This is a genomic window from Neorhizobium galegae (assembly GCF_017877055.1).
Taxonomy (GTDB): Bacteria; Pseudomonadota; Alphaproteobacteria; order Rhizobiales; family Rhizobiaceae; genus Neorhizobium; species Neorhizobium galegae_D.
This window is the reverse complement of sequence record NZ_JAGIPG010000002.1, coordinates 1511722-1566547: the sequence shown is the minus strand read 5'-3', so window position 1 is coordinate 1566547 and position 54826 is coordinate 1511722. Positions and strand designations below refer to the sequence as shown.

The following is a 54826-nucleotide window of genomic DNA, read 5'->3' as shown; positions in this document are numbered from 1 at the left end:
GAGAAGACCGAGGCACTTTCTGCCGAAGACCGCTGCGGGCTGTTGCGGGACGACAGGGGCACGACACCCACCTTCACCCGTTCGGGTGACGACTGGGAATGCCTGTTCTTCAAGGAATTCGGGAACGCGCCGGAACCGGCCGCGCTGTTCATCCAGGCCCGCGGCACGGAGCCCGACATCGTCAGCAGCTTTCGCATCAAGGTCAGTCTGACGGATCTGGCCACGGAGCTTGTGGTGCTCAGCGAAGCGATCGGGGCCACCGAGCGTTTCGGCCTGCCGATGACACGGGAGACGCGCAGCTATCTGATCGAGAAACTGGCGGGGCGCACCGAGTTCAGCTCGATGGTCGAAAACTACCGGATGACGTTCAGCCGGGAGATCACCGACGCGCGGCGCTACAATCTGCTGATCCTGCCGCGCCGGCAGACAGCCGGTTGCGGCGAACGCCCGTCGCCCCCGCCGGACAGGTGGACGACGCCGATCTATCGCATGCCGGTGGCCTGCCTGGCGCTGCGCAGCCTGTCTCAGCCGCAGTCCGCTTCTTAGCCGCGCTCCAGCTGGACGAGATCGAGCCCGTCCCCCAGCTCCCGGCGCGCGGTCTCGACCAGGCTCATCTGGTGGGTAAAGAGGACCGTCTGGAATTTTTCCCCCGCCGCCGCGAGGGTCCGGATGCCGGCGGCTGTCCGCTCGTCGTCGAAGGTCTGAAAAATGTCGTCGAGGATCAGCGTCGCCGGCTCGTTGCGGCTGCAATAGTCCTCCAGGAAGGCGAGCCGCAGCGCCAGATAGAGCTGATCGCCGGTGCCTTCGCTCAAGCCGTCAAGCCTCACCTGCTCGCCGGTATTCCGTTCGACCGCGAGCTGCAGTTCGTCGCGCTCGTCATAAACCTGGACGAGGCGCGAGAAACGGCCGCCGGTGAGATCGGCAAACACCTGCCCTGCCCGCTGCATGACCGGATCTGCCTGACGTTCGCGATAGGCTTCCATAGAGCTTGCCAACAGGCCGGCGGCGAGCTTCAGCACCACCCAGCGCCGCGCCAGTTCCCTGGCTTCCGCCTCGGCGCCAAGCTTCTGGAAGACGGCGCGCTCGGCGCCAATGCCGGTTTCGAGCTCTCGCCGCCGCCGCTCGCTATCGGCCTGGGCAATGCCCAGCGCCTTCAGCCGCTCGACCTGGCGGGCGTCCTCGGCATCCAGCCGCTCGATTTCCAGGCCGGCGGCGATCCTGTCGAAACCGACAAGCGCAGCGCGTGCCTCGTCCTCGGTCGCGCCGTCAGCCTGTTCGGCAAAGCGGCTGCGGCATTGCGCGAGGCTCGCTTCCAGTCGGTTGCGGTCTCGAAGGTCACGGAGAAGGCCACCGGCCTCCTCGATATCCTTGGATGCGGCGGAGGCGAGCCCCCGCAGGTCCGCCACAAGTCTTTCCGCGTCGGCCGCGTGCCGGGCCATGGCGAGTTCGGCGCGCTCCAGCGCTGTCATGAGTGTGGCCCGCTGGTTTGCGGCGGTCTTTGCATCCGTTGCGCGGTCATTCAGCGTGCCTGCTGCGGCATCGGCGGGCAGCGAGACCAGGCCCGGCGCCACTGCGGTGGCGAGCGCTTTCACCTCCGCTTCGAAATCCTCCATGTCCCGCGCCATGCCCTTGACGCGGCGGTCCCGGTTTTCCCGTTCGGAGAGGAGATCGGGAACGGTGCGCCAGACATCCAGTGCCGCGAGAGCCATGTCGACCGTCGCGTCTTCGGAAAGGCCAGCCAGCACCGCGGCATTGGAGAACGTCGAGCGCCAGCGTTCGATATCCCGGCGCAGACCGGTCTCGCGCTCCTCCAGCTTTTCCAGCGTCTCTTCGGCGGAGTGGCGTTTGCCTTCCAGCGAACGGCTTTCGGTCCAACGCTCGGTCAGTTCCCCGATCCGGCGTTCCAGCCCGCGGGCGAGTGCCAGCGGCGGCAGTGCTGACGCGGCGAGACCGATGGCATCGGCCAGCGCCAACAAGGCCGGCTTGAGTTTTTCCTCCCTCAGACGCAGCGTCTCCAGCTCGTCGCGCGCCTCGTCCAACGCACCCGACAGCAGCGAAAGTCCGTCGACGCTACGACGCCATTCGATCATCCGCTCGGGTGTGGACGGCACAACCGGGGCTGCGTGGAAAAGGTCCTCGAATTCGGTGACCGCGTCGGCGGCGGCAATGCCGCTTTCCTTCGCGGCGATCTCGGCAGCGCCGAGCGCCTGTTGTAGTTCCCGCTGCCGCAAGGTGAGCTGGGCATGGCGCGAGACACGTTCGGCATCGGCGAGCGCCGTATCGGCCAACCGGTCCGCATCCTCCACGGCGATCTTCAGTTCGCTGAGTTGTTCGGCCGAAGGCTTTACCCCGAGCGCATCGATCTTCTCGTCGCGGCCAGTTCTTGCGGCTGCGATATCCTCGCGGGAGACGATTCGCCCCTGCCCTTCGAGCGCCGCAAGCTGGCCGGTGATCGCCTTGGCCTCGTCGCGGATGCCCGCGAGCTTCTGAGCCGCCTGGCTGCTCTCCGCCTTGGCTGCGTCGATCAGCCGGCGATGGTGCGTGAGCGTTGCGATATCCGGTAGCGGCGCCGAGAGAAGACGGTCGATATCCTTGACCGGCGGGTCGAGGCGCGCGGCCGCGGCGGCGAGTTCACTTTCCGCACGGGCAACCCGCACCTGCAGGGTTTCAATGCCGGAGAGTTCATTGATATCGGGGCGCAGCGCGGCGAGCTGTTCCGCCCAGGGTTTCGGGTCGATCAGCCGGCCATCCGGGCCATGGTCTCCGAGCCGCCGCAAAACATCCTGCACGTCCTCGATCTGCTGGCGAAGCTGTTTCAGGCTGCGGTCGAGCTCACTGCCCTCCTCGACGAGCTTGCGGAGGCGCACGAGATCGGCATCGGCCGGCTGGGCGCGCTGAAGTTCTTCGAATTTGCCAAAGCCGAGCCGGCGGGCCGCCTGGGCGATGCGCTGGTCGAAATCGTCCACCTCGCCGCGCACCCGGGCGATATCTTCCCGCGCCTTCAGATAGGCGCCCTTGTCCGCATGGGCGGCCAGGACCCTGGGCGTGGCTGCGATCAATGCGTCATCGACATGCACGGCGCTGATTTCGTCGCGCAGACGCGAGACCTCGGCCTCCGCCGCCTTGAGCGCTTCGGCGTTCTTGTGTTCTGCCTCCAGAGCACCGGCCAGCCGCTCCTCGAGGCCAACGGGCAGCAGGGCCAGCGCCTCGTATTGCGTAATCGCCTCTCGCTCGCGGTCGATCTCCCGCAGCACCGGTTCAAGCCGCAGCAGCTTCCGCAACCGATCGAGGGCACGCTTGGTTTCCTGCCGCTCCGCCTGCACGGCGGCGAGATCGGTTTCGATCTCGGCCTGTTCGGCGAGCAGCTTTTTCCAGTCGCCGGATTTCAGCTCGTTGTCGCGTTCTGCCTTGCGCGCCTCGTCATGGCTGTCGAGGACCTGATAGAACGAGCGGTCCTTGGAACGACGCGGCGCATAGATGCCGTCGGCTTCCGCATCGAGCGACTTGCGCAGGTCCGAAAGCCCGGTCAGTCCTGAGGCTGCGGAAAACAGCAGGCTGCCAATCTCGCCGCCGCTCTTCAGCATCGTCTCTCCGCCGGCCCTGAGCGATGCTGAGTCGAGCCCGAAGGCGCGCTCGAACACATCGCGGGACAGCGTGCCGAGGAACGGCGCCAGGGCGTCCTCGGCCAAGGCCTCTTCCATCTCGTTGGCGGCGAGCAGCGTGTTCTTGCGGCCGCGGCGGCGGCGGAATTCGAGCACCTGGCCATCGCGGGCGGTGATCGCGGCACCGACGCGAAGCGCGGTGGCATCATGCAGGAAACTGTATTCGGCGGCCGTCGGGAAACCGAACAGCAGGTCGGAGATCGCCGACAGCGCCGAGGACTTTCCGGCTTCGTTGGGTCCGTAGATCACATGGAGCTTGGCATCCGGGCGGAAGGTGAGCGTCCGGTCCGTCAGCGCGCCGTAGCGCAGAATGTCGAGGCGGTTGAAACGCATGGATCAGCCCGCCCTCGCCGCACGCGAGAGCAGGAGATCGCGGGCCTCGGCCAGCAGCGCTTCGGCGTCGTCGCCGAGCGCCAGGTCGCCAGCGCCGATGCCGCCCGGCAGGCGGGCGGTGATCTCGGCGATCTTGGCATTGGCATCGGCGAGCAGTTCCGGGGCGAAGCCGCCCATCGGAATGAGGCCTTCGAGGCCGAGCATGTCGGTCGCGACGCTCGTCCCGTTGATTGCCGGTTCGAGCCGCATCTCCAGTTTTTCGAGCCAGATATCCTGGTGGGAACGATGGCAGGCGGCCTGGACCTCGTCGCGAAAATCCTCGGCGCGGGCCGTCAGCTCGTTGCGGAAGCGGCTCTTGCCTGTCAGACGGATGCGCAGCGCCAGCGGCCGGCCTTCCATCCGCTCGACGACATCCTCCAGCGCGCTCTCGATACGGCGCAGGATCGCCGGGATGTTGTCGTCCGGCTCGACTGCGACCACGAGTTCGGCAAAGCGGGCACTGTCGGTGATGATCCGCTCATGAGTGATACGGCCGTCCTCGACGGTCACCAATACCGCGCCCTTCGCGCCCTGCTCGCGGATCGACCGGCCCTGGAGATTGCCCGGGAAGACCACCAGCGGGTCTTCGGCGACGATCTCGAAATCATGCACGTGACCGAGCGCCCAATAGTCATAACCGCGCGAGCGCAGATCTTCGACCGAGCACGGCGCATAGGGCGCGTGCGGTTCACGACCGGTGAGCGACGTGTGCAGCACGCCGATGTTGAACCAGCCCGCTTCCGGTTTCGGATAGGCGAGCGACAGGTTGTCGACGGCCGAACGTTCTGCAAACCCCTGGCCGTGCAGCGCCACCTTCAGATGATCGAGCTTGAAACTGCCTGGCCTGTTGACCGGGAACTCGCTGACATTCTTCGGCAGGGTGATCGTCTTGGTGATGACGCTTTCGGCGTCGTGATTGCCCTTCAAGAGGAAGACCGGAATGCCGGCGCGTTCCAGCCGCGCCACTTCGCGGTTGAAGAACAGGCCGATCTTGTTGTCCTTCCAGTCACCGTCATAGACGTCGCCGGCGACGATGAAGAAATCTACCCGGCACTCCACCGCCTGGTCGACCAGGCCTGAAAACGCCCTGCGGCTTGCCTCGATGAACAGTTCGGCAATCGCGGCATCCTTCAGCGCCAGCCCCTGGAAGGGACTGCCGAGATGCAGGTCGGCGGCGTGAATGAATCGGAAGGAGGTCATCGAATCGCTTGTTTCGGTTGCCGGAGCAGATCAGGTGTTTTAGGCAAATGCCGGGCACGAAGAAAGCTCGGGGTTCCGCAGCCTGTGGATAGCCCAATCAAACTCGGAGGACATCATGAGAAACCACGCGTTCGGACGCACATCCTTCACCGTCAGCGAGATCGGCTTCGGCGCCTGGCAGATCGGTGGCTCCTGGGGCAATGTCAGCGAAGCGGATGGGGCCAAGGCGCTGGAAGCAGCGCTCGATGCCGGCGTCACCTTCATCGACACCGCCGACGTCTACGGTGACGGGCGCTCCGAAAAGATCATTGCCGGTGTCCTGAAATCGCGCGGCGGCGATCGGCCAATGGTCGCGACCAAGGCAGGCCGGCGCCTGAGCCCGCATGTCGCGGACGGCTATACCAAGGCCAATCTCGAAGGCTTCATCGACCGCAGCCTCAAGAACCTCGAAATCGACAGCCTGGACCTCGTGCAGCTCCACTGCCCGCCGACGGAAGTCCTCTACCGTCCGGAAGTTTTTGGCGCGCTCGATGATCTGCGCCGCGCGGGCAAGATCAGGAATTACGGCGTCAGCGTCGAAAAGGTCGAGGAAGCGCTGAAGGCGATCGAATATCCCGACGTCACCAGTATCCAGATCATCTACAACATCTTTCGCCAGCGCCCGGCCGACCTGTTCTTCAATGAGGCCAGGCGGAAGAATGTCGCGGTCATCGTCCGCGTACCGCTCGCCAGCGGGCTGCTGTCGGGCAAGATCACCCGCGATACCGCGTTTGCCAAGGACGACCATCGCAACTTCAACCGTCATGGCGATGCCTTCGATGTCGGCGAGACTTTTGCCGGCGTGCCGTTCGAAGTGGGCCTCCAGGCGGTCGAGGAAGTCCGCAAGCTGGTGCCTCAGGGAGCGTCGATGGCAGCCTTTGCGCTGAAATGGATTCTGATGAACGAGGCCGTTACCGTCGTCATTCCGGGCGCCCGAAACGAGGCTCAGGCCAGGGGTAATGCGGCGGCTTCAGAGCTTGCCGCACTTTCGGCCGAGGTGATGACGGCAACCAAGGAAATCTATGCGCGGCTGGTTGCCCCGCACGTGCATCAGCGTTGGTAGGAACGGCGAGCCTGCCGATCAAGAATGGCAGATCGAACACCGAGGCCCGCCAAAATACGATCCTCAGAAACACAAAAAGGCCGGGCAGAACCCGGCCTTTTCCGTTTCAGCCTTGAAGGGCTCAGTTGGTGCCCTTGAGATCGACCGGGAAGAACAGGGTCTCGCCGGAGCTGTCATCGACGCCGTCGTTGTCGGTGACGGCGAAGGCCTTGCCGGACTTGTCGAAGGTGAAGCCTTCCAGCTTGTCGACCACATAGCCGTTCGAAGCCTTCAAATCCGGGATGAAATCGTGGGTTTCTTCCTTCTTGACCACCGGCAGTTCGGTGCCGATCTTGGCCGGTTTCAGGTCGGCGATCGCCACCCGGTAGAGCTTCTTCAGCTTGGCGGCATCGCCGATCAGGTTATCGCGCTCGATGATGTAGACATAGTCGCCATGGGCGGTGATTTCAGAAAGGCCGACCCAACCGGCCCCGGCCTTCTCGAGCGAGTAGCGCACGGCGCCCCATTCCTTGGACTTCGGCTTGTAGGAGACGAGCTTGACGGTACCCTTCGGGTCATCCTTCCATTCGCGCTGCATCGCCATCCACAGGACCATGTCGTCGCCTGACCCGACCGTCGTCACGCCTTCGAAACCGAAGCGGGTCTCGCCGGCGAGCAGGTCTGCGGGCAGGCCGATCTCGGCCTTGATCTCGCCCTTGGCATCGACGTTGTAGAGGCCGTGGCCGGTCAGCTTGGCCGAGTCGCCTTCCGACGCCAGCCAGAAACCGCCCTTGCCGTCGAGCGCGATGCCCTCGATGTCGAGTTTCTGGGCCGGCTGGCCGCCGCGGGTGATGCGCAGGACGCCGGTGATTTCAGCGGGCTTCCTGGTGGTGTCGATGGTGAAGATCGACGGCTGCATATTGTAGACCGAGTCGCTGACGGCATAGAGGATGCCGTCCTTCTGGGCGTCGCCGACCAGGCCCGAGAGCGCGCCCCAGCCGAGCACATTGCCGTCGACGTCCTTGGAGACGAGCTTCGGATAGCTGGCCACGCCTTCTTCCAGGGCGTAGAGCATGACATGCGAACGGGCGCCGCCATCCTTGCCGAGATCGACTTCATTGGCGGTGGCGAAGAGATTGCGGCCCGGAATGGCGACGGCGCCTTCCGGCGAAATGCCCGAGGGCAGGATCTGCATGAGCTGTGGCTCGGCGCCGGTGTCCTTGTAGACGGCAGCGACCGATGCGCGTTCGGCGAGCAGGAAGATGTACTGCTGGCCGTTGAAGGTCGCGACTTCCATGCCTTCGACTTCGATGCCCTTCGAGCGCGCGCGCTTTTCCGGGAAATGGCCGAGGCGGGCAACCGCGCGCTCCAGCGAGGCGCCTGACTCGTAGAGAACCTTGCCGGTGCGGTCGAAGATGGTGAAGCCGCGCGAGCCGCCCTTCCAGTCGCCCTCATTGGCGACGACCAGGCGGTTGTTGTCGAGCCACTTGACGGCGTCAGGCTCGCGTAGCGCCGAAGCCTTGCCAGTGAAGGACAGCTGACCATCGGTCTTGTTGTCGATGCCTTCGAGATCGGCCTTGCCGGCGGAGAAGTGGCCGGTGACCTGGCCGGTCTTGCCGTCGATGATGACGATCTCGTTGTTTTCCTGCATCGTCAGGGCAATTTCGCCCTTGTCGTTGATGGCGACGAATTCGGGCTCCGGATCTTCCGGCGCGACACCGGCAAGGCCGGTCAGCGTCACGTGCTTGATCGAGGCGCAGTCGGCGGTGCCGTCCTTCAGGGAGACGATCACCAGGTCGCCGGCCGGCATCTGCGGGAGGGCGCCATCGTTGACCTCCTCGTCGCGCTCGTTCTCGATGGCGATCGCGGCAAAGGTCTTGTCCTTGGAAACGGTGATCGAATCCGGCTGGCCGCCGAGATCGCAGGTCAGGTCGACCTTCTTCGTCACGATGTCGACGACGGCGAGCATGCCGGTCGGTTTCTGCTTGCTTTCGCCGGTGTTGACGGCGGCGAGAACCTTCTTGCCGACTGCCGCAACCGAGGTCGGCTCACCCTTGAAGGTGACGGTGCCGAGCGCCTTCGGAGCCTTCGGATCGGTGATGTCGATGAAGCCGATCGCGCCGAGCGGGCTGTCGGAATAGATGAGCGTCATGCCGTCTTCGCTGGCGGTGACGATTTCGGCCGAGCTGACGCTCAGCTTGTCCTTGTCGGCGGGAAGATTGGTGGCGACGGGGAAAGATGCGATGCGGTTGAAAACCTGTTCTGCGCTCGCCGGGACGGCGACCGAGGCAAGAAGTGCTGCGGTCAACGCGGCACGAAGTGAAAACGTCATAGAAAGCCCTCCTGTCCATGAAACACAGGTGGCTTGTGAGCCACGGTCGTGACAGGCGGATGACAGTTTTCGCATCCAGGGTCGTGGCGGGCGGAAATTAGCGGCTCGTAAAAAAGGCCCGGGAAACCCGGGCCTTTTCAGATGCGAGACTGTAACAGGATGCCACGAAGGCAGCGCGTTAGCTGTTGACTGCGTCCTTCAGGCCCTTGCCGGCCGAGAACTTCGGCACGTTACGTGCCGGGATGTCGACTTCGGCGCCGGTCGACGGATTACGACCCTTGGACGCTTCGCGACGGGAAACGGAGAAGCTGCCGAAACCGGCAAGACGGATATCGCCGCCCTTCTTCAGTTCAGCCTGTACGGTCTCAAAAACGGCGTCTACAGCGGATGCGGCATCAGCCTTGGAGAGGCCGGCCTTCTCGGCCACTGCGGATACCAACTCATTCTTATTCATGTTTCCACCCCTTTCAAACGGTTTTGGAACGACTCATGTAATCGGGGCAGACAATAGTCAGGCGCCCGCCCGTGGCAACCCAAAAGCTCCGCAATCGCCTGAAAAACAAGGGGTACGCGTTATTTTTCACAAAAAAAGCCGGCGTTGTGCCGGCTTTTTTCATTGCTGGTGCCAATTTGGCATAACCAAAAGGCTAACGATCAGTGCGCTACAGGCACGCCCGCGTCGTCAACGCCATCGACCGTGGTGATCAGCGGCGTTTCCACCGTGCCATCCCATTCGATCGCTTCCGGCTGGCGGACGAGCGCGTGACGGATCACCTCGCCCATGCGGGAAACCGGAATGATTTCCATGTTGTTCTTCACGTTGTCCGGAATCTCGGCCAGATCCTTGGCGTTTTCTTCCGGGATCAGAACGGTCTTGATGTTGCCGCGAAGGGCGGCAAGCAGCTTTTCCTTAAGGCCGCCGATCGGCAGCACGCGACCGCGAAGGGTGATCTCGCCCGTCATCGCCACGTCCTTGCGGACCGGAATGCCGGTCATGATCGAGACGATCGCGGTTGCCATGCCGACGCCGGCCGACGGGCCGTCCTTCGGGGTCGCCCCTTCGGGAACGTGGACGTGGATGTCCGACTTGTCGAAGCGCGGCGGTTCGATGCCGAAATCCACGGCTCTGCTGCGGACATAGGACGCCGCCGCAGAGATGGATTCCTTCATGACTTCCTTCAGGTTGCCGGTGACCGTCATGCGGCCCTTGCCCGGCATCATCACGCCTTCGATCGTCAGCAGCTCGCCGCCGACTTCCGTCCATGCGAGACCCGTGACCACGCCGACCTGATCCTCGCCCTCGGCTTCGCCATGGCGGAACCGCGGAACGCCCAGATAGTCAGAGATGTTGGCCGCGGTGATCGCAACCGACTTGGTCTTGCCCTTGATGATCTCGGTGACCGCCTTGCGGGCGAGCTTCATCAGTTCACGCTCGTAGTTACGAACGCCGGCCTCGCGGGTGTACTGCTGGCTGATCGCCATCAGCGCATCGTCGGTGACCGAGAATTCGTTCGGCTGCAGGGCATGTTCCTTGATCGCCTTCGGCAGAAGGTGACGCTTGGCGATCTCGCGCTTCTCATCCTCGGTGTAACCGGCGATGCGGATGATTTCCATACGGTCCATCAGCGGCGCCGGGATGTTCAGCGTGTTCGCCGTGGTGATGAACATCACGTCGGACAGGTCGTATTCGACTTCCAGGTAGTGGTCCATGAAGGTCGAGTTCTGCGCCGGATCCAGCACTTCGAGCAGGGCCGAAGACGGGTCGCCGCGGAAATCCATGCCCATCTTGTCGATTTCGTCGAGCAGGAAGAGCGGGTTGGATTTCTTGGCCTTCTTCATCGACTGGATGACCTTGCCGGGCATCGAGCCGATATAAGTGCGGCGGTGACCGCGGATTTCGGCTTCGTCACGGACGCCGCCGAGCGCCATGCGGACATATTCGCGGCCGGTCGCCTTGGCGATCGACTGGGCGAGCGAGGTCTTGCCGACGCCCGGAGGGCCGACGAGGCACAGGATCGGACCCTTGATCTTGGTCGCGCGGGCCTGCACGGCCAGATACTCGACGATGCGTTCCTTGACCTTGTCCAAGCCGAAATGATCCGCTTCGAGGATCTTCTCGGCGTTGTTGAGGTCGGCCTTGACCTTCGACTTCTTGGCCCACGGAATGCCGAGCAGCCAGTCGAGATAGTTGCGCACGACCGTGGCTTCCGCCGACATCGGGCTCATCTGCTTGAGCTTCTTCAGCTCGGCATCGGCCTTTTCCTTGGCTTCCTTGGACAGCTTGGTCTTGGCGATGCGCTCTTCCAGTTCGGCCATCTCGTCGCGGCCTTCCTCGCCGTCGCCGAGCTCCTTCTGGATCGCCTTCATCTGTTCGTTGAGGTAGTACTCGCGCTGGGTCTTCTCCATCTGGCGCTTGACGCGCGAGCGGATGCGCTTCTCGACCTGCAGGACGGAGATCTCGCCTTCCATGAAGCCGAGTGCCTTTTCGAGGCGGAGCTTGACGCTGACCGTCTCGAGCATTTCCTGCTTTTCGGTGATCTTGATCGACAGATGCGACGCAACCGTATCGGCCAGCTTCGAATAGTCCTCGATCTGACTTGCGGCGCCCACCACTTCCGGCGAGATCTTCTTGTTGAGCTTCACGTAGTTTTCAAATTCGGAAACCACGGAGCGCGACAGGGCTTCGACCTCGACCGCATCCTCGTCGGGTTCGGCAAGAACGCTCGCCGTCGCCTCGTAGAACTCTTCACGGTCGGTATAGCCGTCGATCTTGGCGCGCGAGCGGCCTTCGACCAGAACCTTGACTGTGCCGTCCGGCAGCTTCAGGAGCTGCAGCACATTGGCGACCGTGCCGACCTTGTAGATTGCCGAGGGTTCGGGATCGTCGTCGCCGGCATTGATCTGGGTGACCAGCATGATCTGCTTGTCGGAACCCATGACCTCTTCGAGCGCACGAATGGACTTCTCCCGTCCGACGAACAAAGGCACGATCATATGCGGAAACACCACAATGTCGCGCAACGGCAGGACCGGATAGGTTTCACCGCCGGGTGCTGCAGACGTTGAATTCGTCATTTCATTTCCTTTCATCGTCCCGTTTCCGGGATACGTCCCGGGCAAATCACCCGGGCACTTCACTCTCGCCCAAAGTGGAGTTTTCGAAATTTGATTTCAAGCCTTGCAAGGCCGCCGCCGCATGGGATTGTGACAGGGGTATTACAAAGCGTGCGCACACTACGCCACGCGGAACGCCAAAGGACACGGGACGCGACTGACTAAAGACCGTTACCTGCGATCACATGCAGGCGAAGCAGTCCAAGTGTCGATGATCTTCCCGCACCGTCTCTAATGCAAGACGAATATGGTGCAATTCTTCGCGAGGCAAAAATGGTGGAAAAATCAAAATAGACAAGGCTATCCACCAACATAAAAAAGAGGCCCCGAAAGGGCCTCTTCAGGGTGCTGGACAACGACCGGATCAGGCCGAAACGTTCGCCTTTTCATCCTGCCGGTCGGCATAGATGTAGAGCGGCCGGGCGTTTCCACGCACGACGTCGTCCGAGATGACCACTTCGCGCACGCCTTCGAGCGTCGGCAGCTCGAACATGGTGTCGAGAAGAATCTTCTCCATGATCGAACGCAGGCCGCGGGCGCCGGTCTTGCGGGTGATCGCCCGCTTGGCGATCTCGCGCAGCGCATCCTCGTGGAAGGTCAGATCGACGTCTTCCATCTCGAACAGGCGCTGGTACTGCTTGATCAGCGCGTTCTTCGGCTCGGAGAGGATCTGGATCAGCGCATCCTCGTCGAGGTCTTCAAGGGTCGCCAGAACCGGCAGACGGCCGATGAATTCCGGGATGAGGCCGAACTTGACCAGGTCTTCCGGCTCCAGTTCGCGCAGCACTTCGCCGACGCGACGGTCTTCCGCCGACTTGACGGAGGCGCCGAAGCCGATCGAGGTCTTTTCGCCGCGGGCCGAGATGATCTTGTCGAGACCTGCAAAGGCGCCGCCGCAGATGAACAGGATGTTCGTCGTGTCGACCTGCAGGAATTCCTGCTGCGGATGCTTGCGGCCGCCCTGCGGCGGAACCGAGGCAACCGTGCCTTCCATGATCTTCAGAAGCGCCTGCTGCACGCCCTCGCCCGACACGTCACGGGTGATCGACGGGTTGTCGGACTTGCGGGAGATCTTGTCGACTTCGTCGATATAGACGATGCCGCGCTGGGCGCGTTCGACATTGTAGTCTGCTGCCTGCAGGAGCTTCAGGATGATGTTTTCGACGTCCTCGCCGACATAGCCGGCTTCGGTCAGCGTCGTGGCATCGGCCATCGTGAAGGGGACGTCGATGATGCGGGCGAGCGTCTGGGCAAGATAGGTCTTGCCGCAGCCGGTCGGGCCGACCAGCATGATGTTCGACTTGGCAAGCTCGACATCGCCGCCCTTGGAGGCGTGCGCCAGGCGCTTGTAATGGTTATGAACCGCGACCGACAGGATGCGCTTGGCCTGCTTCTGGCCGATGACGTATTCGTCGAGGACCTTGATGATGTCCTGAGGCGTGGGAACGCCGTCGCGGGACTTGACCATCGAGGTCTTGTTCTCTTCGCGGATGATGTCCATGCACAGTTCGACGCATTCATCGCAGATGAAGACGGTCGGTCCGGCAATCAGCTTCCGGACTTCGTGCTGGCTCTTTCCGCAGAAAGAGCAATATAGGGTATTCTTGGAGTCGCCGCCGTTGCTGCCGCTGACTTTGCTCATATCACTTTCCTTCCAGCACTCCGCACTCACGTCAAAACGGGCGCGGTCCACTCTACCGCTTGCCGGCGCGCGCCCGACGGGCCTTGCGCGCCTGCCTTGCCTTAAGGGTACTCTACCGATCCTGCGCACATCATGCGGGATCAGCGGCAACGAAACCCCTAAGAAACGAATGCTATGTCACAAAAGTTCAACACAGCATTAATAAGTACTAATAGCGCTTTCCGTGCGACTTGAAACCCCTTTTTGCTCACATCGGGGTGAGGTGCACGGGTCGCGCCATCAGACTCAGTCTGCGGAGCCACCTTCCATTTCCTGACGCGATGTCAGGATCTTGTCGATGACGCCCCAATCCTGGGCTTCGTCGGCCGTCATGAAGTGGTCGCGGTCGAGGGTCTTTTCGACTTCCTCGTAGGTGCGGCCGGTGTGCTTCACGTAGACCTCGTTAAGACGTCTTTTCATCTTCAATATGTCACGGGCATGGCGCTCGATATCGGACGCCTGGCCCTGGAAGCCGCCGGAGGGCTGGTGCACCATGATGCGCGAGTTAGGGGTTGCAAAGCGCATGCCCTTCTCGCCGGCGCACAGGAGCAGCGAGCCCATGGAGGCGGCCTGGCCGATGCAGAGCGTCGAAACCGCCGGCTTGATGAACTGCATCGTGTCGTAGATCGCCATGCCGGCGGTCACGACGCCGCCGGGCGAATTGATGTAGAGGGCGATTTCCTTCTTCGGGTTTTCCGCTTCGAGGAAGAGAAGCTGGGCGCAGATCAGCGACGCCATATAGTCTTCGACGGGGCCTGTCAGGAAGATGATGCGCTCTTTCAGAAGACGCGAATAGATGTCGTAGGAGCGCTCACCGCGGTTGGTCTGTTCGACGACCATCGGCACCAAGGCCATTGCGGTATCAACTGGATTTCTCATGTCCGTCCTTTGTCAAGCACTTGCCGAAGGCGGATAGGCGCTCCGGAATCAAATGGAATGGGTCATCCCTACATAGAGTGTCAACGCCCGGTACTTCAAGACGGAGCATCCGATATCCTTAACTGCCCGGGGATGCGCGAGGCTGACCGCTATTACGATTCTTCTCGGATCACAGCCGGCAGAGGCGCCGTTTTGCCTGATGGCACAGGTTTTTGCGCGATCAGGGTAAAGCAGGCGTGAATATCGTCTCGAAAATTCCGCCGCGACCGGCCAAACCCAGGATTTTCTGCGATCCGTGCAACGTCGTCTTAAAGACTGCGTGGCATTCTTGCCGCGCTCGACATCGAGTATGGGAGTTTCGGGTGGATATTTTAACGGGCCTGATGATCTGGGCGGCGGAAGCGCTGACGCTCGCCGTCCTCCTGTGCTCACGCTGGTATTACGAACGGGACCGCTTCTATTTGAGCTGGGGCAGCGGCTTTGCGCTGCACGGCATCGGTGTCGTGCTGGTCACGTTGCGCGGCGATATCCCCGATTTCATCTCCATCCAGATCGCCAATACGCTGGTACTCGCCGGTGTCGGCCTGTGGATCGCAGGCCTCCTGCAGTTCGACCGGAAGCCCGTTGAAGCCTACATCGCCATCCCGGCACTTCTTTGGGTGGCCGGCATGTTCCTTTATCCGATACGCGAGAACTTCGCCTATCGGGTGGCCCTTCACAACGGCGCGACCATGGTCGGCCATGCGATCATGATCTATATCCTTCTGAGCAACGACAGCGCGTCGAAGATAACGCGACGGGTGCTGTCGGTATTCCTCGCCATACAATTTTGCGCGAACGGCGTCGTCGCCGTTCTGGTGGTTGCCGGCGAGGCGAAAACCATCGGCGTTTCACCGCACTCCGCCTGGCTGCTCTTCCCGGCGGCAATCTGTTTCATCGCCAGCATCATGACCGGTGCAAAGCTGCTGACCGAGCGGTCGGAACACAAACTCAAGACGCTTGCCGTCACCGACCCCTTGACCGGCGTTCTCAACCGGCGCGGCTTGATCGACCAGTTCCATGCCTTGAAGAAGCTCGAGAACGAGCAGAAGCCGCTGATCGCGCTCCTGCATTTCGACCTCGACAACTTCAAGCAGATCAATGACCGCTGCGGCCATCAGGCCGGCGATTCGGTGCTGATCGCCTTTTCGCAGGTCGGCCAGACTTCGCTGCGCGGCCGCGGCTTCTTCGGTCGCATGGGCGGCGAGGAATTCGCCTCCATCCTGCGCGTCGCCGACATGATCGAGGCCGCGAGCATCGCCGAGGCGATCCGCCTGACGCTCAAGCGCCAGACCATCGACGCGGGCGAGCATAGTATCACGGTCACCGTCAGTGCCGGCATCGCGCTCGCGCCAGCCGAAACCGCCGACCTCGACCTTCTACTCAGTGCCGCGGACCGGGCGCTCTATACCGCAAAGGAGAGCGGTCGTGATCGCACCGCGATCGATACCGGCACCGAGGCCTCGGTCGTCCCGGCCGTCGACCGACAGGGTGAGGACGAGGCACCGGCCGACGTGCGTGCCAGCCACCAGGTCGCAGCTCTCAAACGCCTGGCATCGCTCGGCAAGCGCTGACGTGCTCTTGTCCTCTTCGTCCTGAAACCCACATTCGTCCGCAGGGATAAACGCGGAGGGTGCATCATGCGGGCAGGATTTTCGGGGATCGGACTTTTCGCGGGCATTTTTCTTTCCTCGCTGCTTTCCGTCTCGATGTTTTCGGCCGGTACAGCGCTTGCGCAGCAGGCGTCCGATACCGTTGCGCCGGAGCGGGCAACGGGGTTCACGTCCGCCAAGCGCGTCGAGACGAAAAATTTCATGGTCGCCGCCGCCAATCCGCTGGCGGCCGAAGCCGGGCGCGACGTGATCGCCAGCGGCGGCAATGCGATCGACGCCCTGATCGCCGTGCAGACCGTGCTCGGCCTTGTCGAGCCGCAGAGCTCAGGCCTCGGCGGCGGCTCCTTCCTCGTCTATTACGATGCGGCGTCCAACAAGCTCACCACCTTCGACGGCCGCGAGACGGCGCCGATGGAGGCAACGCCGAAACTTTTTCTCGATGCACAGGGCCAGCCGCTGAAATTCATGGATGCGGTGGTCGGCGGCCGTTCGGTCGGCACGCCAGGCACCGTGCGCCTCCTCTCCGAAGTCCATAAGCGCTACGGCAAGGCCGACTGGGCGAGCCTGTTCGAACGGGCGGAGAAGCTTGCCACCGACGGCTTCCAGGTCTCTCCCCGTCTGGCTTCGCTGATCGCCGGCGAGGGTGACCGGCTGAAGAAATACGACGGTCCGAGGGGTTACTTCTACGACCCATCCGGCGCGCCGCTGAAGGCCGGTACCGTGCTCAGAAACCCTGCCTATGCGGAAACGCTGAAGGCGATTGCGACCGGCGGCGCTGATGCCTTCTACAAGGGGCCGATCGCCGAGGCAATCGTCAAGACGGTGCGCGAAGCGCCGGGCAATCCCGGTGTCCTGTCGCTCGCCGATCTGGCCAATTACCGCATCAAGGAACGCGAGCCGGTCTGCGCCGCCTACCGGGCGCTGGACGTCTGCGGCATGGGTCCGCCCTCCTCCGGCGCGGTGGCGATCGGCCAGATGCTCGGCGTGATCGAGAATTTCGACATCAAGGGCTTCGGCCCCCGCAACGCCGACAGCTGGCGGATCATCGGCGACGCGCAGCGCCTCGCCTTTTCCGACCGCGAGCGCTACCTCGCCGACCCGGATTTCCAGCCCTTGCCGATCAAGGGCCTGTTGAAGAAGGACTATCTCGGCAAGCGCGCCGCCCTGCTTGACGGCACCAAAGCTCTTGTCTCCGACCAGGTGAAGGCCGGCGAGCCGGAATGGGACCATGCGCTGCTGTTCGGCCGCGATGCGGCGATCGAGATGCCTTCCACCAGCCATTTCGTCATCGTCGACGAAGAGGGCAATGTCGTGTCGATGACTACGACGATCGAAAGCGGTTTCGGCTCGCGGCTGATGACCAACGGCTTCCTGCTCAACAACGAGCTCACCGACTTCTCCTTCAAGACCCATGACGGCAGTTTGCCTGTGGCCAACCGCGTCGAGCCGGGCAAGCGGCCGCGTTCCTCGATGGCGCCGACGATCGTGATGAAGGAGGGCAAGCCGCTGCTCGCGATCGGTTCGCCCGGCGGCAGCCAGATCATCGGTTACGTCGCCCAGGCGCTGATCGCCTATATCGACTGGGGCATGCCGGTAGAGCAGATCGTCGCCCAGCCGCATTTCATCAACCGGTTCGGACCTTACGAGATCGAGGCGGGCACCGAGGCCGAAAAGCTTGCCGAACCATTGAAGGCGCTGGGTTACGAGGTGAAGCCGGGCGAGATGAATTCCGGCCTGCACGCGATCGAGATCACCGCGAACGGACTTGCCGGCAGTGCGGACCCGCGCCGCGAGGGCGTGGCGGTCGGTGAGTGATCAATCGGCGCCGTAAACGAGCGCTGTCTTCGTCCTGCCTTTCTGATCGACGAACGGCGAACCGCTGAGCACGGTCATCGCCGTCCAGGCATTGCGGACCACCTTGGCATCCGCCTCGCCGTCATCGAGGGGAAAACGAAAGCTGAATTCGGCGGCGATCGGCTCCAGCGCCTCGTCCTCCTTCCACCAGAGGATCAACGCGCATTCGGCTTTCACCTTTTTCGAGAAGCCCAGCCAGCCATCCTCGAAGACGTGCTCGATCACTTTCAAACCCGAAACGGTCTCAACCTTTTCCTTCAGCGGCGGCAGCGACCCGCCGTCGAGTTTCTCGAAAGGAGCGAGGCAGGCGCCAACGGTCGGGAGTTTTTTCCGGGGGCCGATCCCGGCCTCGACGGAGCGGCTGAAAAGCGCCCAGAAGCCCGGCATTCCGGATCGCGGAACCGCCTTGACGTCCTCTTCGAACTTGCCCCGTCCGCGCCCCTCCCGCAGCCGGAACGCCTGTGCCCCAGCGAGCAGGCGGTCGCCATGGCGGAATTTCAGCGTCGCATTCCAGTCGCCCTTGCCGGCGACCGGCCGTCGCAACCGGAAAACGAGGTCCGACCGCTCGTAGAGGGCCTTGTCCGGCGTATCCAGGAAAAACACGTTTCGCTGCTTGTCCGGATCCAACAGATCCAGCTTGCCCCTTGCCTCGATCCCGGCGTCACCCAGCCGACTGCCGGTGTCCGTCCAGAAATCCGCGGCCCTCGAACGGCAGGCGGCTTCGTCGCCGGCAAACTCCTGCGCGTGCAGCATCAGCTTGTATTCGCGAGACGACAGCTTCATCCATTCCCTCCCCAAGGCCGCAGCATCCCTTGCATCACCGACCATGAGCGCAATCTTGAATTGCGTCAAATCGGCCCACTTTTCCCACCCGCCGAAATTCGCTAGGTCTCCAGGCATGACCATTCTGCCCGATTTCCTCCGCATCGATCCCGAAACCCGCCGCGTCTCGCTCGACGGTCGCGACCCGGCCTTCTACGGCGACCCGAATCGCGTCTACTCGCTCCTCCACGAACATTGTCCGACCTTCTATTGGGAAGAGCAGCGGCAGTGGTTCTTCACCGGCTACGACCATGTGAACGGCCTGTTGCGTGACCGGCGGTTCGGACGCCAGATCCTGCATATCGCCAGCCGCGAGGAACTCGGGCTTCCCGAACCCCTGCCGCATCTCGAAAACTTCGATCTCGCCGAGCGGTATTCGCTGCTGGAGCTCGAACCACCTGAACACACGCGGCTCCGCACGCTCGTCAACCGCGCCTTCGTCTCCCGCCATATCGAACGGCTCCGGCCGGAGATCGCAGAACTTGCCGAAAGGCTGATCGACGGGTTCGAGGGCCAAGGCGAGACGGAATTGCTTTCCTCCTTCGCCGACATCATTCCGGTGACGATGATCGCCCGGATGATCGGCATTCCGGACGAGATGGGGCCGCAGCTTCTCAAATGGTCGCACGCTTATGTCGGCATGTACATGTTCAAGCGGACCGAGGCGGATGAGCATGCCGCCGACCGCGCGGCCAAGGAATTCGCGGATTACGTCAAGGGCCTGATCGCCGAGCGCCGCCGGGAGCCGCTCGAAGACCTCCTCACCCACATGATCCACACGGAGCACAAGGGCCAGTATCTCACCGACGACGAGCTGGTCTCGACCACCATCGTGCTGCTCAATGCCGGCCACGAGGCGACGGTGCACCAGATCGGCAATTCGGTGCGGGTGATCCTGGAGAGCGGCATTCCGCCAGCAGACCTTTTCCGCGACGAGGCGGCGACCGAGCGGACGGTCGAGGAGACGCTGCGCATCTGTGCGCCGGTGCACATCTTCCAGCGCTGGGCGCTCGAGGATGTCCAGATCGACGGGCTCGATTTCAAACACGGCGACAAGGTGAGCCTCATCCTTGCCGCCGCCAATCTCGATCCGAAGAAATTCTCCGACCCGCTGGCCTTCAGGCCCGATCGGCAGGAGGTGCCAAACCTCTCCTTCGGCGCCGGTATCCATTTCTGCATCGGCGCACCGCTTGCAAGGCTGGAACTCAACACCGTGCTGCCGATCCTCTTCCGGCGGCTGCCCGGAATGCGGATCGCCACGCCGCCGGTGGTCAAGGACGTCTACCATTTCCACGGGCTGGAGCGGCTGGATCTGGCTTGGTGAGCGGCATAGAAACGGCTTATCGGCAGCGAATCAAAACGGTCGCGTAAACCGCTGAAAACAATGCAAAGAACCACCGCGCAACTGCGGACGCATGCCGCAGTTGCGCATCGATTGTCGCGATCAAGCCTTAGCGGCAACGCCGTACCGGGCCGCCGGCTTGTTGAGCGACAGGTAGGGACGCAGCTGGCCTCGGGCGGCCGTGTAAGTGTCATAAAGCTGCGTATCGGCGAGCGACGGCATGGTGACGAGTTCGCCGCGGTCGAGACCGGCAAGCGCCGCATCGACGAGGTCGCCCACTTCCATGACCGTATTCGGGTCGAGACCATCCATCGAGCCGCCGACGCGATCGAAGATTTCGGTGCGGGTATAGCCCGGCAGGACTGCCTGGATCGTGACGCCGGTGTCCTTCAGCTCGGAAGCCAGCGCTTCCGTCAGAGCAAGCACGAAGGCCTTGCTGGCGGCATAGGTGCCGCTGAAGAATTCTGCGGCGAGTGCGACGGCAGAGGCGATGTTGACGATGGCGCCCTTACCCCGGGCGGCGAAGGCCTGGGCTGCCACAACGGCGAGACGATTGGCGGCGGTGACGTTGAGATCGACCATCTGGTCGAGATAATCCGGATCGGCCTTCAGCAGCGGACCCTTCGGGCCGATACCGGCATTGTTGACGAAGAGCGTGATCGAATCGTCCTCGCGCAGGCGCTTGTCGACCACGACCACATCGGCACGCTGGCTGAGGTCGGCGCGCAGCACGTCTGCCTTGATGCCATGTTCGCTCGCCAGTCGGCCGGCAAGCGCCTTCAGGCGATCCGCGTCGCGGGCGACCAGGACGAGGTCATAGCCGCGCTTGGCGAGCTTTTCCGCATAGGTCGCGCCGATGCCCGACGACGCGCCGGTCACGAGTGCGGTTCCGAGTTTCGAGGTATTGGTCATGGTCCATCTCCTTTGGTTTTGGCTGGGATTCTGGCCGGCGTTTCCGGCATCTGGAATTTACTGGTATATGCCACTATATATGAAAGGCACGATTTGAAGCTGCAAGGGGCGGCCGCAAATTTTTCATCGGAGTGGAAGGGCCAGCCAAAAGCGGGCATTGTCCCGCGACAGGATCGGAACAAGACATGACGGACAAAGACAAGCAGGACAGGCAGGGGCAGAACGAAGACGGCGTCTGGCTTCACTGCAGCAATACCGCAGTGCGCCGCGCCTCGCGGCATCTCGGCCAGCTCTATGAGGATGCGATGGGCGATACAGGCCTCAAGGGAACGCAGTTTTCGCTGCTGTCGCAGATCGCCAGATCCAACGAACCCACGTTGAAAAACCTCGCGGAGGCGATGGTCATGGACCTCTCGGCGCTCGGCCATACGCTGAAGCCGCTGATCCGCGACGGGCTGGTGGAACTGGTTCCCGACGCCCAGGACCGTCGCGCCAAGCGCGTCCGCCTGACGGACGCCGCCGCAGCCATGCAACGCGACCTCACCGCCCGCTGGCAGATCGCCCAGAACCGTTTCGACAAGGCTTTCGGCAAGGAGAGATCGGAAGAACTGCGGCGGACGCTGGCGTTCATTTCGTCCGATGAATTCGCGAAGGTCTTTAAGCGGGATGACTGAAAGGTCGGCGGCCCCCGCCCTCAGACCCTGATCACATAGTCCTTGCGAGTCGTTTCAACGACTTCCCAGGTTCCCTTGAAGCCGGGTCTGAGGATCATGCTGTCGCCGGCCTTGAGGTGGACCGGCTCGCCACCCTCTTCGGTGACGATCGAACGGCCGGAGAGGATGTGGAAATATTCCCACTCCTCATACACGATCCGCCACTTACCGGGCGTCGCTTCCCAGATGCCGGCATAGAGCCCGCCGTCGGCTTCCTCGACGTTCCAGGTGCGGAATGTCGGGGTGCCGGAGACCAGCCTGTCCGGTGCCGGGGCGCCCTCTTCCGGCGCGATGGGCGAGAGGTCGAATTTGATCCAGGCGCTCATTGTTGGGTCCCCTTTGCCACCGGCTTCCGGCGGACGATTGACGGCGGATTCGTCGCCTCACCAGCGCTGTTATCCCTTCTCTCAGATCTTCGACAAGGCCTGATCGAGGTCGGCGATGATGTCGGCGGCATCCTCGATGCCGATCGACAGGCGCACCACGTCCGGCCCGGCGCCGGCGGCGATCTGCTGTTCTTCGCTCAGCTGCCGGTGCGTCGTCGAAGCCGGATGGATGACCAGCGAACGGGTATCGCCGATATTGGCGAGGTGGGAGAAGAGCTGCAGGCTTTCGACCAGCGTCTTGCCCGCCTCGTAGCCGCCCGTGACGCCGAAGGTGAAGACCGAGCCGGCGCCCTTCGGCGAATATCGCATCTGCAGGGTGTGGTTCGGGTCGTCTTCGAGGCCGGAATAGCTGACCCAGGCGACCTTCGGATGCGCCTTCAGCCATTTCGCGACAGCGGCGGCATTGTCGCAATGTTTCTGCATCCTGAGCGGCAGCGTCTCGATGCCGGTCAGGATCATGAAGGCGTTGAAGGGCGAGATCGCAGGCCCGATATCGCGCAGGCCCAGCACCCGGCAGGCGATGGCAAAGCCGATATTGCCGAAAGCCTGGTACAGGACGATGCCGCCATATTCCGGGCGCGGCTCCGAGAGCATCGGATAATTGCCCGATTTCGACCAGTTGAACGTGCCCCCGTCAACGATCACGCCGCCCATGGAATTGCCGTGGCCGCCCATGAACTTGGTCAGCGAATGGATGACGATATCCGCGCCGTGTTCGAGCGGGCGGACGAGATAGGGGGTCGCCATCGTGTTATCGACGATCAGCGGAATGCCGCGTCTTTGCGCAACCTCGGCAATCGCCGCGATGTCCACGAACGTGCCGGCGGGATTGGCGAGGCTCTCGATGAAGATCGCCCGGGTACGCTCGTCGATGCCGGCCTCGAAGCTCGCCGGATCGTCGGTATCGGCCCAGCGCACCTGCCAGTCGAAGTTCCTGAACGCATTGCCGAACTGGTTGATCGAGCCGCCATAGAGCTTTCGCGCCGCGATGAAATTGTCGCCGGGCTGCATGATCGTGTGAAATGTCAGCATCTGCGCCGCATGGCCGGAGGCGACCGCGAGCGCCGCGGTGCCGCCCTCGAGCGCCGCCACCCGCTCCTCCAGCACCGCCTGGGTAGGGTTCATGATGCGGGTGTAGATATTGCCGAACTGCTGCAGGCCGAAAAGGGCAGCGGCGTGGTCCGCGTCGTTGAAGACGAAAGACGTCGTCTGATAGATCGGCGTCGCCCGCGCCCCTGTTGTCGGATCGGGCTGCGCGCCCGCATGCACGGCCAGCGTCGAAAACCCCGGATTGAGTGTCGGCATTTTAGTCCCTCCCCTTGAAATGGCGCTCGCTTTGATGGCGCTGCAACAGACCCCGGCGGTTGATCACGATCAAGGTACATCGTTCTCCAGAACCTATCCTCCCAGGAAATAGAGAGGAGTTCACAATGGGCAACACGATCTCTACCCCGGAAAATCTTACCGGCAGGCTGAAGCGCTGGTGTTCCGCCACATGGGCGGCGATCAACGAGGCGAAGCTTCTCGCCAGCCTCGATGACGAGACCGTCAAGCTGTTGGCGCAGGACAACGCCTTGTCGGAGCAGGAACTGCGCGAACTGATCGCCAAAGGCCCGCATGCGGCCGACGAGATGCTGGCGCTGATGAAGCTGCTCAACATCGATCCGGAGGAAGCCAGACTGGAGGATCCGGCGGAATTCCGAGACATGCACGTCACCTGTGTCCATTGCGGCGAGAAGACCCGCTGCCGGCGCGAACTTGCCGACGGCAGCGCCGCCGCCGACTTCGCGAGTTATTGCGGCAATGCCGAGCTGCTCGACGATATGTGCAGTCGACCGGAACTGCTCGCTAAATAACGCCGGCTTCGGTGGACGTCTCAGGCGACCAGGCGGGGATATTCGATCGCCGGGCAGCGGTCCATGACGACTTTGATGCCGGCGGCTTCCGCCTTTTCGGCAGCCTTGTCGTCACGCACGCTGAGCTGGCCCCAGATCACCTTCGGCCTGGTTTCGAGCCCGATCGCCTCGTCCACGACACTGTCCAGATATTCAGCGGCGCGAAAAACGTCGACCATGTCGACCGGCTGCGGCACGTCCGAAAGCGTCCTGTAGACCGTCTGGCCGAGGATCTGCTTGCCGGCCTGGCCGGGATTGACCGGAAACACCGTATAGCCTTTGGAGAGCAGGAACCCCATGACCCGGTTGCTTGGCCTGTCCGCATTCGGGGAGGCGCCGAGAAGCGCGATAGTCCTGGTGCCCTTCAGGATGTCGGCAATATAGGCATTGTCGTAATGGTCATGGTTCATGACGGTGGCTCCTGCAATAGTGTACCTCTGGCGGCGCACCGCTTCTGCGCTATGTAAGTCCGGGTCTCGTCAAAAGGGATGAGGATCATGAAAAAAATTCTCGGCTGTCTCGCAGTCATTGCCTCCGGCACCCTCCTCTCGGGCGAGCCGGCCGCCGCGATATCGCGCTACAATTCCACCGGCATGTCCTGCGCCGCCGTGCAGCGGGCGATCGGCCGGGAGGGCGCGGTGATCCTGCGTTATCCCTCCCGCAACAAGGCGCGGATGACACTCTACGACCGCTATGTCATCGACAGCGGCTACTGCGACGGCCATGAGTTCGCCGACCGGGTGACGGTACCGGCGGCCGATACGCCGAGCTGTCCCGTTCGGGCCTGCAAAAGAAGACCCGATCCGGAAGATTGTTTTCCTCTCCAGGCAGGCTGCCTGAGATTTTAGGCGGCTTCTTGAGTGAAAAATCGAGAATGCCCAGCATGCTGACGTTCTTCGAACGTTCAGATTAGATTCCCTCTTTGTACCTGCACATATTAGCACCATCTTATGGTTGAATTAGAGAACGCTACTAGATTTTGCTGAGGCGAACTTATTTCTCTGAACATTTGTCAGTTTTCCTCCGGATTGCGCATGCTGTTGAAATGTGAGCACGTGACAGCTATTCCGCGGCGACGGAATCCGCATAAAACCTTCAAAAAGCATGGACCTCGCCAATTCGGTTCCCACTCGCCACCTTTCTGCCTATACAACCTTTGATATACGCATAACAAGCAATAAGCACGATGGGTGGGCAACTCGCCCTGCCATCCCAACAGGTTTTTCCGGGCTTCCGACAGCCGTTCCCAAGCCCGATTTGCCGCGCGGCCGGATTCCGGCTCGCGGGTATAGGATGGGTTTTCTTTCCCATTAGAAGAGACAAAAAGATGGGGCCGCTCGTCTGGTTTGACAGCCGCGACGGGCTGGGCCAGCAATTTGGTATAACCTGCCTTCCATTTCGCTCGAAAAAGTGTGGTATCATAAAACCACATAGATAAGCTATTGATTTTGCTTGATCTATTTTTCAGCCCGACAAAACCGTCACCTTGACGCTTTCGGTCTCCCTCGATATAAGCCGCCCCAGATTGCGGACCCTCTCGGCCCGCTTTCTTTTTGCCGGCCTCGGCCAAGGCAATCCAAGCAACAAGAAACGCCCTGCATTCGAACCTTTCGAGTGTCACGGGTTCTAGATGAAAGAGTTAAAAACATGTCAACCTTCGTTCAGAAGCCCGCCGAGGTGGAGAAGAAGTGGGTGATCATCGATGCCGAAGGCCTCGTTGTCGGTCGCCTCGCCACCATCGTTGCAAACCGTCTCCGCGGCAAGCACAAGGCCACCTACACCCCGCATGTCGATGATGGCGACAACGTCATCATCATCAATGCGGAAAAGTGTGTCCTCACCGGCAAGAAATATTCCGACAAGACCTACTACTGGCACACCGGTTATCCGGGTGGCATCAAGGAGCGCACTGCGCGCCAGATCATCGAAGGCCGCTTCCCGGAGCGCGTCATCGAGAAGGCTGTCGAGCGCATGGTTCCCCGTGGTCCGCTCGGCCGTCGCCAGATGAAGAACCTGCGCGTCTACGCCGGTTCCAACCATCCCCATGAAGCACAGCAGCCGGTCGCTCTCGACGTGGCATCGCTGAACAGCAAGAACGTAAGGAGCGCCTGATAATGGCCGATCTTTCCTCCCTGAAGGACCTCGCGCCGGCTTCCGAAGCTGCCGCTCCGGTCTATGTCCGCAAGGTCGACAGCCTCGGCCGCTCCTACGCGACCGGCAAGCGCAAGAACGCCGTCGCCCGCGTCTGGGTCAAGGCCGGCACCGGCAAGATCACGGTCAACGGTCGTGACTTCTCGACCTACTTCGCCCGCCCGGTCCTGCAGATGATCCTGCAGCAGCCGGTCATCGCCGCTGCCCGCACCGGCCAGTTCGACATCGTCGCGACCGTCACCGGTGGCGGTCTCTCCGGTCAGGCCGGCGCCGTTCGTCACGGCGTTTCCAAGGCCCTCACCTATTTCGAGCCGGGCCTGCGCGGCGTGCTCAAGAAGGGTGGCTTCCTGACCCGCGACAGCCGTGTGGTCGAGCGTAAGAAGTACGGTAAGGCAAAGGCCCGCCGCTCCTTCCAGTTCTCCAAGCGTTAATCGCTTCTGGTTTCAGACTTTCAAAGGGCGGGGCTTCGGCTCCGCCTTTTTCGTTTGCGGACGTCCTTCACATTGGGCTCATATCGGCAGTTCGGTCGTCGATTTCAGCTCGCGCAGGACAAAGCTGGACACCACGTTGCGCACATGCGGGTTGCGCATCAGATGGCGGGTCATGAAAGCCTCATAGGCCTCGACATCCCGCGCCCTGATCTTCAGCATGTAGTCGAAGGTTCCAGAGAGCGCATAACATTCCATGATCTCCGGCCGGTCGCGCACGACCGCAGCAAAGGCCTCGATCGCCTCCTCGTGGTGATCCTCGAGCGTCACATGAGCGACGATGCAGAGCTTGAGGTCGAGCTTTGCCGGATCGAGAAGTGCCACCCGCTTGCGGATGACGCCTTCGGCCTCCAGTTCCTGGATCTTCCGCCAGGCGGTGCTTTGCGACATGCCGGCCTTCTCCGCCAGTTCGGCCAGCGACGAGCCATCCCCCGCCTGCACGAGCTGCAGAAGCTTGCGGGCGGCCTGCAGGTTTTCTTTCATGACGGCATCTCCTCCCGAAATATCCTCCCATTATCTACGCTCATTCCGGCAAAGCTGAAATGATTACCCGCGCTTTCGGAGATATAATGATGATCTGACAGCCGGCGGCTGGAGCACCCGGCTTTATTTCATCACCGAACGGGAGGGCGCTGATGGCCAAGCTAAGCACCTACACGGCAAACCTGCCGGATGCAGACGGCATCTACCGCTACACAAGCGAAGAAGACCTGATCTGGAGCGAGCTCTACCAGCGCCAGATGACGCTTCTGGCCGACAAGGCCTGCCGGGAATATCTGGACGGGGTCAAGGCGCTCGGGCTGAAGCCGGACAAGGTTCCCCAGCTTGGCGATGTGGACCGGCGCCTCAACGAGACAACCGGATTCGGCGTGGAGGGCGTACCCGCCCTCATTCCACCGTCGCGTTTCTACGAATTGCTGTCGCAGGGCAAGTTTCCGCTGGCGACCTTCATCCGACGCCGCGAACACATCGACTACATCGAGGAACCGGATATCTTCCATGAGGTCTTCGGCCACTGCCCGCTCCTCACCAACCGGAGTTATGCCCATTTCGTTCGCCGCTTCGGCGAAAAGGCCGTCGGGCTCGGGAAGGAATATTCCTGGCACCTGTTCCGGATCTTCTGGTTCACCGTCGAGTTCGGTCTGATCGAGACGCCGCAGGGACGCCGCTGCTTCGGCGCCGGCATCGTCTCCTCTCCCAACGAGACGCGGGCCGCTATGGAAGGCCGTGAGGCCGAATTCCGGCCCTTCGATCTGATGACGGTGCTCAGGACCCCCTATCGCATCGATATCGTCCAGCCGATCTACTACGTCATCGACAGCTTTGCGCAGCTGGAATCGATCATCGAGGAGGATATCGGCGCGCGCATCAGGGATGCCAAGGCGCTTGGGGATTTTCCACCGGTATTCGAAGCCAAGGCTTCCTGAACGGGGAATTTTCTCCCTCCGGCTTGCCTTGTCGGGCCTTATTGTCCAACGTCCCGCCACCTAACGATGGAGGGACGCCATGGCAGAAAAGTCGATCGACCATGCCTTCACTGCAAAGAACCTGACCTCGGCCGCAACCGACCCGACTTTTGCCGGTGCGCTGTCCTTCATGCGCCGCCGCTTCAGCAAGGATCTGGCGGGTGTCGATGCCGTCGTCTGGGGCATTCCCTTCGATGCCGCGACCTCCAACCGGCCCGGCGCCCGCTTCGGACCGCAGGCGATCCGGCGGGCGTCGGCGATCTTCGACAACGATCCGCAATATCCGTTCCGACGCGATCTCTTCGCCGAGATGGCCGTCATCGATTACGGCGACTGCCTGCTCGACTACGGCAACCACCAGAAGACCCCGGCTGCGATAGAGGCCCAGGCGAATGTCATTCTCGACAGCGCCGCCTTCCTGCTGACGCTCGGCGGCGACCACTATGTGACCTGGCCGCTGCTGAAAGCGCATACCGCCAGACACGGACCGATGGCGCTGGTGCAGTTCGACGCGCACCAGGACACGTGGCTCGACGACGAGGGACGGATCGACCACGGCTCCTTCGTGGCGCGGGCGGTACGGACCGGCATCATCGATCCCGCCCGGTCGATCCAGGTCGGCATCCGCACCCACGCGCCGGAAGATTTCGGGATCCGCCTCCTCTACGGCCATGAGGTCGAGGAGATGACGGCGGCCGAGATTGCCAAGGCGATCCTCGATCACGTCGGGGCAACGCCGGCCTATCTCACCTTCGACATCGACTGCCTCGATCCGGCCTTTGCGCCGGGCACCGGCACGCCGGTTGCCGGCGGGCCTTCGAGCGCGAAAATCCTCTCGGTCCTGCGCCAGCTTGGGCCGCTCGATATCCGCGGCGCCGATGTCGTCGAAGTGGCGCCGGCTTATGACCATGCGGATATCACCGCCATTGCGGGCGCGACGGTTGCAATGTATATGCTCGGACTTCGCGCGGAACGCCGCGCGGGCGCGTTAAATTTCTGAATCAACTTGCTGGTAAAATGAATCCGGCATCCAATCCAAGGCACTGATCTAACAGGACAAGACCATGACAGCGAAAATCTTCATCGATGGCGAACACGGCACCACGGGACTGCAGATCCGCACCCGCATGGCCGGCCGCCGCGACGTCGAACTGCTGTCGATCCCGGAAGCGGAGCGGCGCAACGCCGCCATGCGCGAGGATCTCCTGAACAGCGCCGATGTCGCCATCCTCTGCCTGCCGGACGATGCCTCGCGGGAAGCCGTGACCATGCTTGCCGGCAACAACAAGGTGCGGGTGATCGACACCTCGACCGCCTTCCGCGTCGATCCGTCCTGGGCCTATGGCTTTGCGGAAATGGACAAGGCGCAGGCGGACAAGATCAAGGCCTCGCGGCATGTCGCCAATCCGGGTTGCTATCCGACCGGCGCAATCGCCCTCATCCGGCCGCTGCGCGCCGCCGGCATCCTGCCCGACGGTTATCCGGTCACGGTCAACGCGGTCTCCGGTTATACCGGCGGCGGCAAGCAGCTGATCGGCCAGATGGAAGACCAGTCGCGTGAAGACGCGATCTCGGCCAACAATTTCCTCTACGGCCTGAACCTCAAGCACAAGCACGTGCCGGAGATGAAGATCCACGGCCAGCTCGACCGGGCGCCGATCTTCTCGCCGTCGGTCGGCCGTTTTGCGCAGGGCATGATCGTCCAGGTGCCGCTTTTCCTTGAAGATCTCAAGGAAGGCGCGACGATGGAAAGCATCCACAAGGTGCTGGTCGAGCATTATGCCGGCCAGGACATCGTTACCATCGTGCCGCTCGAAGAGAGCAAGGCCCTGCCGCGCGTCGATGCGGAAGAACTGGTCGATACCGACACGATGAAGCTCTTCGTGTTCGGCACGCCGGGCGGTGCGCATGTCAATCTCGTCGCCTTGCTCGACAACCTCGGCAAGGGCGCTTCGGGTGCTGCCGTCCAGAACATGGACCTGATGCTTTCGGCCTGATGGCGGGAAGCTTTTCCTTTCCTGACGACTGGCGGATCGAAACCGCCAGACAGATCGCTGATACCGTCGTCGGCACCGTCCTTGAAGTGACGCGTGCCGGCGGTGAGATCGATATCGTCAAGATCCTGAAACCCAAGGTGCTGGAAGACAGTCTTCGCGGGGCCGATTTCATGGCGTGGCGGGATGGCGTCGGCTGCATTCGGCTGATCGCGCGTACGGACGAACTCCTGCTGATGGAACATGCGGGCAAGGTGACACTGCGCGAGCATATGGAAACGCATGGCGACCGGGATGCGACCAGGATCGCGGCCGAGGTGCTGACGGAATATCATCGCCCGTTCGACATGGCTCCGCCCGCGAGCCTGATGCCGCTTTCCCGTTATTTCCAAAGCCTGTTCGAGAAGACCGAAGCAGACCGCCGCGACGGTGTTGCTAGCCCGTTCATCGAGGCGGCGGAATTGGCGGAGATGCTGATCGCCGATCAACGGGATATCAAGCCGCTGCATGGCGACCTGCACCACGAGAACATCATGCTCGGCCCGCGCGGCTGGCTGATCATCGATCCGGCTGGCCTCATCGGCGATGCAGCGCTCGACGTCGCCAACATGTTTTCCAATCCGCTCGACCGTTTCGACCTGACGCGCGACGAGGAGCGCATCGCGTCGATGGCTGGCGTGTTTGCCGAAACGCTGGGGCGGGACGTCCGTACCATCCTGCGTTATGCCTTCGCCTATGGCTGCCTCTCGGCCGCGTGGCATGACGAAGACGGCAATGCCAAGGACCGCGACGACGAGCTTGCGGTCGCCGCCGCGGTCCATAGCGTGTTGCGACAAGCTTAGGCGAATGTCCGCTTCAGGCCGAGATGGACGGCGAGCTTCTCGCCCGGGCCATGCACGGCGGCAAACAGGAGGCCGGCGAGGAAGGTGAAGTGGTCGACGAAGAAGCCGAACTCCGCCTGATTGGCTTCCCAATGGCTCGGACCATGAAAGGCGAAGGCCAGAAAGATGACATAGGCGCCGGCGAGCAAGGCGGCCTCCGAGAAGAACGCGCCGGTCAGGAATGCGATGGCCAGCCCCACCTCGAAGATCGCCGCAACCCAGGCGAGGAACAGCGGGAACGGAAATCCGGCGCCTGAGATGAAGCCGGCCGTCGCCTGCATGTCGAGAAACTTGAATACTGTCGCCATGACGAACAGGCCGCCGAAGATCAGCCTTGCGACGAGAATTGCGATTGTCTTTGCCATAACCCTGCCCTCTCCTTGGCCGAAGCCCTTTGAACTATGTCCCAAGGACGGGCGATGGCCACCACTTCCGACACGCGGCCGAAAATTTTTCTCGGAGAAAAGACAGGCGGGAATCGATCCGCCCGCTTAGGCAAGGTTTCCATTCAATAGGCCGGAGATCAGCTGCGCGTGACGATCGCGGTCTCAGGCGGATATTCGCCGACGAAACCGCGCCAATGGGCGACGGCAAAGCCGAGCACGATCAGGGCGACGGCCTGATGCGTCAGCGCCAGATCGAGCGGCACCTGCATGACGAGCGTCGAGATGCCGATGATCGCTTGAACCGTCACCAGCCCAAACAGCAGGACGGCACGGCGGGCATGGGTCGAGCCGGGAGCCAGCCGAAGCGAGGCGATCATGTGCACGAGGGTCGCCGCCCACAGAACATAGGCGCCGCAGCGATGGACGAACTGCACCGTCTTCGGGTTCTCGAAGAGATTGATCCACCAAGGCTGCTGGACGAAGAGATCGGCGGGGATAAGGGCACCGTCCATCAGTGGCCAGGTATTGTAGGAGAGGCCGGCATCGAGCCCGGCCACCAGCGCCCCGAGATAAATCTGGAAGAGGACAAGGAAGGCGATCCCGCCCGCTGCCCACTTGGATCTTGCGGTCGGCGGGAGGTCGCGGCTGTGCGGCGCCAGCCCGCGCATAATCCAGATGCAGGCGGCGAAGATCAGACAGGCGATGACCAGATGGGTGGCGAGCCGGTATTGCGAGACGCTGACCAGCTTGGTGAGGCCGGAGGACACCATCCACCAGCCGATGAACCCTTGGAAACTGCCGAGCGCCAGCAGGCCGACCAGCGGTCCGCGCAGTCGCTTTTCGATACGGCCGGTGAACCAGAAGAAGATCAGCGGCAGGGCGAAGACCATGCCGATCGAGCGGGCGAGGAACCGGTGCGCCCATTCCCACCAGAAGATCGACTTGAACTCCTGGACGGTCATGTCCTTGTTGATCTCCTGATATTGCGGAATGCGCTGGTAGAGGCGGAATTCCTCGTCCCATTCCGCAGCCGATAGCGGCGGGATGACGCCGTGGATCGGCTTCCATTCGGTGATCGACAGGCCGGAGCCGGTAAGCCGCGTCGCGCCGCCCACCAGGACCAGACAGAACAGCGTAAAAACGACGACGCCGAGCCAGATGCGCACGGCCTTGCGGTCGCGCTTGCGGCGCGTGGTATGGTTCAGGACATCGATGATTACAGCATCGGTTGCCGACATGGGTATGCTCCTGTCGCTCAAGCCAAAGGGACGCGGCACATGGCAAGCATCCATCAAGCATTTCGCGTTGCTTTGCCCCATCAACCCATGCAAAACAAGCCCCGGCGCTTTGCGGCATGCGGTCGCGGATAGGAGAAGACGTCTTGGTCCCGCGTTTGAGAAGTTTCATCGGCACCATCCTGATCATCATTCTGGTGATCTTCTATGCGCTTGCCGCGACGACCTTCGCGACGCTGCTGCTTGGCACCGCGCCCTGGTGGGTGCATTTCCTCTACTTCCTGATCAGCGGCCTCCTCTGGATCCTGCCGGCCATGCTGATCATCAAATGGATGGCCGGGCCACGGCCGAAACCTTGAACGGTTTTACCGGCGGTTAACCAGCGGCAACGGTTTCGCGGGGCTCAAGCCCGGCGGTAAACCGATTTTTGGTGCCCTCCCCCTATCTTGCCGGCCAAACGGGATGAGCGGGCGAAGCCATGCAGCAGCGGAAAATCCAAAACGAAGAGCAGACCGAGGAAGAGAGCTTTCCCGGAACCAGTGATCCGACGATCCGGTTCTCCGACCTCACCCTCGTATTGAGCAACGATCTACGCTCCGTAGAAGCGGAATGGCGGCGCCTCGAAAGCCTGGCCAAGAACTCCTTGCATCAGGGTTTCGAGTGGTGTTTCGCCTGGGCCCAGGCGCATCAAAGCGAGCTCGTGATCGTTCAAGGCGTCGTCGATGGTCGCACGCTTTTCATCCTGCCGCTGGAAATCATCCCGGAACGCCGCGCCCGGATCGCCCGCCTGCTTGGGCACCGATTCAACAACGTCAATACAGGCCTCTTCGATGCCGAACTTGCGGCACCCGATGCGGAAGAATTGCAGAATTTCGCCTATGGCCTAAGGCACGCGCTCTCCGACAAGGCGGATCTGGTCGTTCTCGACAATATCCCGCTCGTCTGGCGGGGCATGCGACATCCGCTCGCCGCGCTTGCTTCGATCGAGAACCAGAACCATTCCTTCCAGCTGCCGCTCTTTCCAAATTTCGAGGCGACGCTGGCGCAGCTCAATGCGAAAAGCCGCCGCAAGAAGTTCCGCTCGCAGAGCCGCAAGATCGAGGCGATCGGCGGCTATGACCATTTCACCCCGACCGATCCCGCCGAAAAACACGCCCTGCTCGAAATCTTCTTCCGCCAGAAAGGCGAACGGCTGAGACTGTTCGGCCTGCCGGACGTCTTTCAATTGCCCGGCATCCAAGATTTCTTCCATCACCTCATGGATGTCCCCGCCAAGGGAACCGATACGCCGCTGACGCTGCATGCCATCCGGCTGCGCGGCGAGCATGACGGGCATATCGCGGCGATCGCCGGCCTGTCGCGCAAGGGCGACCATGTCATCTGCCAGTTCAGCTCGATCGACGAGACGATCTGCCCGGAGGCGAGCCCCGGCGAATTGCTGTTCTGGCTGATGATCGAGCAATCCTGCCGGGAGGACGCCTCGGTGTTCGATTTCGGCGTCGGCGACCAGCCCTACAAACGCAATTGGTGCACCCAGGAAACGGTTCAGTACGATATGTTGCTGCCGCTGACCTGGAAAGGTTCGGTGATGCGGCCGTTCCTGATCGGAGTGACCAGAGCGAAGGCAGCAGTCAAGCGCAATCCGCATCTCTATGCGATGGTGCAACGCTGGCGGTCCCGCCGGTGCCCAAAAGCGTCGGAAGCTCCCGCCTCCGACGCAGAACCGCCAGCCGAATAGTCAGGCGGCGTGGCGTTTGCCGGGACGTGGCGAATGCCGGTCGGCGGTCTGCGCCATGATCAGCAGGTTGCCGTAACCGGCCGCATCGAAATCCGTCACCAGTTCGGCAACCTCCTCATCCTTGAAGCCCGGAACCGACAGGATAATTTCTGCCATCGCGTTGCGGGTCAGGCGGGAGATGCCGGCGATCTCGGCCGGGCCGCATTCGATCAGCACCAGGTCATAGGCATCCGCCAGCGCATCGATGATCATCGACAGGCGATCGACGCCGCGCATCGCACGCGCCGGGTCCGAGGCGCCGTGCGGAATGATATGCGCGTCGGAAAGCCGATCCGGATGGATCGCGTCGCCGAAGGCGGTCTCGCCGCAGAGGAGGTCGGTAATACCGGGCAGTTTCGGATTTTCTGCCATCATCTGGGTCGGGGTGGCAGAACCGGTCATGTCGACCAGCACGACGGTGCGGCCGCTCTCGGCAATCTCGCGGGCAAGCATGACGGTCGCGGTGGAACCCTCGTCACCGCCTGGTGAAATGGCGATCGCGACAGGCACATCGTGCCGCTGCAGGTAGTGCGCGACCGAGCCGATGGTGAAGCCGCTATCATCGACCTCCGCTACGGCTTCCTCTGCTTCGCTCTCCTTTTCCGACAGCGACTGTTCGGCGATCCTGGCATAGGCGAGTGCTGCCGCGTTCTTCGCGCTTTCGCGGGCCGGATCCGGCCGGTCGAAACGGGCGGCCTCGGCCTGCATCTGATGGACCGGCAGCGGCGCCGCGGCGGGCGCCGATACGGCAGGTTCCAGCACGGTATCATCCTCGCCGTCACGAACGCCGGACGGGCGCAGCGCGCGGCCGGAAAAGAGCTCGATGACGATGACGATCAGGCAGCCGAAAATGAACGTCGCGAGCGAGACGACGATGACGATCGGGATGATCTTCGGGAAATAGGGTTCCGACGGTTCGACGGCTTTCGAGACGACGCGGGCATCGGCCGGGCTCGAATTGCCCTCGAGGCGGGAGCTCGCTTCGCGGTAGCGTGCCAGATAGGTCTCGAGAAGCTGGCGCTGGGCGGCGGCCTCGCGTTCCAGCGCACGCAGACCGACTTCCTCTTCGCCCGCCTTGGCGGAATCCGCCTTCAACCCGTTGAGCTGCCCCATCAACTGGCGTTCGCGGATGCGCGACATTTCGGCTTCGTTGTCGAGGCTCGCGAGGATTTTCTTGGTCTCGCTCTCGATCTGCTGGCGGATACCGGAAAGCTGGCCGCGCAGGCCTTTCAGCCGCGGATGACCTTCGAGCAGCGAGGTCGCGGAGTCGGAGATCTGCGCCTGCAGGTTGGCTTCGGCTTCCTTCAGCCGCTGGATGACCTGCGAACCGACGACATCGCTCAGCGTGTCGGAAGCGCGGCCGGCCTTCAGCGCCGCCCGGACGTTTTCGGCGCGGGCCTCGGCATTTGCCCGCTCGCCGCGGATGCGGGCAAGCTCGGTCGAGATGTCGTTGAGCTGCTGGGTCGAGAAACTGTTGGTCTCGGTGGTCTGGAACAGGCCGTTGGAGGAGCGGTAGTCCGCCACCTTCTTTTCGGCCTCCTTGACCTTCTGGGTCAGGTTGGCGATCTCAGGCTCCAGCCATTTGGCGGTCTCGGAGTGGGTGTCGAGCTTGGCACCGCTCTGGAGCTGGAGATAGACATCGGCCATCCTGTTCGGGATGTCGGCGGCAAGCTTCGGATCGCGCGAGGAAAACTCGATGGCGATGACGCGCGAATTCTCGACCGCATAGACATCCAGCTTCTCGCGGAACTCCTGAATCACCCGGTCTTCCGGATCGAGCTTCATCGGATCCTGTTTCAGGCCGATCAGAACCAGCGGGTCTGGCAGGAAGGACTGCGCGGCCGGATCGAATTCCTTGAGCTTGGCGAGGTTGAGGTCGCGGGCAACGCGCTTGATGAGATCGGTCGATTGCAGCAGCTGCGCCTGGCTGGTGATGTTGAGCGAGTCCAGAAGCGGGTCGTTGGCCTGTGCGGCAGCGTCCCCTCCCGACAGGTTCGGCGAGCGGGATTCGATCAGCAGCCGCGTCTCGCCCTTGTAGCTGGGCTTCATCAGGCTCGTGCCGACCAGTGCGATCGCGGCTGCGACGATCGTCGCGCCCAATATCCTGCCCTTGCGTTCCCAGACCGCCGAGATGACCCGCCCGAGGTCGATATCCACGTCCTGATTGCCACCGTTTACGCCTGACATGATACGCTCCAACTGATCGGTTTCGGCGAAGAGTAAAGGATCATGGTAACGCGAGGGTTAATGGCCAAGTACAGCCGTTAAAGCTCCAAGAAAATCCCCAAATTCCCGGCCTCTTTACCGGGCATTAACCCTAACGGATCGATAACGGGGACAGATGGTATGAACAGCCGGAGCCTCGAACGCGGAAATGTCCTTCGCCCCCTTCAAACGCGTGATGGCCAAACAGGTGCTGGCGTTAGCCCTCGCTGCGACGGCGCTTGCCGGCTGCACGAGCTACGCGCCCGCTCCGAAAAGTTTCCAGCAGGCAGCTATGCAGCCGTACAGGCTGGATAGCGGCGACCGCCTGCGCGTCAGCGTCTTTGAGCAGCCCGGCCTCACCAATACCTATACGGTCGATCAGGCCGGTTACATCGCCTTTCCGCTGATCGGCCAGGTGGCTGCCCGCGGCCAGACGCTGCCGGCGCTGGAAGGCTCGATCGCGTCGCGCCTGAAGCAGGGTTATCTGCGCGATCCGGACGTTACCGCCGAGATCGACCGCTACCGTCCCGTCTTCGTCATGGGCGAAGTCGGCCGGCCGGGACAATATTCCTACGTGCCGGGTATGACCGCCCAGAACGCGATCGCGATCGCCGGCGGCTTCACCTCCCGCGGCAACCAGCGCGATGTCGACGTCACCCGCAAGATCAACGGCCAGGTGATCACCGGCCGCACCGTCATCTCTTCCACGGTGCTTGCCGGCGACACGATCTACGTTCGCGAGCGGCTGTTCTGACCGGTCCATGGCGCAGAGCCCTCCCTTGCGGATACTCCACTGCTTCAGGTCGCCCGTCGGCGGGATTTTTCGCCACGTGCGCGACCTCGTCGAGGAGCATCGGGCGGCCGGCCATGAGGTTGGCATCCTGTGCGACAGTTCGACCGGCGGAGCGCATGAGGACCGCCTCTTCGACAGCATCCGGCCGCTGCTTTCGCTCGGCCTCACCCGCATTCCGATGCGCCGCGCAATCGCCCCTTCCGATTTCGCCGCCATCTACAGGAGTTACAAACATATCAAGAGCTTGCAGCCGGACATCTTGCACGGGCACGGCGCCAAGGGTGGCGCCATTGCCCGGCTGATCGGCTCAGCCCTGCGGGTCAACAGGTATCGCGTAGCCCGCCTTTATTCGCCGCATGGCGGCAGCCTGCATTTCAGCCGGTCGAGCCTTTCCGGCCAGGCCGTGCTGCGGCTCGAACGTTTCCAGGAGCATCTCGGCGACGCTCTCGTCTTCGTCTGCGACTACGAGCGGCGCACCTACGAGGCCAAGGTCGGCAAGCCGCGCAAGGTGTCGCGGGTGATCTACAACGGCATCAAGGATGCCGAGTTCGAACCGATTGCCACCGGCCCGGCGGCACCACATTTCCTCTATATCGGCATGCTGCGCGACCTCAAGGGGCCGGACGTCTTCATCGATGCCTTCGCCCGCACCGAAAGGGCGGTCGGTCATCCGCTTTCGGCCCTGATGGTCGGCGATGGCCCGGATCGCGACCGCTACGAGGCGATGATGGCCGAGCGGGGACTGGGCCGCCGTATCCAGATGAGGCCGGCGATGCCGGCGCGCGATGCGTTTGCCATGGCAAAGATCGTCGTTGTCCCCTCCCGTGCAGAGGCGATGCCCTATATCGTGCTGGAGGCCTTAGCCGCCGGCAAGCCGGTGATCGCCTCGCGGGTCGGCGGCATTCCCGAAGTGCTCGGCGAGACCAGTGCTGCCCTTGCCAATCCCGGCGATGCCGAGGATCTCGCCCGCGTCATGACACAGGCGGTCACCACGCCTGGCTGGCAGGACGCGGTGATGCCGAAACCGGACGCTTTCAAAGCGGTGTTTTCCGCCTCGGTCATGGGCCGGGAAATGCTGAACCTGTATCAAGATCTGACAGGTTCGAGGTCTGATTCCGGCCGCGACTAAAGGCTTCCTTCACCTCTTTTTGGTAAGCGTTTCGCATTGCTTCCAGTGTCGCCCGGGCTTCCGCCGCCGCCGGGCTCGGAAGACCAAAGGGATCGGTCCATGAACCAGCCGAACAAGTCCGAGCAGTTCGATGTCGAAAGCCTTCGCAAGAAGGTTTCGGAACTCCGTGCAGCCGACGAAAAGCACGATCCGGCGAACGCCACGGTGCTCAATCCGTTCGCCCGCCAGATCGCCGAGCAGTTCCGCAACGACAGCTATTCGCCGACGATGCTGATCGGCCTGTTCCGGCTGTTCGAGCTCCTGGCGATGCTTGCCATCGGACTTGGCGTCGGGGCGCTTTTCGCACCGATCGATCTCACCGGCTTTCTCGCCCGCTTCGCCCTCATCGCCTGGGGCTCGACACTCACGGTGCTGCTTCTGCAGGTGGCCGACACCTATCAGATCCCGTCGCTGCGTGGCGCCTCGCGCAGCGCCAAGCGGGTCTTCGTCGGCTGGACGATCGGTTTTTTGCTGACCGCATCCACCCTCTATCTCGTCGAACCCAAGCCCTATCCGCTTACCGGCCTTTTCGCCTGGCTGGTCACCGGCGCCGCTTTCCTGTTCCTCGAACGGCAGCTCACGGCCTTCGCCATCCGTCACTGGGGCCGCAACGGCGTGATGGAGCGCCGCGCCATCATCGTCGGCGGCGGTGAACCGGCCAAGCAGCTCGTCCGCCAGCTCGAACAGCAGCCCGACAATGACATCCGCATCTGCGGCATTTTCGACGACCGCAACAGCGAACGCTCGCCGACCGTCGTCGCGGGTTACCCGAAGCTCGGGACCTTCGCGGAGCTCATCGAATTCGCCCGCCTCGCCCGCATCGACATGCTGATCATCGCGCTGCCGGCCAGTGCCGAGGCCCGCATCCTGCAGCTGCTGCGCAAGCTCTGGGTGCTGCCGGTCGATATCCGCCTTGCCGCCCATGCCAATCGACTGCGCTTTCGCCCCCGCTCCTACTCGCACGTCGGCGCCGTGCCGATGTTCGACATTTTCGACAAGCCGATCCGCGACTGGGATTCGGTCGCCAAGCGCGTCTTCGACATCGTCTTTTCGGTGGTCGGCCTTCTCCTCACCTGGCCGATCATGCTGGGCGCGGCTGTCGCTGTGAAGGCGACCTCGAAGGGGCCGATCCTGTTTCGCCAGAAGCGCCACGGCTTCAACAACGAGATCATCGACGTCCTGAAGTTCCGTTCGATGTATGCCGACCTCAGCGACCAGACGGCGGTCAAGGCCGTCACCAAGGGCGACCCGCGCGTCACGCCGGTCGGCCGCTTCCTGCGCAAATCCTCGATCGACGAACTGCCGCAGCTGTTCAATGTTCTGCGCGGCCAGCTTTCGCTCGTCGGCCCGCGCCCGCACGCGGTGCTCGCCCAGACGGGAACGCGCAAATATGTCGACGTGGTCGAGAGCTATTTCGCCCGCCACCGCGTGAAGCCGGGCGTCACCGGCTGGGCCCAGATCAACGGCCTGCGCGGCGAGCTCGACAGCGACGAAAAAATCCGCGCCCGCACGGCCTACGACCTCGACTATATCGAGAACTGGTCCCTGCTTTTCGACCTGAAGATCCTGTTCCTGACGCCGATCCGGCTTCTCAACACGGATAACGCCTATTGAGCACGCTCGACTATAGCCGACCGGGCGGCCATTTGGCGGGTTTCGACGGGCGGCTTGCCGCCGTGAAGCTGGCTGGTTCCGGCCTGATCGCGTTTGGCGTCTTCCTGTCCGGCTTCGTCATTTCCGAGCCTGCCCCTTACGAACTGATCATGGTGATCCAGATCGGCATCTGGTTCCTGCTCGGCCTGAAGATATCGCGCACCGTCGCGCCGCTTCTCGCGATGCTGCTGACGTTCAACATGAGCGGCCTGTTCTCCATGTTCGTCATGAAGGACATGAGCGAGGCTCCCATGTATTTCGCCGTCTCCACCTTCCTGGCACTGAGCGCGGTCTTTTACGCGGCGATCATCGAGAACGACCACCGGCGCCTGAACCTGATCTTCAAGGCCTGGGTGATCGCTGCGATCATCACCTCGCTGCTCGGCGTCCTCGGCTATTTCAACGCCTTTCCCGGCTCGCACGTCTTCACCCGCTACAACCGCGCCATGGGCGCCTTTCAGGACCCGAACGTCTTCGGCCCCTATCTCGTCGCCCCCCTCCTCTACCTCCTCTACCGGTTGCTGACCGGACCGCTGATGAAGGCTCCGCTGCTGATCGCCGGCATTCTCATTCTCGCGCTCGGCATCTTCCTCTCCTTCTCGCGCGCCGCCTGGGGCCTTCTGATATTTGCCGGTATCGCGCTCGTCATCGTCATGCTGCTGAAGGAGCGCACCACCGCGTTCCGGTTCAAGATTCTTGCGATCGCCGGCGGAGCCGCGATCTTCCTCATCCTGGCGCTGGCGATCGCGCTGCAGTTTCCGCAGGTCTCCGACCTGTTCACGAACCGCGCCAAGCTGGTGCAGGAATATGACGGCGCCCGCCTCGGCCGCTTCGAACGTCACAAGATCGGTTTCCTGATGGCCATGGAACGGCCGCTCGGGCTAGGCCCCATGGCCTTTGGCAAGATCTTTGGCGAGGACGAGCACAATATCTGGCTGAAGACACTGACCACCTACGGCTGGCTCGGCGCAATCACCTATCAGATCATGATCTGGTCGACACTCTGCTTCGGCTTCCGCTACATGCTGCGTGAACGCCCGTGGCAGGCCTATCTGATGATCGCGTGGGTGATGATACTGGGTCATGCGATCATCGGGAACGTTATCGACACCGACCACTGGCGGCATTTCTACCTCCTGCTCGGCATCGTCTGGGGCTGCATTGCGCTGGAACACCGCTTCATCCGGTCGCAGCGACGATCCCCTCCGTCGTCGGCCAAGACCGCTTGACTTTGAGGCCTGGCGCTCCAGATTTCCTACTATGCTGACGGTTTCTCAAATCCGCGCCGCACGCGCGATGACAGGAATGACGGTGGAGGAACTCGCCGCCGCATCCGGGCTTTCCAAATCCGTGATCGAAGAAGCCGAGGCCTCGCATGTCTTCGCGAACGCAGCCGTCACCGATCGGCTACGCTCCATATTTGAATCGAAGGGCGTGCTTTTCCTCGGCGCGGGCGAGGACGACGCAGGCGCCGGGCCGGGGCTGAGGCTACGACAGCAGTTTCACGACGAGGGAATCCGCCCCCAGAACCTCAACGCCGCCAACGACGACTGAAAGTCGCTGCAGCGCGGGAACTCTTTGAGATCTCATGCGTTTCCCCGCCATTAGACGATATGCAGGGGGCACGCATGACACGCACGAACAATCTCTACCTGGTTATCGGCGCTTTGCTCGTAGCCGTCGTCGGCCTCGGTTTTTACGTCTATCGCGAAGAAACCAAGCCGAAGGGCGTCGAGCTCAGCATCGGCCAGAATGGTATAAAAGTCCAAGAGAAGTGAGGGTTCGTTAGAGGATACATTATTAACGATAGAAGCTCAGAGTTGTCTGGAACAAAATTCGCCCGGTGAGTTTAGTTTCAAATAAGCAAGAAAGGGGATACTTATGACCACGCATATGAATCTCGACGAGATCGACAGTAAAGGCTTGAAGAAAGTCTGGAGCGTTGCCGAATTCGCCAAGCGTTATCGTCTTGATCGTGGAGAAGAAACCCGCCTGCTGAAGCTTCTCGGACCGTTTGCCTCCCAGCAGGAGCTGCTGATGAATGCGAGCCGCGCACCGCGTTTCCGCTAGACGTCCTTCAGATATCCCGTTCGACTTTTTGCCCAGATTCCATGCCGAAGTCGAGACCTGTGTAGCGTCGGCTTACACTTGAGATCTCCCTTCACAGGAACCTTTGCCATCCTCTTCTAGTTGGTCTGTCGTGAACCAATTGGCGCCTAGACGGTTGAACCGCCGCGCACAAGGAGGATAACCATGATCAGACTGATCTCGAATATCGGGCTTGCCGTTGCCCTTTCGTTAGGCGCCATCGGCGCCTTCTCCGTTCCCGCTTCCGCACAGGATATCAAGCTGCGCGTCGGGCCAGATGGCGTGCGGCCGATGATCCGCGACCGGGACCGCGATTATGATCGTCGCGGCTGCAGCCCCGGTGAAGCGCGTGCCGCGGCCCGCCACGAAGGCTTTCGCGACGCCCAGGTCGTCCGCGTGACGAGCCGCAGCATCACCGTCGAGGGCTTCACGCGCAACGGGCCGGATCGCATCACCTTCGCCAACCGCCGCGGCTGCCCCGAAATCTGACCTGCCGCCGGGGCTGATCGCGCGACCGACCTCGAAAGCCGCGCCCGAATTCGGGACGCGGCTTTTATGTTCACCGGCGCATTCTTGTACCGACCATCCTCTTTTTCTTCCGATCGAGGGATTTTGAGCTTGCGCCGCGATAGCGGAGCGACTAGGGAAAACATGCTCATTGAGCAGGTCGGGGCGTAGCGCAGCCCGGTAGCGCACTTGACTGGGGGTCAAGGGGTCGTCGGTTCAAATCCGGCCGCCCCGACCAATTATCCCCTTGAAATCTCAGTCAAAATCAGGATTTTGGATGTTCTCCCCGAAAGGGGAAAACGGAACAAAAACCGCTCAAAATACGAAGATCAGTGCATAAAGTCCCGGAAAAGTCCCGAACTCCCGCGCCGATGTTCTCCCTTCGTTACGTCTCCGACTACCTACGAATCCTCCTCATTAGTCACTGACGGCTTCCCAGAATGTCCGTCCGAACCGAGTGAAGCTGATTTCATAGAAGTAAATCTCAAATAATTCGCCGTTTCGCTCATCGGGGGGTTCTCCGATTCGCACTTGATGATGCTCGGTAAGCCCGAGGTTGGCCAAGTGCGATACATACATCTCGATATTTTCGCGAAAGCTAATCAGCGCTGTGGGAGCCAGATTGTAAGAGCGTTGACGTTTAAGGCTTGGCGGGTCTGCGCTGTAATCCTTAATGATTTCCACTTCAAAACCAAGTCCACCTGGTGTGGCTATGGCCTCCAACAGGACAGCCTCATCAGAAGATAATTGACGGATAATCGACGGGAAGGCGGGATGAGCCTCGTTCACACGGTCCTTGTCAAATGCTCTGGAAAGCAGATTTGAGAACAGCTTTGCGATATCTCCGTCAATGGGTTCGTATTTGATGCCTTCCAGCACCGGGCCAAGGATCTGAGGCGGTGGCGCAATTCTGCTGGCTTCGGGAACCCTGCGGATGGCAGTGTTCAGAAACTGACGATATCTGTCTTGGATGGCAGCTGTGAACTGGATGGGCGCCAAGGCCAGGTGCAGCGTCTTTATCATATCTGACAGGATTGACCCGGACTGTCTCATTGCCGGTGAAAATCCATCAGAGTAGGCGTCTTTCGCGATCTGCTGCGCCACTTCGGTCGCTATTGCGATTACCAGGTCTTGACCTTCTGCCATGTAAATCCCGATCGTTGGCCTTTGCGGAGGGCGCGCCACGGTGGCGCGGTTCATCAACCACACCACGAACGGATCTTCGTGAACAGATGTCGGGTCCGCTCGCGACATGATTTTTAGCCGCGCGACCACGGAATCTGTCCTTATGGCGTGAGCGCCCTATCATCCTCCTGATGATCGATATCCCTGCCCCGCCCGTCCCGCCCGACCGCGACAACCGCCACCTCCTCTGCCAGATGGCGATCGAGGTCCCGCTGCAAGAGATAATTCACGCCGCGGTGAAAGCCGGATGGGAGGAGACCGAGGTGCTGACGGCGATCATAGAGATGGCGGATAACCTGGTGCTGGCACACGGATCGAACGCCGAGCTCGACGCACTGCTGAAGGCGATCAAGCGCAGGATGGAATGACTGGAACGACTCCTTGTCGACGCCGTTCGATTCCACACGGAGGTATAGCGTCATGGATCCGAAGCGTTGGAGTAAACCAATCACATATGAGGAAGACGGCCGGGGTGGATATCGCACGATCACCAGCACCGGCGAGGCCGCTCGAGTTCTGCTGAACAAATGGCCGATCGCCAATGGTCGCCAATATCGCCGGGCGCGCCAAGTGTGCCTTGACGTACTGGAAGGGAAGCGCATGCCATCGGAGGCGAGGAAGGCTTTCCTGGACGCGGCAAAAGAGGCCGACGTTTTCGTGCGTGATCAATGAAGCTGATAAAGGCTCGGATGAATCTTCTCTGGCCCTAATTGACTCGCCGGCATATGAGAACATAATTAGAACATCGAGGCCGCCATGGCGGGCGGCTATCCACGTATCACCTACAGTTTGACCGCGCTTCGGCGCGAAGGAGTAGCCATGCCTGACGTTCTGGAGGTCATTGATCCCGATGTTCCCAATATCGAGTATTTTTGGGAGTTGGCGGAAAGCGATCGGGAGCCGTCGCCGAAATTGATCGAGCTGATGGAGAGCTATGGCGGCCAAGCAGCGTACGAAGTCTATTCGGCCGACATCTCAGCGCGTCAGGGTACGCTCAAATGGCCAACCATCTCTTGGCTGGAGGTCGCTTACAGCACGACCACGAGGGTCGGCCTCATCGTCTGGAACAGCGGTGTACCGGCCGATGCGGGTAGCGAGATCCCCAAGCAGGCAATTGCGGGATGGCCCGATTGTGATAGCCCGGAGCACGCAATCAAGCGTCAACAGGAAAAGCTTGCGGAAGACGGCAAGCCGCCAATCGTCGGCATAACCAAGTGCTTCGATGGAGAGGAGCTGCACTATCGGGTTCTGGGCCACGAACAGCCTGAGGAGGCTCGCCAATGATACGTTTTGCAAAGTCGGAAAGCAAAGCGACGCCAAGCCCGGCTGTTGCCGTACTCGTGGAGCCAGAAGCGGCGGAACCGCCTTTGGCAAGGGAAGATAGCCCACCCCCAGCCGCTCCGCTGGAGCTGTCGTCTGATTTGCCGCAGAAGAGATCGAAGCGACGCGCTGCCGCTCCCAGGAAACCGCGCGCGGTTGAGACGGTCGACGCGGATCCTGCTCCCCTCCTCCTTAATCTGGAAATGTGATGACCATGCAGCCCGAACCCCAGACGTCAGCCGAAATCGACACCCAATGGGAGATCGAGGCAGTGCTCGCCTGGCACGACGACGATGCGAAAGCGGCGATCGCGACGCTGCTGGAGGACAACAGACATTTACGAAAGCAATTGGCTTTGGCTGAGTTCGCCGGCAGCCGAGGTTTCGCCCGCGGATGGCGGCCGGCATACGAGCGCATCGCGGGGGACACCAAGACCCCATGAAGTCCTCGACGCTTTCCGACTATCGAGGGCAGAAGATCAAAGTGATCTGCGAGGACTGCGACATCCTAAAGACCTTCGAGGGTGACGCTCTTTTCAACGACCACGGCGATGCGGATATGCCGGGCCTACTCGGCGATCTGTGCAAAACGTTGGGCTGCAAACGTTCGAAGGAAGGATTTTATAACCGCTGCAGCCTGGTCTACTATTTTACACACGAGGAATGGATGGCGAAGAGCGGGATGGTGAGCCGCGAGGTCTATGAAATCGCTCTGGGCAAACGTCTGGCTGATCTTCAGGAATGGGAGGTGCTCCACGGCAGATGCCGTTGCGGGCGGCGTGGGCCGCTCAATAAGAGCAATCTCGCCCGACGATACGGACCCAATGCCCGCTTAAAAGAGCTCGAGAGCAAGCTGCTTTGCAAAGAATGCAAAAAATACGATAGCGTAATCGATATTTCGTCACTGCCGAGGTGAGAGTGAATGTGCAACCTCTACAATGTCACCACGAGCCGAGAGGCTGTTCTGCAGTTCACCAAGTCCTTCCGGGACAAGGCCGGCTGGAACCAGCCCTCGCTTGATGTCTATCCCGGCTATCAGGCGCCTGTCGTCCGCGTCGGGGAGGATGGGCAGCGGGAGATCGCCAGTCTGACATGGGGCATGCCGTCGCCGCCGGCCTTCGTGAAAAACTACGATCCAGGCGTGACGAACATCCGCAATGTCAGCTCGCCGCACTGGAGGCGTTGGCTCGGCCCAACCAGCCGCTGCGTTGTCCCCTTCACGTCTTTCGCGGAACCGGATCCTGCAAGGAAGGTCATGGGCGGCCGCGTGCCGAACGCCTGGTTCGCCGGCAGCGAGGATCGCCCCTTGATGTTCTTCGCCGGCTTCTGGACGCCCTGGCGCGGTATTCGCAAGGTCCGCGACGGAGAGCGCGAATATGAGTTGTTCGGATTCCTGACCACCTCGCCGAACGAGATCGTCTCTCCGATCCATGAAAAGGCAATGCCGGCGATCCTGACAACGCCGGAAGAGGTCGACATGTGGCTCACGGCGCCGTGGGAAGAAGCAAAGCACCTGCAGCGACCGCTACCGGGAAACATGCTGGTGATCGTGGAGCCGCCGGCGAAGCCCATGGAAGAGGAACCGCCGCTGCTATGAGTGAGGAACGCACGACAACCCATCCCTCCGCGCCGGTTCATTTCGAACACTGGTGCGAGGTCGAGGGCTGTAACAAATGGGGCGGCCTTGGCTTCGGCAAGGGAGCACAGCCGATGCGGTGGTGGTGCGCCGAGCACTACCCCCATTGGGACAGGAAGCCCGATGTTTCACAAGATTCCTGACTGGTTCGTCTTCGCGGTGATGTGCGTTTTGTTCGGGCTGGTAGCCGCGCGGCTTATCCTCGGATTCGCTCTGGGCTAAAACGAAAAACGGCCTCCCCCGCCCGTGAAGGCAGAGGAGACCGTAAGGTCCGCCATCGAATGGGCGGACGGAATATGCTCAGGAAGTATTGGGCGGTCATCAAATTCGCTTGCGGACTAGCCGGGCGGCCGGGTAATCCGCTGGCATTCGCCTCGCCGACGCTTTCGCCATGCTTCCCAACAAAGCCGCACCTCCTTCAACAGAGCCGGCACTACCGGTATTGCCACTGCCGCCAACATCACCCAGTCCGTCTTGATCATCATCCAACCCTCCAGCGAACACCACACGCGATCAAGGATACAGGGGTGTTGCTAGATGGGGATATTGAGGGGTGATTGAGTGCGGGCTGATTTGCCTATCTCTCTGATTTTCCGTCGTCTGGGGAGTTCAGCACCGCCGAAACGAACGATGAACATCCCCCGCCCGAAAGAGATCGGAGCCTCGGCCGGATGTATGGCAGCGGCAGCGCATTAAAAATGCTCCGACGACCCCCATCGTCCGGAACCTTTTGCCCCTCATCTCAATTGAAATGATGCAAATCCGCGCAAACCGCGGAAAGGTGATGCGCCATCGGGAGGATGAGTTGAACGCCAACATGTCGGCTGCGATACGCGCCGTGCCGTCTGAAGCCAGAGAAGCCGTCTTCAACGTTTGGGGCCACAGGGCCTTTTTGGCAATCGGCCTGTCGATCGCCGCCGCCGCCATCGCTTTCCTGAACTACGAATTTAGCGGGCTCCTCACATCATTGGCGATCGGTGTAGGTATGGTGTTGTTCTGCGCCGTGACATTGATTGGCGGGATTGCAAGCTGGTTGTTTTTCACCGGCCTGTTCTGGAGGAGGTCAGAGGCCCGCATGCCACCACCGCGGATACGGCGGCTGGCGGACGATGATATACCAAGGCGGTTTTGGTTCTCCGGTTTTGTTGCGACCTTGCTTTGGATTGTTCCGCTATATGCCTTGGCGCTGGGCCTTGTCTCCGCCACCGAGTGACCATCGCACTACGACATGGTTTGGGAAGTGCGTTTCGCCGCTCGTGACCGGTATCTGGCAACTTGACTCTCGTTGAGAGGGTGTCATTGCTGATGACATGAGCCCGGACCGATTCAACGAATGCCTGCGCCATATCCGCTGGACGCCAATCAACTTTGCATCGGCTTTGCAATGTGATCTTTCATGGATTGAAGCGCTGGAAACGGGCAACGAAGAGGTGCCCGCTGGCCTTGCGGCTTGGCTGGAAACGCTCGCTCAAGCACATGAAGCTCTCCCACCACCGACCACCTACCGGCTCCAGAGGGCAATCCTATGACGGTGAAAGGGGGACCTCGCTTCGATATCCGAAAGGACAGCGGCGCGACGTGGGAGATATTCGACACCACGACAGGCAGGACGGTGTTCGTCGGAGGGAAGCCGCGATCACGGCTGAAGCTCGATGAAGCAGACATCTACGTGGACCTGCTGAATTCCGGCGATCAGACACCTGACGAGGAAACGTTGCAATGAGCACCCTTCCCGACTTCATCGCTGAGCTGGTGCGCGCCGCGAATGAGGTGGGGAAGTGTTCCGAGTTCGAGCGCGGCAACCTCTTGGATCGCGCCTACCGAGCGATCCGCGACGGCCGCGACCAGGTCGGCACGGCTCAAGATAGCCTGGGCCGGGATCCGTCGATCGACTTCCTCACCATGTCTAGGTCGATGCCGATGTTCAGCGATGAGGAGATCAAGGCGGCGCTGTTGGAGGCCGCCGGCATGGTCCGGGCTTTGAGGATCATCATCGACGCCAAGAACGACGCTGTCTTGAACAGCAATGAAGGGGAGAGTACCCCGGTGGCTCGCTGCCGAATTAGGAACATGTCCAGCGGCCCGCTGGTTAGATACCGAGGATGCGCGCGAACCGTCTTTGAAGGCTGACGCTGCGCACCGGGAGCCCTGCCCGGTCCCTAACTGGCAGGGCTTTCTCTTGGAATCCTCACCCCTCCATTACTTGTCTCGATCACCGCGGAACGGTTTCGTCCTCCAGCGGTTAGGTTTGCATACGGAGGCTGGAAAGGCTCACGTCGTCGAAGGACTGAAAGGCGGCGAGAACTTTTCCGGGAGATCGGACGCAGTGCGACCGCGCTCTACTCCCGACATGGAGCCCTGCCGGTCAGTCCTGCCGGTGGGGCTTTCATTGGATCAACGCCTACTAGCTACCCGGTAATGCCACCCGTTGTCTCTCGACCCGATCGAGGCGTTCCCGAAGATCGAGAATGATATCCCGCTGACCGTAAACGCTCCCCTGGGCAGTCTTCACCTCGTCGATCTGGCGCTGCTGGTCCTGGAACCGTTGATCGTAGTTCGCCCATACGCGGTCAAGTTCTTCACGCGGGACCTGGGCGTCACGGATTTCCTTGAGCGAGGCTTCTGATCGCGCACGGTCTTCAGATCCGCGGTTCGTCCGCCATTCCATCTCCTTTTGCGTCACCATCTTCTCCGTGATGATCGTGATCGAGCCCTTGAGGTCGGTCGTTGCGCTCTGGATTGGCCAGTAAACCAACCCACCGACAATCGTGCAGAACGAGAGGGCTACCGCGATAGCCTGCCACTGCGGCTTGTTGCGCTCCGCCATGTTGGTCGAGAGCGCGGCGACAGAAGAGCGCATCTCCGATGACATCGCGGCCATTGACGATTCGATCTGCTTGAAGCCCGATCGCATCTCACCCTCAAGGTCAGATTGGCGCCGGCCAAGATTTGTAACCCGCTCACCGAGCTGGGCAGTCATGGCATCTGTGTAGGTTCGCTGGTCGATGCCGTTGGCCATATCGTCGTTCCCTGCCATTGGTCCTGCCGCCCTTTCAATGCTTCAGTCTGAATTTTGATTGTTCTGGTTCCGGTCTCGTTGAACCTGCGGCCGGCGACTCCATGTTCGCTCATGTGCGGAGGCACGATCATGCTGACATGCAAAGACTGCCGCGACACCGGGTGGGTGTGCGGGACACACCCGACAAAGCCATTCACGGGAACACACGGATGCGGCTGTGGTGCTGCCGGGATGCCCTGCCCCCGCTGCTCTCCGCGGTTCGCATGGGACAAGCCGCCGGACTACTCGAAGATTTTCAGGTCTGTGACGCACGTGGCGGGCAAGAACCTCAGTTGACCTCTTCGGCGGCACGCCGCAAAAACCGCCGGGCCTCGACAAGCAACACGGACCTTCTGACAGCCGGCCATTTTGATCGCGGACGGTGGGGGAACCTGACGTTCAGAGCGGAGTTTGAACCCTTTGATCTGATGGAGACGGCATGCCTGAGTATTATTTTCACGTCCGCAAACACGATGCCCTTGAAGAAGATCCGGAAGGAACCGAGTTCGCCACCATCGACGAGGCTCAAAACGAAGCACTCAAAGCCGCAAGGGAGATGCTCGCGGAAAAGGTCCTGAGCAACGAAATTATAGATGGCCAGCGCTTCGAGATCTGCGCTGAGGATGGGACAGTCCTACGCGAGGTCCCCTTCCGATCCGCTCTCCGGCTCGAATAGGCAGGCAGGCTCAGTAACGGGCTGTTAAGCGTAAGCCCCTCCGGAAGCTCTCCCGCCGGGAACGAGGGCACACGCACGACGTTTGGCGTCGGCAAGTCGGAGAGCATAATGGACGTGTGGTGTTTTTGGGGAGCTGCCGTGCTGCAGCTTTGGTTCGGATTCTATCTCATTCGCAGGAATTTTCACGGCAAAATGTCCAACGACCTGCTGGCCGCGTGGAACGTCTACTCTATTTCTACACCGACTTGGGAGAGTGACCTCGTACGGGAATGAAACCAGAAACCACCACATCATCTCTGTGTCTGGGGGAGCAGATAGCGCTTGCACCCATCATGATCGTTTTCGGCTTCGCCTTGCTAGCGGCCGTGGGATTGCTGGTCTTTTTTGCAAGCAAGCGACCGCCACCAGCAGTCTAAGTTCTCACGGACCCACAAAAGAATCAGACCTTTGCCCATCTGGAATGAAGGCGCTCCAGGTGTTAGTTTGGCAGATGCTCCAGAACCACAATCCTATTGTCGGCGCCTTTGAGCCTGAGGAGTTGCAGATGCTCCAGCAGGTTCTGGAGAAAATCTGCGACCAACGGGGCATCCTGAAATCCTCCGCCTCTGCCGCGGATATTGCAGCTGATGTAATCACTCTCTCTCAGAGCGGCTTTTGGGGCGAGGTTCAGCTGCTTGCTATGCTGACTTCCTCGGCGAACGCTGCAGCCTGAGGAGGCGATGGCTCATCCTGGCTTCTTAGCCGATTTCTGATCATGCGCCAGGCACTCCCCCGGCGTCCAGACGCCCGCCCCACACACACCGGCGACGGTGTCGTCGATCGCATCCTGATCATCGGGCGTTGCGCCACGCGCGCCGATCAGCGACGTCCCGACAATTGCCCTAGCCGTGCGGGACAGCTGGCCCTTCGAGGCACTGACCTGTTGAGTTGAGGTACACGCCGCCGCGCTCACGGCACATGCGACGGTTAAAGCGAGCCTTGTCAGCTTCATTGCTCAGTTCTCCTACGGCTTTGTCGGTTGCTGCTTGCATGGTGGCGCGCTCGACGGCGCGCGCCTCCTCCTTGGCATCTGGTAGCCACCAGACGGCATTGATGGTGGTGAAGACGGCGAAGCCGAGCACCAGCCCACCGGCCGCACCGACCGCCATGCTGATCTTGTCGGTGATCATGGCTCCACCGCCGCACGGATCTTGCCGACCGCCGAGACGATCGAGTTCTGAAGCAAAAGGCCAAGGATCAGTGTGACGAGGATCACGATGGCCAGCACCGCGACCACCTGCCAATCCATGCCGGTCAAGGCCGCCAGACCAAGGCCACCGAACGATCCGCCACCACCGAAAAGGCCGAAGAGGCTGAACTTGCGTTTGACCTGCGTCTCGACGGTGACCGGCACCACAGCCTTTTCTTCGGTCACCGGCGAAGCGGAAAAGGCCGCCATCTGCACCGACGCCCCCGAAAGAGCGAGGAGATCCTTGTGCAGGGCCGCGCGGGTCTTCGGCCCGACGTCGCCATCGACGTCGAGGCCGCGTTCGGACTGGTAGCGCCGGATGTCTGCCTCGGTCGACTGGTAACCGAGCAGGACGAGAGAGATCCGACCGTAGTAGTCGATGCGGTCGACCAGGCCGTTCTTACCGCCGTTGATCTTCTTGGTGATGGTCTCGATGTCGTTCCGGTCGGCGTAGGCGTTCAGGTTCCGAGTCGACCAGTACCAGAGCGGCACGAGGCCTTCCCACGGATCGGTGTTGACGAGATCCGGATGCGCCACGAAGTCAGGCGGATTGAACCCCTTCTCCCGGCACCAGTCACGGAAGGCCTCATAGTTCGCCTTGCCGGTAATCTGAATGCCGGCCCGACCGCGGTAAAGGTAACCGTCACCATCGGCTGCCGGCGTGTTGCCGAGATCGGTGCGGGTATCATATCGGGCCTGTGCAGCCGTCGGTCCCCAAATTTCCTGATCAAAGCGGAAAGCTCCGCTCTCGTGCATCAGCTGCGCGAGGTAATGCGCGACCCGGTGCGGACGGTTCAGTCCCAGCCCTAGCCCGAATTTGTCCAGCGCGACCAGGACCGATTTCATATTGCCTTCGTTGACACGCGATTTTGCAGCCGCGCGGATCTGTGCGGCAGTGATGACGCTCATGGTGATGTCCTGAAGTTGGCCCGTTTTGATACGGGTGCTGTGGGTATTTACGGCCTGTTAGGTATGTCTGATAACGGAAGTAGAACCATTTCGATTAGGGGGAGAAGAGTGCCGCGTCGCGACCGATCCCCCTTGGCGCGGCAGGAGGCCTGGCGCGGCGGATCTCACGAGGGCGTGTGTGCCAGGCCTCTTGCATGTGATTCCGTGCCAGCCCGTCCGGGGGCACTGCCCGCCCTTGAAACTGGTGAATTCGCTCAGGTGCGCATCGAAAGCGGAATAGACCGATCGATCTAATCATTCGGGTGATGCACTCTCTTGAAAGTTGTGCAATTAATTCAATCGCCAAGAGACTGTTGAGGGCTCGGACGGGAAAAACGGGCGAGCCCTCTCTTTTCTCTGAACCTGTTGTTCACCATCGGGTTGAGGGCCTGCATCCCGGCGGACCGAGGCAGGCCCTTGCATGGCAACCGCTGTTCTTAGAGATTCGGTAAGGCGCATAAGCACCGGAACTAGTCGGCTATGAGTTTCATCGTGAATCGCTTAAATTAAGCTTCGCTCAAGCAGAGATGACTAATGGACGTTTCGAAAACCAGGGGAATTCGAGACGCATGGCTTACGAGTGGGATATTGAACGATACCTGAAAGCGCAGGATAGGAGGCGCAGCACCTCGATCACGCTGCTCTCAACCCTGCTCATCCTTTATTTTTGGATCTCCTAATCAACCGTTGCAAAGATGCACTCGACTCCCGGGCCTGTGGGTGTTTCACTCTTGGGCAGGTGTGAGGGATCGAACAATGGTCTACGAGTGGGACGAGCGCCGAGCACGGCGGACCAATCTCTTCAAAATGTTATCGGCCATGGCGGCGGGTGGCATCGTAGCTGCAGTGCCAGTATGGTTTGTCGTTGAGGCAATCAGCCGCTGACCGCCAATGGCGCTAAGGGATCGGCATGATGCCGCCCCCTCAAGGCCAGTAAGCTGGATTGGTCGCGAAGTCGGCAGGGATCGGGTCCATCGCCTGAAGATCGAAGGAGGCCTGGTAAAGCGGCTGGCGATACTGCCCGGCGGCAAGCAGGATCATCTGCCATTCGCTCGCGCTCACATCGACGCGGCCGGTTTCGGTCGATATCCCGATCATTGCCTCCGGCTGACCTACATTGATGCAGGCCTGCGCTATCGGGCACACCTCGTCCATCCAGCGCCGCATATCGGCATCCGAGGTGCCTATATAATGAATGCCGCGCTGGTCTCCGAAGTTATATGCGAACCCTGACTTCAGTCGCCTATCGCGCTCGGCTGCCACATGATCCACGGTGACCAGAGACGGCCCCCATTTCCCCGACGTGAAATCGAAGATCTGGCTGGCGTCAACCGGCCCGTCCGGGATCTCGATCGTGCCGTTCGGCGCCTCGTCGAACGCGCCGAGATATTGGCCGGCGCCATTGCAGTAATATTTCGTCATCTCCAGAACCTCACTGCTGTCAGGCGCATTTTCCAGCTTGAGTTGGTCAGCGCGATGTTCGCGCCGGTGTCCTTTCTGTTTATGAAGAACACGTTCGCCTGGTTCGAATAACGTCCGTCGATCGTCGTTGCGCTCACGGCGCCGCCAATACCGACCGCCGCGCCGCTGGCGACGTAGCCGAAGTAGCCGATAGGCGTTGCCTCACCGGCCGAATAGCCGCCCTCAGTCGTTTGGTTCACCAGTTCGACGATGACGAGATCGGGCTTGACGCCCATTCCATGCGAGAGCGAAATCGCACCGCCGGAGGTAATCGTCAGGTCGGAACTGACATAGATGTCGACCGTTGGCACCCGCTTTAGGTCCACGTCGCGGCCAGGCATGATCAGCGATTGCGTCGTGGCGTTCGCGATGGCCGAAAGCACAAGCTGTAGTCGCTTGGTGTTGTTGGTGGGGTCGGCCATGAGCGCCGAGACGAGAGTGGCGTTCGACAACAGGTGCGACGCCATGTCGAGATTGCCGGACATGGTGCCGCCGGCCTTGGCCAGCCTGGCGTTGATCAATGTCGTCAGATTGGCGATAGCGTTCGGATCGTTCCCGAAGGCGGCTGCCAGCTCCTCGATCGTGTCCAGGACTCCAGGTGCCGTGCCTATGATGAGGTCGAGGAT

59 protein-coding genes and 1 tRNA gene (2 of these 60 running past the window's edge) are annotated in these 54826 nt (G+C 61.5%); 37 read left to right on the top strand and 23 right to left on the bottom strand.

The features are described 5' to 3' along the window. On the top strand, positions 1-546 hold the 3' portion of the coding sequence (locus tag J2857_RS18255; protein WP_210011485.1) for a DUF6030 family protein. Its footprint begins 303 nt before the window's first position; only the last 546 of its 849 coding nucleotides appear in the window; the start codon falls outside the window, past its left edge; the stop codon is at positions 544-546. Here the strand turns inward: J2857_RS18255 and J2857_RS18250 are convergent. Further along, positions 543-3995, bottom strand: coding sequence for a YhaN family protein (locus J2857_RS18250; protein WP_210011484.1), 3453 nt, complete (start codon positions 3993-3995; stop codon positions 543-545). The two genes, J2857_RS18255 and J2857_RS18250, sit on opposite strands and share 4 nt — an antisense overlap. A 3-nt stretch (positions 3996-3998) precedes the next feature. Further along, complete coding sequence (locus J2857_RS18245) at positions 3999-5234, bottom strand: metallophosphoesterase family protein (protein ID WP_210011483.1); 1236 nt, start codon at positions 5232-5234, stop codon at positions 3999-4001. 115 nt (positions 5235-5349) lie between these two features. Here J2857_RS18245 and J2857_RS18240 point away from each other — a divergent pair, with 115 nt between their 5' ends. Further along, complete coding sequence (locus J2857_RS18240) at positions 5350-6336, top strand: aldo/keto reductase (RefSeq protein ID WP_210011482.1); 987 nt, start codon at positions 5350-5352, stop codon at positions 6334-6336. Between the two features lie 121 nt (positions 6337-6457). On the opposite strand, the gene J2857_RS18235 is transcribed toward J2857_RS18240, so the two are convergent. The 5 genes from J2857_RS18235 to clpP all read right to left on the bottom strand — a co-directional run bounded on the left by J2857_RS18235 (position 6458) and on the right by clpP (position 14321). After that, positions 6458-8647, bottom strand: coding sequence for an esterase-like activity of phytase family protein (locus tag J2857_RS18235; RefSeq protein WP_210011481.1), 2190 nt, complete (start codon positions 8645-8647; stop codon positions 6458-6460). Positions 8648-8825: 178 nt separating this feature from the next. Next, positions 8826-9101: a DNA-binding protein HupB gene (gene hupB, locus J2857_RS18230; protein ID WP_007753405.1), complete on the bottom strand. Its 276-nt coding sequence runs from the start codon at positions 9099-9101 to the stop codon at positions 8826-8828. Positions 9102-9301: 200 nt separating this feature from the next. After that, positions 9302-11722, bottom strand: coding sequence for an endopeptidase La (gene lon / locus J2857_RS18225; protein ID WP_210011480.1), 2421 nt, complete (start codon positions 11720-11722; stop codon positions 9302-9304). Between the two features lie 403 nt (positions 11723-12125). Next, entirely contained in the window at positions 12126-13403 is a 1278-nt protein-coding gene (gene clpX / locus J2857_RS18220; protein WP_007753415.1) for an ATP-dependent Clp protease ATP-binding subunit ClpX, read from the bottom strand. A gap of 285 nt (positions 13404-13688) precedes the next feature. Continuing rightward, on the bottom strand, positions 13689-14321 hold the full coding sequence (clpP, locus tag J2857_RS18215; RefSeq protein WP_210011479.1) for an ATP-dependent Clp endopeptidase proteolytic subunit ClpP: 633 nt from the start codon (positions 14319-14321) through the stop codon (positions 13689-13691). Between the two features lie 362 nt (positions 14322-14683). Between clpP and J2857_RS31415 the strand changes: the two genes are divergently transcribed. Together J2857_RS31415 and ggt are read left to right on the top strand one after the other, a co-directional pair. Continuing rightward, on the top strand, positions 14684-15934 hold the full coding sequence (locus tag J2857_RS31415; protein WP_210011478.1) for a GGDEF domain-containing protein: 1251 nt from the start codon (positions 14684-14686) through the stop codon (positions 15932-15934). Between the two features lie 135 nt (positions 15935-16069). Continuing rightward, the gene (gene ggt / locus J2857_RS18205) at positions 16070-17788 is read left to right on the top strand and encodes a gamma-glutamyltransferase (RefSeq protein WP_210011726.1); all 1719 of its coding nucleotides are present in this window, start codon (positions 16070-16072) and stop codon (positions 17786-17788) included. On the opposite strand, the gene J2857_RS18200 is transcribed toward ggt, so the two are convergent. Continuing rightward, a complete protein-coding gene (locus J2857_RS18200) occupies positions 17789-18610 on the bottom strand; it encodes a hypothetical protein (RefSeq protein ID WP_210011477.1) in 822 nt (273 codons plus the stop codon). A 115-nt stretch (positions 18611-18725) separates the two neighbouring features. On the opposite strand from J2857_RS18200, the gene J2857_RS18195 reads away from it, so the two are divergent. Continuing rightward, complete coding sequence (locus J2857_RS18195) at positions 18726-19973, top strand: cytochrome P450 (RefSeq protein WP_210011476.1); 1248 nt, start codon at positions 18726-18728, stop codon at positions 19971-19973. Between the two features lie 120 nt (positions 19974-20093). Here J2857_RS18195 and J2857_RS18190 read toward each other — a convergent pair whose 3' ends face one another. Then, positions 20094-20903 carry an SDR family NAD(P)-dependent oxidoreductase gene (locus J2857_RS18190; RefSeq protein ID WP_210011475.1) on the bottom strand — a complete coding sequence of 270 codons (810 nt, stop codon included), beginning with the start codon at positions 20901-20903 and terminating at the stop codon, positions 20094-20096. A gap of 185 nt (positions 20904-21088) precedes the next feature. On the opposite strand from J2857_RS18190, the gene J2857_RS18185 reads away from it, so the two are divergent. Next, positions 21089-21577 (top strand): MarR family winged helix-turn-helix transcriptional regulator, encoded by a 489-nt coding sequence (locus J2857_RS18185; protein ID WP_210011474.1) that lies wholly within the window; start codon positions 21089-21091, stop codon positions 21575-21577. 20 nt (positions 21578-21597) lie between these two features. Here J2857_RS18185 and J2857_RS18180 read toward each other — a convergent pair whose 3' ends face one another. After that, entirely contained in the window at positions 21598-21942 is a 345-nt protein-coding gene (locus J2857_RS18180) for a cupin domain-containing protein (RefSeq protein WP_210011473.1), read from the bottom strand. 81 nt (positions 21943-22023) lie between these two features. Further along, the gene (locus tag J2857_RS18175) at positions 22024-23307 is read right to left on the bottom strand and encodes an O-acetylhomoserine aminocarboxypropyltransferase (RefSeq protein ID WP_210011472.1); all 1284 of its coding nucleotides are present in this window, start codon (positions 23305-23307) and stop codon (positions 22024-22026) included. A gap of 125 nt (positions 23308-23432) precedes the next feature. On the opposite strand from J2857_RS18175, the gene J2857_RS18170 reads away from it, so the two are divergent. Beyond that, the gene (locus J2857_RS18170) at positions 23433-23858 is read left to right on the top strand and encodes a DUF6455 family protein (RefSeq protein ID WP_210011471.1); all 426 of its coding nucleotides are present in this window, start codon (positions 23433-23435) and stop codon (positions 23856-23858) included. Between the two features lie 20 nt (positions 23859-23878). Here J2857_RS18170 and J2857_RS18165 read toward each other — a convergent pair whose 3' ends face one another. Continuing rightward, complete coding sequence (locus J2857_RS18165) at positions 23879-24307, bottom strand: CoA-binding protein (protein ID WP_210011470.1); 429 nt, start codon at positions 24305-24307, stop codon at positions 23879-23881. Between the two features lie 87 nt (positions 24308-24394). On the opposite strand from J2857_RS18165, the gene J2857_RS18160 reads away from it, so the two are divergent. Next, the gene (locus J2857_RS18160) at positions 24395-24745 is read left to right on the top strand and encodes a hypothetical protein (RefSeq protein ID WP_210011469.1); all 351 of its coding nucleotides are present in this window, start codon (positions 24395-24397) and stop codon (positions 24743-24745) included. 164 nt (positions 24746-24909) lie between these two features. Here the strand turns inward: J2857_RS18160 and J2857_RS18155 are convergent, their stop codons facing one another. Next, the gene (locus J2857_RS18155) at positions 24910-25467 is read right to left on the bottom strand and encodes a hypothetical protein (protein WP_210011468.1); all 558 of its coding nucleotides are present in this window, start codon (positions 25465-25467) and stop codon (positions 24910-24912) included. A gap of 77 nt (positions 25468-25544) precedes the next feature. Here J2857_RS18155 and rplM point away from each other — a divergent pair, with 77 nt between their 5' ends. Beyond that, on the top strand, positions 25545-26009 hold the full coding sequence (gene rplM, locus J2857_RS18150) for a 50S ribosomal protein L13 (RefSeq protein ID WP_210011467.1): 465 nt from the start codon (positions 25545-25547) through the stop codon (positions 26007-26009). 2 nt (positions 26010-26011) lie between these two features. Beyond that, on the top strand, positions 26012-26479 hold the full coding sequence (gene rpsI / locus J2857_RS18145; protein WP_037080614.1) for a 30S ribosomal protein S9: 468 nt from the start codon (positions 26012-26014) through the stop codon (positions 26477-26479). A gap of 78 nt (positions 26480-26557) precedes the next feature. Here rpsI and J2857_RS18140 read toward each other — a convergent pair whose 3' ends face one another. Further along, complete coding sequence (locus tag J2857_RS18140) at positions 26558-27019, bottom strand: Lrp/AsnC family transcriptional regulator (RefSeq protein WP_210011466.1); 462 nt, start codon at positions 27017-27019, stop codon at positions 26558-26560. Between the two features lie 152 nt (positions 27020-27171). Between J2857_RS18140 and J2857_RS18135 the strand changes: the two genes are divergently transcribed. From J2857_RS18135 to J2857_RS18120, 4 genes are all read left to right on the top strand, one after another. Beyond that, positions 27172-27963 carry a phenylalanine 4-monooxygenase gene (locus J2857_RS18135; protein WP_210011465.1) on the top strand — a complete coding sequence of 264 codons (792 nt, stop codon included), beginning with the start codon at positions 27172-27174 and terminating at the stop codon, positions 27961-27963. Between the two features lie 79 nt (positions 27964-28042). Continuing rightward, positions 28043-29002 carry an agmatinase gene (speB, locus tag J2857_RS18130; RefSeq protein ID WP_210011464.1) on the top strand — a complete coding sequence of 320 codons (960 nt, stop codon included), beginning with the start codon at positions 28043-28045 and terminating at the stop codon, positions 29000-29002. A 64-nt stretch (positions 29003-29066) separates the two neighbouring features. Beyond that, positions 29067-29999, top strand: coding sequence for an N-acetyl-gamma-glutamyl-phosphate reductase (gene argC / locus J2857_RS18125; RefSeq protein ID WP_210011463.1), 933 nt, complete (start codon positions 29067-29069; stop codon positions 29997-29999). Then, a complete protein-coding gene (locus tag J2857_RS18120) occupies positions 29999-30838 on the top strand; it encodes an aminoglycoside phosphotransferase family protein (RefSeq protein ID WP_210011462.1) in 840 nt (279 codons plus the stop codon). The genes argC and J2857_RS18120 overlap by 1 nt, the downstream gene beginning before the upstream one ends. Here J2857_RS18120 and J2857_RS18115 read toward each other — a convergent pair. Beyond that, on the bottom strand, positions 30835-31242 hold the full coding sequence (locus J2857_RS18115; protein ID WP_210011461.1) for a DoxX family protein: 408 nt from the start codon (positions 31240-31242) through the stop codon (positions 30835-30837). The genes J2857_RS18120 and J2857_RS18115 overlap by 4 nt on opposite strands. 158 nt (positions 31243-31400) lie before the next feature. Then, on the bottom strand, positions 31401-32501 hold the full coding sequence (locus J2857_RS18110; protein ID WP_210011460.1) for a COX15/CtaA family protein: 1101 nt from the start codon (positions 32499-32501) through the stop codon (positions 31401-31403). 143 nt (positions 32502-32644) lie between these two features. On the opposite strand from J2857_RS18110, the gene J2857_RS18105 reads away from it, so the two are divergent. Both J2857_RS18105 and J2857_RS18100 read left to right on the top strand, forming a co-directional pair. Further along, positions 32645-32857, top strand: coding sequence for a DUF2842 domain-containing protein (locus tag J2857_RS18105; protein WP_210011459.1), 213 nt, complete (start codon positions 32645-32647; stop codon positions 32855-32857). Between the two features lie 119 nt (positions 32858-32976). Continuing rightward, a complete protein-coding gene (locus tag J2857_RS18100; protein ID WP_210011458.1) occupies positions 32977-34236 on the top strand; it encodes a GNAT family N-acetyltransferase in 1260 nt (419 codons plus the stop codon). Here J2857_RS18100 and J2857_RS18095 read toward each other — a convergent pair whose 3' ends face one another. After that, complete coding sequence (locus J2857_RS18095; protein WP_210011457.1) at positions 34237-36462, bottom strand: GumC family protein; 2226 nt, start codon at positions 36460-36462, stop codon at positions 34237-34239. 214 nt (positions 36463-36676) lie between these two features. On the opposite strand from J2857_RS18095, the gene J2857_RS18090 reads away from it, so the two are divergent. From J2857_RS18090 to J2857_RS18050, 9 genes are all read left to right on the top strand, one after another. Continuing rightward, positions 36677-37234: a polysaccharide biosynthesis/export family protein gene (locus J2857_RS18090; RefSeq protein ID WP_172717254.1), complete on the top strand. Its 558-nt coding sequence runs from the start codon at positions 36677-36679 to the stop codon at positions 37232-37234. 7 nt (positions 37235-37241) lie between these two features. Continuing rightward, on the top strand, positions 37242-38402 hold the full coding sequence (locus tag J2857_RS18085; protein ID WP_210011456.1) for a glycosyltransferase family 4 protein: 1161 nt from the start codon (positions 37242-37244) through the stop codon (positions 38400-38402). A gap of 99 nt (positions 38403-38501) precedes the next feature. After that, positions 38502-40055: an undecaprenyl-phosphate glucose phosphotransferase gene (locus tag J2857_RS18080; RefSeq protein ID WP_210011455.1), complete on the top strand. Its 1554-nt coding sequence runs from the start codon at positions 38502-38504 to the stop codon at positions 40053-40055. Next, positions 40052-41323: an O-antigen ligase family protein gene (locus tag J2857_RS18075; RefSeq protein ID WP_245363412.1), complete on the top strand. Its 1272-nt coding sequence runs from the start codon at positions 40052-40054 to the stop codon at positions 41321-41323. The genes J2857_RS18080 and J2857_RS18075 overlap by 4 nt, the downstream gene beginning before the upstream one ends. 31 nt (positions 41324-41354) lie before the next feature. Next, complete coding sequence (locus J2857_RS18070; protein WP_210011454.1) at positions 41355-41648, top strand: helix-turn-helix transcriptional regulator; 294 nt, start codon at positions 41355-41357, stop codon at positions 41646-41648. 74 nt (positions 41649-41722) lie between these two features. Continuing rightward, positions 41723-41872 (top strand): hypothetical protein, encoded by a 150-nt coding sequence (locus tag J2857_RS18065; RefSeq protein ID WP_210011453.1) that lies wholly within the window; start codon positions 41723-41725, stop codon positions 41870-41872. A gap of 103 nt (positions 41873-41975) precedes the next feature. Then, positions 41976-42164: a hypothetical protein gene (locus tag J2857_RS18060; RefSeq protein ID WP_105402980.1), complete on the top strand. Its 189-nt coding sequence runs from the start codon at positions 41976-41978 to the stop codon at positions 42162-42164. A gap of 183 nt (positions 42165-42347) precedes the next feature. Beyond that, the gene (locus J2857_RS18055; protein ID WP_210011452.1) at positions 42348-42671 is read left to right on the top strand and encodes a hypothetical protein; all 324 of its coding nucleotides are present in this window, start codon (positions 42348-42350) and stop codon (positions 42669-42671) included. Between the two features lie 179 nt (positions 42672-42850). Beyond that, a tRNA-Pro gene (locus tag J2857_RS18050) sits at positions 42851-42927 on the top strand. A gap of 179 nt (positions 42928-43106) precedes the next feature. Here the strand turns inward: J2857_RS18050 and J2857_RS18045 are convergent. Continuing rightward, a complete protein-coding gene (locus J2857_RS18045) occupies positions 43107-43889 on the bottom strand; it encodes a DUF4393 domain-containing protein (protein WP_210011451.1) in 783 nt (260 codons plus the stop codon). Between the two features lie 116 nt (positions 43890-44005). Here J2857_RS18045 and J2857_RS18040 point away from each other — a divergent pair, with 116 nt between their 5' ends. The 10 genes from J2857_RS18040 (at position 44006) to J2857_RS18000 (ending at position 48959) form a co-directional block, all read left to right on the top strand. Next, the gene (locus J2857_RS18040) at positions 44006-44242 is read left to right on the top strand and encodes a hypothetical protein (RefSeq protein WP_210011450.1); all 237 of its coding nucleotides are present in this window, start codon (positions 44006-44008) and stop codon (positions 44240-44242) included. A 52-nt stretch (positions 44243-44294) separates the two neighbouring features. Next, positions 44295-44546 carry a DUF982 domain-containing protein gene (locus tag J2857_RS18035; RefSeq protein ID WP_210011449.1) on the top strand — a complete coding sequence of 84 codons (252 nt, stop codon included), beginning with the start codon at positions 44295-44297 and terminating at the stop codon, positions 44544-44546. A gap of 147 nt (positions 44547-44693) precedes the next feature. Then, a complete protein-coding gene (locus J2857_RS18030) occupies positions 44694-45158 on the top strand; it encodes a hypothetical protein (protein ID WP_210011448.1) in 465 nt (154 codons plus the stop codon). Positions 45159-45402: 244 nt separating this feature from the next. After that, positions 45403-45636, top strand: a complete 234-nt coding sequence (locus tag J2857_RS18025; RefSeq protein WP_432420158.1) for a hypothetical protein — start codon at positions 45403-45405, stop codon at positions 45634-45636. Further along, on the top strand, positions 45633-46109 hold the full coding sequence (locus J2857_RS18020; RefSeq protein WP_210011447.1) for a hypothetical protein: 477 nt from the start codon (positions 45633-45635) through the stop codon (positions 46107-46109). Before J2857_RS18025 ends, J2857_RS18020 begins: the two co-directional genes overlap by 4 nt. A gap of 6 nt (positions 46110-46115) precedes the next feature. Next, positions 46116-46790, top strand: a complete 675-nt coding sequence (locus tag J2857_RS18015; protein WP_210011446.1) for an SOS response-associated peptidase — start codon at positions 46116-46118, stop codon at positions 46788-46790. 844 nt (positions 46791-47634) lie between these two features. After that, positions 47635-48042, top strand: coding sequence for a hypothetical protein (locus J2857_RS18010; RefSeq protein WP_210011445.1), 408 nt, complete (start codon positions 47635-47637; stop codon positions 48040-48042). Between the two features lie 97 nt (positions 48043-48139). Next, entirely contained in the window at positions 48140-48358 is a 219-nt protein-coding gene (locus tag J2857_RS30985) for a hypothetical protein (protein ID WP_245363408.1), read from the top strand. Then, complete coding sequence (locus J2857_RS18005; protein WP_210011444.1) at positions 48355-48552, top strand: hypothetical protein; 198 nt, start codon at positions 48355-48357, stop codon at positions 48550-48552. Before J2857_RS30985 ends, J2857_RS18005 begins: the two co-directional genes overlap by 4 nt. After that, entirely contained in the window at positions 48549-48959 is a 411-nt protein-coding gene (locus tag J2857_RS18000) for a hypothetical protein (RefSeq protein ID WP_210011443.1), read from the top strand. Before J2857_RS18005 ends, J2857_RS18000 begins: the two co-directional genes overlap by 4 nt. 274 nt (positions 48960-49233) lie before the next feature. Here the strand turns inward: J2857_RS18000 and J2857_RS17995 are convergent, their stop codons facing one another. Next, complete coding sequence (locus tag J2857_RS17995; RefSeq protein ID WP_210011442.1) at positions 49234-49848, bottom strand: hypothetical protein; 615 nt, start codon at positions 49846-49848, stop codon at positions 49234-49236. A gap of 478 nt (positions 49849-50326) precedes the next feature. Here J2857_RS17995 and J2857_RS17990 point away from each other — a divergent pair, with 478 nt between their 5' ends. Beyond that, positions 50327-50563, top strand: coding sequence for a DUF6894 family protein (locus J2857_RS17990; protein WP_210011441.1), 237 nt, complete (start codon positions 50327-50329; stop codon positions 50561-50563). A gap of 490 nt (positions 50564-51053) precedes the next feature. Further along, positions 51054-51275, top strand: coding sequence for a hypothetical protein (locus J2857_RS17985; RefSeq protein ID WP_210011440.1), 222 nt, complete (start codon positions 51054-51056; stop codon positions 51273-51275). A gap of 169 nt (positions 51276-51444) precedes the next feature. Here J2857_RS17985 and J2857_RS17980 read toward each other — a convergent pair whose 3' ends face one another. The 4 genes from J2857_RS17980 to J2857_RS17965 form a co-directional block, all read right to left on the bottom strand. After that, the gene (locus J2857_RS17980) at positions 51445-51732 is read right to left on the bottom strand and encodes a hypothetical protein (RefSeq protein WP_245363404.1); all 288 of its coding nucleotides are present in this window, start codon (positions 51730-51732) and stop codon (positions 51445-51447) included. Next, positions 51729-52700 carry a peptidoglycan-binding protein gene (locus J2857_RS17975; RefSeq protein ID WP_210011439.1) on the bottom strand — a complete coding sequence of 324 codons (972 nt, stop codon included), beginning with the start codon at positions 52698-52700 and terminating at the stop codon, positions 51729-51731. The genes J2857_RS17980 and J2857_RS17975 overlap by 4 nt, the downstream gene beginning before the upstream one ends. A 963-nt stretch (positions 52701-53663) precedes the next feature. After that, complete coding sequence (locus tag J2857_RS17970; RefSeq protein ID WP_210011438.1) at positions 53664-54161, bottom strand: hypothetical protein; 498 nt, start codon at positions 54159-54161, stop codon at positions 53664-53666. Continuing rightward, positions 54158-54826, bottom strand: the 3' portion of a protein-coding gene (locus tag J2857_RS17965) for a hypothetical protein (protein WP_210011437.1). It continues 123 nt past the right edge of the window; only the last 669 of its 792 coding nucleotides appear in the window; its start codon lies beyond the right edge, outside the window; it ends in the stop codon at positions 54158-54160. Before J2857_RS17965 ends, J2857_RS17970 begins: the two co-directional genes overlap by 4 nt.

What these genes read in the sequence shown, in the direction of transcription:
- argC (WP_210011463.1), top strand. Translation starts at nt 29,067, where the DNA reads ATGACAGCGAAAATCTTCATCGATGGCGAACACGGCACCACGGGACTG.
- J2857_RS17970 (WP_210011438.1), bottom strand. Translation starts at nt 54,161, where the DNA reads ATGACGAAATATTACTGCAATGGCGCCGGCCAATATCTCGGCGCGTTC.
- J2857_RS18170 (WP_210011471.1), top strand. Translation starts at nt 23,433, where the DNA reads ATGGGCAACACGATCTCTACCCCGGAAAATCTTACCGGCAGGCTGAAG.
- J2857_RS17975 (WP_210011439.1), bottom strand. Translation starts at nt 52,700, where the DNA reads ATGAGCGTCATCACTGCCGCACAGATCCGCGCGGCTGCAAAATCGCGT.
- clpP (WP_210011479.1), bottom strand. Translation starts at nt 14,321, where the DNA reads ATGAGAAATCCAGTTGATACCGCAATGGCCTTGGTGCCGATGGTCGTC.
- J2857_RS18085 (WP_210011456.1), top strand. Translation starts at nt 37,242, where the DNA reads ATGGCGCAGAGCCCTCCCTTGCGGATACTCCACTGCTTCAGGTCGCCC.
- hupB (WP_007753405.1), bottom strand. Translation starts at nt 9,101, where the DNA reads ATGAATAAGAATGAGTTGGTATCCGCAGTGGCCGAGAAGGCCGGCCTC.
- J2857_RS18115 (WP_210011461.1), bottom strand. Translation starts at nt 31,242, where the DNA reads ATGGCAAAGACAATCGCAATTCTCGTCGCAAGGCTGATCTTCGGCGGC.
- J2857_RS30985 (WP_245363408.1), top strand. Translation starts at nt 48,140, where the DNA reads ATGAGCCCGGACCGATTCAACGAATGCCTGCGCCATATCCGCTGGACG.
- J2857_RS18040 (WP_210011450.1), top strand. Translation starts at nt 44,006, where the DNA reads ATGATCGATATCCCTGCCCCGCCCGTCCCGCCCGACCGCGACAACCGC.
- J2857_RS18100 (WP_210011458.1), top strand. Translation starts at nt 32,977, where the DNA reads ATGCAGCAGCGGAAAATCCAAAACGAAGAGCAGACCGAGGAAGAGAGC.
- clpX (WP_007753415.1), bottom strand. Translation starts at nt 13,403, where the DNA reads ATGAGCAAAGTCAGCGGCAGCAACGGCGGCGACTCCAAGAATACCCTA.
- J2857_RS18240 (WP_210011482.1), top strand. Translation starts at nt 5,350, where the DNA reads ATGAGAAACCACGCGTTCGGACGCACATCCTTCACCGTCAGCGAGATC.
- J2857_RS18000 (WP_210011443.1), top strand. Translation starts at nt 48,549, where the DNA reads ATGAGCACCCTTCCCGACTTCATCGCTGAGCTGGTGCGCGCCGCGAAT.
- J2857_RS18200 (WP_210011477.1), bottom strand. Translation starts at nt 18,610, where the DNA reads ATGAAGCTGTCGTCTCGCGAATACAAGCTGATGCTGCACGCGCAGGAG.
- J2857_RS18005 (WP_210011444.1), top strand. Translation starts at nt 48,355, where the DNA reads ATGACGGTGAAAGGGGGACCTCGCTTCGATATCCGAAAGGACAGCGGC.
- J2857_RS18235 (WP_210011481.1), bottom strand. Translation starts at nt 8,647, where the DNA reads ATGACGTTTTCACTTCGTGCCGCGTTGACCGCAGCACTTCTTGCCTCG.
- J2857_RS18090 (WP_172717254.1), top strand. Translation starts at nt 36,677, where the DNA reads ATGGCCAAACAGGTGCTGGCGTTAGCCCTCGCTGCGACGGCGCTTGCC.
- J2857_RS18165 (WP_210011470.1), bottom strand. Translation starts at nt 24,307, where the DNA reads ATGAACCATGACCATTACGACAATGCCTATATTGCCGACATCCTGAAG.
- J2857_RS18055 (WP_210011452.1), top strand. Translation starts at nt 42,348, where the DNA reads ATGATCAGACTGATCTCGAATATCGGGCTTGCCGTTGCCCTTTCGTTA.
- ggt (WP_210011726.1), top strand. Translation starts at nt 16,070, where the DNA reads ATGTTTTCGGCCGGTACAGCGCTTGCGCAGCAGGCGTCCGATACCGTT.
- J2857_RS18045 (WP_210011451.1), bottom strand. Translation starts at nt 43,889, where the DNA reads ATGAACCGCGCCACCGTGGCGCGCCCTCCGCAAAGGCCAACGATCGGG.
- J2857_RS18095 (WP_210011457.1), bottom strand. Translation starts at nt 36,462, where the DNA reads ATGTCAGGCGTAAACGGTGGCAATCAGGACGTGGATATCGACCTCGGG.
- J2857_RS18180 (WP_210011473.1), bottom strand. Translation starts at nt 21,942, where the DNA reads ATGAGCGCCTGGATCAAATTCGACCTCTCGCCCATCGCGCCGGAAGAG.
- speB (WP_210011464.1), top strand. Translation starts at nt 28,043, where the DNA reads ATGGCAGAAAAGTCGATCGACCATGCCTTCACTGCAAAGAACCTGACC.
- rplM (WP_210011467.1), top strand. Translation starts at nt 25,545, where the DNA reads ATGTCAACCTTCGTTCAGAAGCCCGCCGAGGTGGAGAAGAAGTGGGTG.
- J2857_RS18245 (WP_210011483.1), bottom strand. Translation starts at nt 5,234, where the DNA reads ATGACCTCCTTCCGATTCATTCACGCCGCCGACCTGCATCTCGGCAGT.
- J2857_RS17990 (WP_210011441.1), top strand. Translation starts at nt 50,327, where the DNA reads ATGCCTGAGTATTATTTTCACGTCCGCAAACACGATGCCCTTGAAGAA.
- J2857_RS18160 (WP_210011469.1), top strand. Translation starts at nt 24,395, where the DNA reads ATGAAAAAAATTCTCGGCTGTCTCGCAGTCATTGCCTCCGGCACCCTC.
- J2857_RS17985 (WP_210011440.1), top strand. Translation starts at nt 51,054, where the DNA reads ATGCTCCAGAACCACAATCCTATTGTCGGCGCCTTTGAGCCTGAGGAG.
- rpsI (WP_037080614.1), top strand. Translation starts at nt 26,012, where the DNA reads ATGGCCGATCTTTCCTCCCTGAAGGACCTCGCGCCGGCTTCCGAAGCT.
- J2857_RS17995 (WP_210011442.1), bottom strand. Translation starts at nt 49,848, where the DNA reads ATGGCCAACGGCATCGACCAGCGAACCTACACAGATGCCATGACTGCC.
- J2857_RS18020 (WP_210011447.1), top strand. Translation starts at nt 45,633, where the DNA reads ATGAAGTCCTCGACGCTTTCCGACTATCGAGGGCAGAAGATCAAAGTG.
- J2857_RS17980 (WP_245363404.1), bottom strand. Translation starts at nt 51,732, where the DNA reads ATGATCACCGACAAGATCAGCATGGCGGTCGGTGCGGCCGGTGGGCTG.
- J2857_RS18175 (WP_210011472.1), bottom strand. Translation starts at nt 23,307, where the DNA reads ATGCCGACACTCAATCCGGGGTTTTCGACGCTGGCCGTGCATGCGGGC.
- J2857_RS18080 (WP_210011455.1), top strand. Translation starts at nt 38,502, where the DNA reads ATGAACCAGCCGAACAAGTCCGAGCAGTTCGATGTCGAAAGCCTTCGC.
- J2857_RS18035 (WP_210011449.1), top strand. Translation starts at nt 44,295, where the DNA reads ATGGATCCGAAGCGTTGGAGTAAACCAATCACATATGAGGAAGACGGC.
- J2857_RS18120 (WP_210011462.1), top strand. Translation starts at nt 29,999, where the DNA reads ATGGCGGGAAGCTTTTCCTTTCCTGACGACTGGCGGATCGAAACCGCC.
- J2857_RS18185 (WP_210011474.1), top strand. Translation starts at nt 21,089, where the DNA reads ATGACGGACAAAGACAAGCAGGACAGGCAGGGGCAGAACGAAGACGGC.
- J2857_RS18070 (WP_210011454.1), top strand. Translation starts at nt 41,355, where the DNA reads ATGCTGACGGTTTCTCAAATCCGCGCCGCACGCGCGATGACAGGAATG.
- J2857_RS18190 (WP_210011475.1), bottom strand. Translation starts at nt 20,903, where the DNA reads ATGACCAATACCTCGAAACTCGGAACCGCACTCGTGACCGGCGCGTCG.
- lon (WP_210011480.1), bottom strand. Translation starts at nt 11,722, where the DNA reads ATGACGAATTCAACGTCTGCAGCACCCGGCGGTGAAACCTATCCGGTC.
- J2857_RS18250 (WP_210011484.1), bottom strand. Translation starts at nt 3,995, where the DNA reads ATGCGTTTCAACCGCCTCGACATTCTGCGCTACGGCGCGCTGACGGAC.
- J2857_RS18065 (WP_210011453.1), top strand. Translation starts at nt 41,723, where the DNA reads ATGACACGCACGAACAATCTCTACCTGGTTATCGGCGCTTTGCTCGTA.
- J2857_RS18140 (WP_210011466.1), bottom strand. Translation starts at nt 27,019, where the DNA reads ATGAAAGAAAACCTGCAGGCCGCCCGCAAGCTTCTGCAGCTCGTGCAG.
- J2857_RS18110 (WP_210011460.1), bottom strand. Translation starts at nt 32,501, where the DNA reads ATGTCGGCAACCGATGCTGTAATCATCGATGTCCTGAACCATACCACG.
- J2857_RS18025 (WP_432420158.1), top strand. Translation starts at nt 45,403, where the DNA reads ATGACCATGCAGCCCGAACCCCAGACGTCAGCCGAAATCGACACCCAA.
- J2857_RS18060 (WP_105402980.1), top strand. Translation starts at nt 41,976, where the DNA reads ATGACCACGCATATGAATCTCGACGAGATCGACAGTAAAGGCTTGAAG.
- J2857_RS18030 (WP_210011448.1), top strand. Translation starts at nt 44,694, where the DNA reads ATGCCTGACGTTCTGGAGGTCATTGATCCCGATGTTCCCAATATCGAG.
- J2857_RS18195 (WP_210011476.1), top strand. Translation starts at nt 18,726, where the DNA reads ATGACCATTCTGCCCGATTTCCTCCGCATCGATCCCGAAACCCGCCGC.
- J2857_RS18135 (WP_210011465.1), top strand. Translation starts at nt 27,172, where the DNA reads ATGGCCAAGCTAAGCACCTACACGGCAAACCTGCCGGATGCAGACGGC.
- J2857_RS18015 (WP_210011446.1), top strand. Translation starts at nt 46,116, where the DNA reads ATGTGCAACCTCTACAATGTCACCACGAGCCGAGAGGCTGTTCTGCAG.